The following is a 57671-nucleotide window of genomic DNA, read 5'->3' as shown; positions in this document are numbered from 1 at the left end:
CAACGGTGGTCCGCGCGCATCGGGGGCCCACGACCATCACTCGATGCCGGGCATGGCGACCGAGGCACAGCTGGCGGAGCTGAAGGCCGCGAAGGGCGAGGCCTTCGACGCGCTCTTCCTGAAGCTCATGATCACGCACCATCAGGGTGCCGTGACCATGGCCGCCGAGGTGCTGGGTGAGGGGAACAACGTCCTCGTCGAGGAGATGGCGAACGACGTGATCGCCCAGCAGACCTCGGAGATCAACCGGATGCGCTCCCTCTAGAGGGCGTCCTGGCGATCGGGGCAGGATCAGCCCGCGCGGCCGTCCTGGGCGCCGGCGGCGGCCAGGACGGAGTCGAGGAGGCCGGGGAAGAGGGCGTCGAGGTCGCTCCTGCGCAGACAGTTGAGCTTCGCCGTGCCCTGGTACATCTGCCGGATGACGCCGCTCTCGCGGAGCACCCGGAAGTGGTGCGTGGTCGTGGACTTGGTCACCGGCAGGTCGAAGTACGAGCAGCTGAGTTCGGTGTCCTCGCGCGCCAACTCCCGCACGATCCGCAGGCGTACGGCGTCCGAGAGGGCGTGCAGCACCTCTTCGAGGCGGATCTGGTCGCGCGTGGGGTGTTCGAGGACGCGCGGGCTGGTGGTGGTCGTCATGGCGGCGGCTCCACTTCATCCGGGATGCCGCCCATTGTACGAGAGACCTCGTAGTTTGACAGGTGACGTACTACGATGAGTATCGTACGAGCATCTTCGAGGCATCCCGAAACGGAGTCCGTCATGAGCGTCGCCCTGTTCGAGCCCTACACCCTGCGGTCCGTCACCGTGCCCAACCGGGTCTGGATGGCGCCGATGTGCCAGTACTCGGCGGAGACGAGCGGACCGCGCGCGGGTGTCGCCCACGACTGGCACTTCGCCCACTACGCGGCTCGCGCCACCGGCGGCGCCGGACTCATCCTCGTCGAGGCGACCGCCGTCGCCCCCGAGGGCCGCATCAGCCCCGCCGACCTCGGCCTCTGGAACGACGACCAGATCGAGGGGCTGCGCCGGATCGCCGGATTCCTCAAGGAGCACGGCACGGTGCCCGGCATCCAGATCGGCCACGCGGGGCGCAAGGCGTCCACCGACCGCCCCTGGGAGGGCCGCGGTCCGGTCGGCCCGGCCGAGGGGTGGCAGCCCGTCGGCCCCAGCCCCCTCGCCTTCGCGGAGGGCCACCCGGTGCCGACCGAGCTGACCGTCGAGGGCATCCGGGAGATCACCGGGCAGTTCGCCGACGCGGCCCGGCGCGCGCTCGCGGCCGGCTTCGAGGTCCTGGAGGTCCACGGCGCGCACGGCTACCTCATCGGCGAGTTCCTCTCCCCGCACAGCAACCACCGCACGGACGCGTACGGCGGCTCCTTCGAGAACCGCACGCGCCTCGCCCTGGAGGTCGTCGACGCGGTGCGGGCCGTCTGGCCCGAGGAGCTGCCCCTCTTCTTCCGGATCTCCGCCACCGACTGGCTGGAGGAGCGGGGCTGGACGGTCGACGAGACCGTACGGTTCGCGACCCTGCTGCGCGAGCACGGGGTCGACCTCCTCGACGTCTCCAGCGGGGGGAACGGCGGACCGGCCCGGATCCCGGTGGGCCCCGGTTACCAGGTGCCCCTCGCCGCCCGCGTCAAGGCGGAGACCGGACTGCCCGTCGCCGCCGTCGGCCTGATCACCGAGAGCGGACAGGCGGAGAAGATCCTCGCGAACGGGGAGGCCGACGCGGTCCTGCTCGGCCGGGAGCTGCTGCGCGACGCCTCCTGGCCGCGCCGCGCCGCCCGCGAGCTGGGCACGCGGACCCCCGCGCCGTCCCCGTACGCCTGGGCGATCTGACCGCGTCCCCGGCCTCCGGCGCCCTCGGGGCCGGCGGGCCCGGGGAGCACCCCCGGCGCGGGCGGACTCGGCGCGGGCCCGGAGAGCGCCCCCGGCGCGGGCGGGCTCGGCGTGGGCCCGGGGAGCGCCCTCGGGTCAGGCGCGCTCTCGGCGGGCCCGGGGGCCGGGCGCGGAGTGTCTGCGGGGGCCGCTGTCAGTGGGCGGGTGCAGACTGGCCACCATCCCGAGACAACGGCGTCCTGGAGGTGGCAGTCATGCCCGACGTACTCCTCACCGTAGGCACCCGCAAGGGCCTCTTCATCGGCCGGAGGCGCGGCGGGCGGTGGGAGTTCGACGCCCCCGCCTTCCCCGCGCAGGCGGTGTACTCCGTCGCCATCGACACCCGGCGGGAGGTCCCCCGGCTGCTCGTGGGCGGGGACAGCGCCCACTGGGGCCCCTCCGTGTTCCACTCCGACGACCTCGGCGAGACCTGGACCGAGCCGCCCCGTCCGGCGGTGAGGTTCCCCGAGGACACGGGTGTCTCCCTTGAGCGGGTCTGGCAGCTGCACCCGGCGCCGCGGCACTCCCCCGGCGTCGTGTACGCGGGGACCGAGCCGGCCGCGCTCTTCCGGTCGGCGGACGGCGGCGAGTCCTTCGAGCTCGTCCGGCCGCTCTGGGAGCACCCGACGCGCTCGAAGTGGGTGCCCGGCGGGGGCGGCGAGGCCGTGCACACCGTCGTCACCGACCCGCGCGACCCGGACGCGCTGACGGTCGCGGTGTCGACCGCCGGGGTGTTCCGCTCGCGGGACGGCGGGGCCGCGTGGGCGCCCTCGAACCAGGGGGTGTCGGCCGTGTTCCTGCCCGACCCGCACCCCGAGTTCGGGCAGTGCGTCCACAAGATCGCCCAGGACGCCGGCGACCGGGACCGGCTCTACCTCCAGAACCACTGGGGGGTCTTCCGCAGCGACGACGCGGGCGCGAGCTGGACCGACATCGGCGAGGGCCTCCCGTCCGACTTCGGGTTCGCGGTCGCCGCGCACCCGCACCGCCCGGACACCGCCTACGTCTTCCCGATCACCGCTGACTCCGACCGGGTGCCGGCGGACCATCGCTGCCGCGTCTACAGGACCAGGGACGCGGGCGGGACCTGGGAGCCGCTGAGCCGGGGGCTGCCCGAGGGCGACCACTACGGCACGGTGCTGCGGGACGCGCTCTGCACGGACGACGCGGACCCGGCTGGCGTCTACTTCGGCAACCGGAACGGCGAGATGTACGCGAGCGATGACGACGGAGACAGCTGGCGGCTGCTCGCGGAGCACCTGCCGGACGTGCTGTGCGTGCGGGCGGCGGTGATCTGACGGAACTCCGGAGCCGCCGGATCCGGTCGACCACCGGCAGGGGAAGGGGAGTCGGTCCGCGCGGTCATGCGCCCGGGGGGCGCCCGCCGGGGCAATCAGGGCAGGCGCCAGTCCACCGGCTGGGCACCCATGCCGAGGAGCATCTCGTTCGCCCGGCTGAACGGGCGGGAGCCGAAGAAGCCACGGTCCGCCGACATCGGGGACGGATGCGCGGACTCGACCGCCGGCAGGTTCCCGAGGAGCGGGCGGGCCCTGCGGGCGTCGCTGCCCCACAGGATCGACACCAAGGGCTTGCCCCGGGCGGCCAGCGCGCGGATGGCCTGCTCGGTGACCTCTTCCCAGCCCTTGCCCCGGTGGGCGCCCGCCTTGCGCGGGGCCGTGGTCAGCGCCCTGTTGAGGAGCAGGACGCCCTGGCGCGTCCACGGGGTCAGATCGCCGTTCGACGGCCGGGGCAGACCGAGGTCGGTGTGCAGCTCCCGGAAGATGTTCTCCAGGCTCGGGGGCAGCGAGCGGACCTCGGGCGCCACCGAGAAGCTGAGCCCCATCGGCATCCCCGGCGTGTGGTACGGATCCTGACCCACGATCAGCACCCGCACCTCGTCGAACGGCTGCTGGAAGGCCCGCAGCACGTTCGGCCCGGACGGCAGGTACGTCCGGCCCGCGGCGATCTCCGCCCGCAGGAAGTCGCCCATCGCGGCGACACGTCCCGCGACGGGGCCCAGGGCCTCCGCCCAGCCGGGCTCCACCAGTTCGTTCAAGGGTCGCGCTGTCACGGTCCGTCACTCTACCGGCCTACTCCGACAACCCGGTCCCGACCGCTTCGGGGGCCACCCCTCCGGACAGGCCCTAGACTCCGCCCACCTCCCCGCTCCACCTGTCGTGAGGACGGTGCACCGTGGTTCGCGTGAACGATCCCTCCGAGGGCCTGGCCGTCGGCGTCGACTCCGGTGGCTCGGGGCTGCGCATCGCGCTGGCCGACGCCGCGAGCGGCACGGTCCTCGGCAGCCGCGCCTCGCGCGAGCCGGTGCGCACGGGCCCGGGCGGGATCTCCGCCGGGCACCTCCTGGAGCAGGTCCTGCCCGCCGTCCGGGACCTCAGGGCGCCCTTCGCCGCACGGCCGGTCGTGGCCGTGACCGTCGGCGCGGCCGGGATGGCGACCCTCGGCGACGAGCTCCGGGCCGAACTGCCGGGCGCCCTGGCCCGGGCATGGGGCGTGGACCGGCTCGCCCTCGCGGCCGACGCGGTCACCGCGTACGCCGGGGCGCTCGGACAGCGGCCCGGCGTCGTCGTCGCGGGCGGCACGGGTCTGATCGCGCTCGGCACGGATCTGACGTCCTGGCGGCGGGCGGACGGCTGGGGCCATCTCCTCGGCGACTGCGGCAGCGGCGCCTGGATCGGCCGGGCGGGCCTGGAGGCGGCGATGCGCGCGCACGACGGCCGGCGCGGCGGCTCGCCGGCTCTCCTGGCCCTGGCGGAGAAGCTCTTCGGGCCGGCGGCCGGACTGGCGGGGGTGCTCTATCCGCGGACGGACCGGCCCGCCGTGCTCGCCTCCTTCGCCCCCGAGGTGGGGCGCTGCGCCGGCACGGACCCCGTCGCCGCCGGCATCCTCGCGCGGGCCGGGGCGCACATCGCCGAGGCGGCCGAGGCCGCGTGCCCGGCGGAGCCGGGCGCCGTGGTGGCCCTGACCGGGGGGCTCTTCAGGATGGGCGAGCCGCTGCTCGCTCCGCTGCGGGCCGCGCTCGCGGAGTTGCTGCCGGGAGCGCGGACGGTGGCGCCGGACGGCGATCCGCTCGCCGGGGCGGTCGGCCTCTCCGTCGCGCTCGCCACCGGCACCCTGCGCCTGCCGGAAGACCCCTCGCTGCTCCGCCTGTTCGGCCCCGTGGCGGCCTGACCGAAGCCGTCCGCCCAGGTGGGAGTGGGGGGTTCGGGTGTGGGGGCGGGCCCTGCCCGGGCGGGCGGAGGAGGCAAGCGGAACGGGCTCCGGGGCGGGCGCGGAGCGGAAGCGCAAGGAGGGCGGAACGGAAGCCGGGGCCGAGAGCGGACATAGAGGGGCAGAAGGCACGTGACCGCACCTCAGCCAACTGCGCGGCGGGCGAAACCAGTAGCATGCGGCGCCATGAGCTCCCCCACTGGGCCTGCTTCCGGCCTGCCTGTACGAATGCCTCGACCCCGCCAGTCCGGGCGGCACCGTCGCCCCGAACCCGCGGCGGCGCCCGAGGGCGCTCCCGCACTGGTTCTCGCCGTGCCCGGCGCGCCGTCCGCCGCCATACGCTCGCTGGCCGAAGAGGTCGTGAGCATCGCCCGCTCCGAGCTGCCCGGCCTGGAGGCCGCGATCGGCTTCCTGGAGGGTGACGACACCGAGTACGCCTCGCTCGCGACCGTCCTCACGGCGGCCGCCACGCTGCGCACCGAGCGGTACGAGCTGGCCCTGGCCGCCGGCCGTGAGGCCACCGCCCCGACGGGCCCGGCCGCGGTCGTCGTCCCGCTGCTCGCGGGCCCGGACAGCGCCCAGATGCGCCAGGTCCGCCAGGCCCTGATGGACGGCGGCAACACCGCCGAGCTGACCGACGTCCTCGGCCCGCACCCGCTGCTCGCCGAGGCGCTGCACGTCCGGCTGTCCGAGGCGGGCCTGGCCCGCGCCGACCGCGCCCGGCTGTTCACGGTCGCGACGGCCGCCGACGGCATCATCCTGGCCACGGTCGGCGGCGAGGAGGCCGTGCAGGCCGCCGGGATCACCGGCATGCTGCTCGCCGCGCGCCTGGCCGTGCCGGTGATGGCCGCCGCGCTCGACCAGGAGGGCTCCATCGCCTCCGTGGCCGAGCAGCTGCGCGCCGCCGGTGCCGAGCAGCTGGCCCTCGCGCCGTACCTGATCGGCCCGGAGCTGGCCGAGGGTCTCCTCGACGAGGCGTCGAAGGAGGCCGGGTGCGCCGCCGCCGAACCGCTGGGCGCCTACCCGGCCATCGGCAAGCTGGTGCTGTCGCAGTACACGGCCGCGCTGGGCATTCCGCCGCAGCAGCCGCAGGGCGCGCCCGCGGTCTGACCCGCACGCGCTCCGTTCCGTACGGAAGGGCCCGCACCGGACGTGTCCGGCGCGGGCCCTTCGTCGTGTCCGGCGGGAGGGTCCGGCGGGGGCGGGGGCTCAGCCGAGGACGACGCAGGAGGCGGCGGGGGCCTCGATGGCGCCCGCGCGCGTGGGGACGCCGGTCTCCGGGTCGAGGGTGAACCAGGTGACGTCCCCCGAGCGCTCGTTCGCCGCGTACAGGTGCCGTCCGGCGGGGTCGAGGGTGAGGTCACGGGGCCAGACGCCGCCACAGGGCACGGTGGCCACGAGCCGGGCCCCGGTGCCGTCCGGGTCGAGGGCGAGCACGGCGAGGGTGTCGTCGCCGCGCACGGCGGCCCAGAGGAAGCGGCCGTCGGGGGCGGCGACCACCTCGGAGGGGTAGCGGGGGCCGGCCGTCCCCTCGGGGACGACCGGAGTCTCGTCCAGCGGTTCCAGCACGCCCTCGGCGGCGTCCCAGCGGCAGACGGTGAGGGTGGGCTCCAGTTCGTTCAGGACGTACGCGTGCGTGCCGGACGGATGGAAGGCGAGGTGACGCGGCCCGGTGCCGGGGCGCAGCGCGGTCTCGCCGTGGAGGGTGAGCGCCCCGGTATCGGGGTCGAGGGCGCAGATCCGGACGGAGTCCGTGCCGAGGTCCACGCTGAGGACCCAGGCGCCGCTGGGGTCCGGGAGCACCTGGTGGGCGTGCGGGCCGCGCTGGCGGCCGGCGACGGGGCCGCTGCCCTCGTGCCGCAGGACCGTCGTGGCGGGACGGGCGGTGCCGTCCTCGGCCAGCGGCAGGGCGGTGACGCTGCCGGAGGTGTAGTTGGCGGTGAGGAGGTGTCCGGCGGCGAGCGCCAGGTGGGTGGGGCCCGCCCCCTCGACGGCCACGGGGGCGCCGAGCGGGCGCGGGGCGGGGCCGGTGACGTCGAAGGCCGCGACGGCGCCCGCCGCCGTCTCGGACACGGCGTGCAGCACGGGTCCGTCGAGGGCGAGGAAGGAGGGGTCGGCGACGGCGTCGCTGCCGCCGGTGAGGGTCAGGGCGCCCGTCTCCGGGTCGACGTCGGCGGCGAGGACGCCGCGGCCGCCCGCCGAGGTGAAGGAGCCGATGTACGCCCGTACCCCGCTCCGGCCCTGATCCGTCCCTGTGCCGCCCACGGTGCCTCCCCTGCCCGGGGCCGGTCGCGGTCGACCGGCCGTCGTCTCGTCGGGCCGACGGTAGCAGGCGGTCTAGACCAAAGCGGGGGAATGCCTCGAACTCAGGAACGGACCGGCCACGCGCCGGGCGGGGTCCGCAGGGGAGCGTCCAGCTCGGTGAGCACGCGGGCGAGCCCCCGGGCATGGGCGAGCGCGGGCGCGCCCGCGTGGGTGTCGCTCTCCGCCCGGAGATGACCGTCCGCGTCCACCGCGGCCCCCTGGCGGGAGGTGAGGGCCTCCACGGCGGCCTCGACCCGCCAGGCGGCCGCGGCGAGCCGGGCATCGTGACCGGCGTCCGGGTCGGCGGCCACGGCGACGAGGCCCCGCACCTCCGCGGCCGCCTCGTCGAGGAGCCGGAGGACCCGGCGGGCCCGCTGCTTCCGCCCCCTGAACGGGTTCAGCGGGTGCACCAGGGGCGCCAGCGCGGGCCGCACCCGCCCGAGGAGCGCCTCCAGCTCGGCGGCGTGCGGCGTCGGGTCGGCGGCCTCCTCGCCGGCGAGGCGCCGGACGGACGCCGAGGTGGCGGACCGGACGCAGAGGAGCGCGCGCTGGATCCAGGCGTCGTTCGTCGTGTGCGTCCGGACGGGAAGGACCAGCGTCACGGCGAGAGCGGCGCACACCGCCCCGACGCCGGTCTCGGTCACGCGCAGGAGGAGCAGGGAGCCGTCCAGGACCCCGAGCAGTCCGTAGAGCAGGCTGGCCATCACGGTGACCGCCAGGATCATCCAGCTGTACGACACGGCCGCGGTGTAGAAGATCCCGAACACGCACACGGCGACCAGCAGGGCGGTGGCGGCGGGCGCGCCGCCCAGGGGGACGGCGACGAGGAACCCGACGGCGATGCCGGTGACGGTGCCCAGGACGCGGCGGAAGCCCCGTACGAGCGTCTCGCCCCGCGAGGAGGTGTTGACGAAGATCCACCAGACGGTGCCGACGGCCCAGTACCAGCGCTGCTCCGAGAGGAACTGTCCGATGACGAGGGCCGCGCCCGAGGCGACGGTGACCTGGACCGCCTGCCGGGTGGTGGCCCGGGCGAGTCCCGTACCGGCCAGGGCGGGGGGCACGGCCGGCGGCGGGACCCGGCGCTCGATGGGCCACGCCACGAAGCGCACGGCGGCCGCCGCGCCCAGGGCGACGCCGGTGGCCGCGTACAGCTCGGGGAGCTGGGCGGGGAGCGCGTGCAGGAACTGGGTCACGAAGAACTGCATGAAGGCGAAGATGCCGAGCGCGTGCCCGCGCGGTCCCCAGCGGCGCGCGTACACGCCCGCGAAGATCACGAGCAGCCAGGCCGCGTCACGCAGGAGCGGGACGCCGTGCAGGAGCGCCGCGAGGGCGAGCACGGGGAAGCCGACCGTCGGCAGCAGGGCGGTGGTGACGGCCTGGCGGCGGACGGTGGGGTCGCCGACCGTGAAGAGCGCGAGCAGGGCGGCGAGGCCGGCGGTGATGGACGCGACGAGGGAGAGGCCGAGCAGCTCGGCCAGGGCGACGGCGAGTCCGACGCCGAGGACGGCGCGGAGCGAGACCCTGAGCCGGACGAGCCCCGGATCCGGGGCCATGAAGTACTTCTGCACGGCGGCCAATCCGCCCCCCTTGATCTGTTCCTCACCGCGCACGAGGCTCCCCGGGGATGGTGGGGGCTCGGACACGACGAAAGCACCGCGGGCCGGTCCGGCCTCGTCGCCGGACGGCGCAGCGCGGCGCCGAAGGTGTGTGATGGCTACAAGGATAGACAGAAGGGGGTACGACGGCTCAACCGAGGGACGGAAGCCTGAGCCATTGGCCCACCCGCACAGGGGAACGGGTGACCGGAGGGGGCCATTGGCCCACGTCGCCCGCCTCGGCCGGCGTACGGCCCCGAGCGGCGGACCCGGCGGTAAGGTGATCTTGCCGGCAGGCGCGGTCGGCTCTTGGGGGATGCGTTGGGTGAGCGGCTCGGCTTCGGAATGCTCGGTCCACTCGTGGTCTCGGCGGGCGGACGGACGGTTCCACTGGGGGGTGCGCGGCAGCGGGCGGTACTGGCCCTGCTGCTCCTGAGCCATGGGCGGGTCGTGCCCGTGGACTCCCTGGTGCACGCCCTGTGGCACGACCACCCGCCGGCCACCGCGCGCACTCAGATCGCCATCGTCGTCGCGGCCCTGCGCAAGGCGTTCAAGAACGCGGGGGCGACGGACGAGGTCATCGCCACCGAGCACCCCGGCTACCTGCTGCGGACCGACGGGCACGATCTCGACAGCACCGCCTTCACCGCGCTCGTCGCGGACGCCGAGACCGCGGTCCGCGCGCGGCGCCCCGCCGACGCCGCGCGCCACTACGCCGACGCGCTCGCGCTGTGGCGGGGGCCCGCGCTGGCCGGGGTCACCGGCCGCCAGGCGGAGGACGAGGCCGCCCGCTGGGAGGAGATACGCCTGCACGCCCAGGAGGCCTGGACGGGCGTACGCCTCGACCTGGGGCAACACCGCGTGCTGCTGCCCGAACTGGCCGCCGCCGTGCGGGAGCACCCGCTGCGCGAGCGCTCCCAGTACCACCTCATCCTCGCGCAGTACCGCTCCGGACGCCGGGCCGAGGCACTGGAGAGCTTCCGGGAGGCCCGGCGCACGTTCGTCGAGGAACTCGGCATGGAGCCCGGCCCCGAGCTCCGGACGCTGCACGACGCGATCCTGCGCGACGACGCCGCCCTCGTGGCCGCCGGCCCGGCCCCATCCCCCGAAGGGCCGGCGGTGAGCCGCTCCGTCGTCCCCTCCGAACTGCCCTCCGACGTGCCGGCCTTCACCGGACGGGAAGAGGAGCTGGCCGCCCTGGAGACGCTGGTGGAGGTCCAGGACACCGGCCGTCGCGCACCGGGAGTCGGGCTGATCACCGGCGTCGCCGGCGTCGGCAAGACCGGGCTGGCCGTCCGCTGGGCGCACCGGGCCACGCGGCACTATCCCGACGGCAGGCTCTTCGCCGACCTCCGCGGATACGACGACCACCACACCCCGACCGCCGCGGGGGAGATCCTCGGACGCTTCCTGCGTTCCCTCGGGGTCGCCGGCGAGGACGTCCCCGACGAACTGGAGGACCGGATCGCGCTGTACCGCAGCGTGCTGGCCGACCGCCGGGTCCTGCTCGTGCTCGACAACGTCCGCACGCCGGAGCAGATCCGGCCGCTGCTGCCGGGCGGCGGAGGCTGCGCCGTGCTCATCACCAGCCGCGAGCAGCTGGAGCAGCTGGTCACCTGGCCACCGTCCGCACGGATCCTCCTCGGGCTGCTGCCCGAGGACCGCTCCCTCGAACTGCTCGGCGGCATCGTGGGCGAGGCCAGGATCCACGGCGCGCCCGCCGAGTCCGCCCGGCTGGTCGCGCTGTGCGACCGGCTGCCGCTCGCGCTCCGCATCGCCGCGGCCCGGCTCGCCTCGAAGCCCCACTGGTCGGTCCGGCACCTGGTCACCCGGCTCAGCGACGAGCGGCGCCGCCTCGACGAGCTCAGCCAGGGCGAGCTGCAGGTCCGGGCCGGGTTCGCGCTCAGCTACCGCTACCTGGACCGGGAGGCGGCCCGCCTCTACCGCCTCCTCGGGCTCCTCTCCGGACCGGACTTCGCCTCCTGGGCCGGGGCCGCGCTCCTGGACTGCGGCGAGCTGGAGGCCGAGCGGCTCATCGAGCACCTGGTGGACGCGCAGTTCCTTGAGGTCTCCGGGGTCGACTCCACCGGGCGGCTGCGCTACCGCTTCCACGACCTGCTGCGGCTCTACGCCCGCGAGCTGGCCCGGGAGGAGGAGTCCGAGGCGGACCGGCTGGCCGCCTGCGACCGCTTCTTCCGGACCTGCCTGACCCTCGCCGAGCTGGCGTACGGGCGCGAGGAGGGCGGGGACTTCGACACGGTGCACGGGGACGTACCGCGCAGGGAGGTCGAGCCCGCCCTCGTCGAGGAGCTGCTGGCGAGCCCCATGGAGTGGTTCGAGGCCGAGCGCCTCACCCTGCTCGCGGTCGTCGGCCAGGCGTGCGAGCTGGGCATGGCGGAGCTGGCGTGGGATCTGGTCCTCTGCCTCCAGGTGCTCTTCGAGGCGCGCAACTACGTGGAGGACTGGCGCTCGTGCAGCGAGCGGACCCTCGCGGCGGCGATCGCCGCGGGAAACGTGCGGGGGCAGGCCGCCATGCACATGGAGCTGGGTGTGGTCGAGCTGAGGCTGCGCCGGGTGCCCGAGGCGGCCGAGAGGTCGGAGACCGCGCTGGCCCTGTTCCGGGAGGCGGGCGACGCCCACGGCGCGGCGCTCATTCTGAGCCACCTGGGGCTCATCCACCGGATCAGGGGCGAGTACGAGCAGGGCACGCTCCGCCTGCGGGAAGCCCTTCCGGTCCTCCGCGAGGTGGGCGACCTCTCGGCCGAGGCGTACGTGCTGCAGGGCCTGGCGCAGATGGCGCTCGAAGAGGACAGGCCGCACGAGGCACTGGAGCTGAGCCGCCGGGCCGTCGCGGTCGTCGCGGTCCTCCCGGCGGCGGGACGCTCCCAGGCGATGGCCGCGCACCGACTGGGCGGCGTGTACCTCGCGCTGGGACAGCTCGGACCCGCCGAGGAAGCCTTCGGCAAGGCGCTGCGGATCGTCAAGGAGAAGTGCGACCTGCTCGGTTACGCGCACGCGCTGCTGGGGCTCGCGGAGACCCGGCGCGCGGCCGGAGCGGCGTCGGAAGCGGAGGAGATCTACCTGGAGGCGTTCGACGTCGCGCGGCGCCACCACAGCACGCTGATCGAGGGCCAGATCCGGTTCGGCCTCGGGCAGCTCCACCGGGAGGGAGGCCGCCCACGGGAGAGCCGGGTACACCTGACCGCCGCGCTCGACGTGTTCCGCGCGATCGGCTCCCCGCCGTGGGAGGAGAGGACGAACCGCGCCCTGGAACTGCTGGACGCGACGGAACGCGGCCGGACCGCGACGGGCCCCGGCGCCGGCACGACCAGCTCCGACCCCGCCACGACGGACCCCCGCGCCGGCACGACCAGCTCCGACCCCGCCACGACAGACCCCCGCGCCGCCGCGACCGACCCCGGACCCGCCACGACGGCCGGAGCCCCGACGGACGCCACGTCCCCCGCGGCGGTGTGCCGCCCGGTGTGAGAGCGGTCGCCTAACCGCTCGATATCCGGCCGATAAAGCCGACTCCTAGCGTCGTCGCAGACGAGAAGGCCCCACAGGGGCACGAGAGTTCTGGAGTCTGCGATGTTCCGTTCCGTCGGCGTGCCCCGCCTTACGGCCGCCCGCCCCGGAGCCGCCTGATGCGGTTCCGGCACCGCGACGGCACCGCCGTCCACCTCGGCCACTGCGCCGACCTGCACCCGGCCGACACCCTGGAGGGCATCACCGCCCGGCTCGCCGCGCACGCCGAGCCGATCCGCCGCGCCACCGGCGAGCCGGTCGTCGGCCTCGGCCTGTGGCTGCCCGCCGTCACGGCGGCGGCCCTCGCCGCCGACCCGGCCGCCGTCACCCGGCTGCGCCGCATGCTCGCCGAGCGCGGAGTGGAGACGGCCACCCTCAACGGCTCCCCCTACCGGGTCTTCCACGCCCCCGTGGTGAAGCGGGCCCTGTACTACCCGGACTGGTCCGAACCGGCCCGGCTGGACTACACGCTGGACCTGGCCCGGATCATGGCCCGGCTGCTGCCCGACGACGCCCGGCGCGGCTCCGTGTCGACGCTGGCGCTGGCCTGGCGCACCGCCTGGTCGCGGACCCGGATGTCCGCCGCGATGCGGCAACTGGACGCTCTCGCCGTGGGGCTCCGGGAGATCGCGGCGGAGACCGGACGGACCGTACGGGTCGCCGTCGAACCGGAGCCGGGCTGCGTGGCAGCGACCACCGAGCAGGCGGTCGAGGTGCTCAGGGACGTCGACCACGACTGGATCGGGCTCTGCCTGGACGCCTGTCACCTCGCCGTCGCCCACGAGGACCCGGGCACCGCCGTCGCCCGGCTGCTGGCGGCGGGGCTCCCCGTGGTGAAGGTCCAGGCGTCGTGCGCCCTGGAGGCTCCGGAACCCGTCGACGCCGGCGTACGGAAGGCACTGGCGGCGTTCACCGAGCCGCGCTTCCTGCACCAGACGGGGGAGGCCGGGCCCGACGGCCGGGCGCCGCTCGGCTCCGACGACCTCGGGCCGGCCCTCGCCGGCGCCCTGCCCGGCCTCGCACCGTGGCGCATCCATCACCACGTGCCGCTGCACGAGGAACCCGCCGCCCCCCTCGCCTCCACCCGGCCCGTGCTGCGCGCCACCCTGAGCGCGCTGTTCGCGGGAGACCGCGCCGTCACCGACCACGTCGAGGTGGAGACCTCCACCTGGTCCGCGCTCGCCGAGCACCGCAGGCCGGTCGGCGCCGCCGGACTGGCCCGGGCCGTCGCCGCCGAACTCGACTGGGCGGCCCGGGAACTCACCGGTCTCGGCCTGACTCCCGAGGTTCCCACCCCGCAGCCCCCATTCACCCCCTCACCCACCACCCCCTCACCCACCCTCGAAAGGACAGGTCGCGCATGAGGACCGAGACGAACCCTTCCCCCGGACGGAGCGGCGCCCGAAGCACGGACTTCGCGCTGCGCCTCGACGGGGTCGTGAAGGAGTACGGAAAGACGGGCCGCTCCGTGCGGGCCCTCGACGGGGTCTCGGTCGGCATCGAACGCGGCTCGTTCACCGCCGTCATGGGCCCCTCCGGCTCCGGGAAGTCGACCTTCCTGCACTGTGCCGCCGGCCTCGACAGACCCTCCGGCGGCTCCGTCTTCATCGGCGACACCGAACTGGGCGGAATGAACGAGACGCGGCTGACGAAGCTGCGGCGCGAGCGCGTCGGCTTCGTCTTCCAGGCCTTCAACCTCATCCCCGCGCTGTCCGTGCGCGAGAACGTGGAGCTGCCGCTGCGCCTGGCCGGCGAGCGGCTCGACCCCGCGTGGCTGGAGGAGATCCTGAGCCGCGTGGGCCTGGCCGGCCGGGCCGCCCACCGGCCGGCGGAGCTGTCCGGCGGGCAGCAGCAGCGGGTCGCGATCGCCCGGGCCCTGATCACCCGGCCCGATGTCGTCTTCGGTGACGAGCCCACCGGCGCCCTCGACACCATGACCGCCAAGGAGGTCCTCTCGCTGCTGCGCTCGTGCGTGGACGAGACCGGGCAGACCGTGGTCATGGTCACCCACGACCCCGTCGCCGCCTCCTACGCCGACACTGTCCTCTTCCTCGCCGACGGCAGGATCGTCGACCGGATGGCCGCGCCCACGGCCGACCGCGTCGCCGACCGCATGACGCACCTGGGAGCGTGGGCCTGATGCTGCGCTACGCCCTGCGGACACTGAGCGCCCGCAAGGGAGGCTTCACCGGCGCCTTCCTCGCGCTCTTCTGCGCCTCCGCGCTGATCACGGCCTGCGGCATCCTGCTGGAGACCGGGCTCCGCGGAACCATCGGCACCGAGCGGTACGCGGGATCACCGGTGATCGTCGCCGCCGACCAGAACGTCCACCAGGTCACGGTCGAGCGGAAGGGCGACAAGACCAAGCGGAAGGAGAAGACCAAGCCGCTCGGCGAGCGCGTGTGGCTGCCCGCCGGCACCGTGACCACGCTCGCCGCCCTCCCGGGCGTGCGGGCCGCGGTGCCCGAGGTCACCTTCCCCGCGTACGCGGTCACCGCCTCGGGTCGGGTCGTCCCGGGCGTCGACGGCAAGGCCTCGTACGGTCACGCCTGGACCTCGGCGCCGCTGACCCCCTTCACCCTGGTCGAGGGCGCCGCCCCCGCCGCGCCGGACGAGGTCGTCGTCGACCGTGAACTGGCCGCGCGGGCAGGCCTGAAGCCCGGTGCCGAGGTGACCGTCCAGTCGACCGACGCCCCGCGCACGTACCGCGTCACCGGCGTCGCGGCCCCCACCGGCGGCGACCTGGGACAGCAGACCTCGCTGTTCTTCACGGACGCCGAGGCCGGCCGGCTGTCCCGCCACGCCGGCCGTGTCATGGCCGTCGGGGTACTGCCCGAGGCCGGAGTCTCCCCGTCGGAACTCGCGGCCCGCGTCGCTCAGGCCCTCGACGGCAGCGGCGCCACCGTGGCCACGGGCGGCGACCGCGGCCCCGTCGAGTTCCTCGACGCGGCCAAGGCCCGGATCAAACTGGTCTCCATGGGGGGCGCCATCGGTGGCACGTCGCTGCTCGTCGCGATCCTCGTGGTCGTCGGCACCTTCGCGCTCACCATCCAGCAGCGCCACCGCGAGCTGGCCCTGCTGCGTGCCGTCGCGGCCACGCCCCGGCAGGTCCGGGCGCTCATCGGCCGCGAGGCGCTGATCGTCGGAGCCCTCGCCGGCGTTCTCGGAGCGGTCGCCGGTCTGCCCGTCGCCCACTGGCTCCACGGCCGGTTCGTCGAGTTCAAGGCGATTCCGGAGACCCTCCGACCGACCGTCGGCGTCTTCCCGTTCTTCGCCGCCGTCGGGGCGTCCCTCCTGGGCGCCTGGGCCGCCGCACGGATCTCGGCCCGCCGCGCGAGCCGCATCCGCCCGGCCGAGGCCCTGTCCGAGGCGGCCATGGAGCGGCGGACCGTCGCCTGGGGGCGGCTCGGGGCCGGCGTCGGCTTCCTCGTCGGGGGCGTCGTCCTCCTCGTGGTCCTCGCCACGCTGCGCAGCGAGCCCGCCGCCACTCCGGTGACCTTCCTGTCCGTGGTGGTCCTCGCGGTGGCCGTGTCCCTGCTCGGGCCGCTCGTCGCGAGGATCGCCGTGGCCGTCCTCGGGGTCCCGCTGAGGGTCTCGCGGGTCGGCGGTCATCTGGCCACGGCCAACGCCCGCGCCCACACCAAGCGGCTCTCCGCGGCCATCACTCCGCTGACGCTGCTGATCGCCATGGCGTGCACGGTGTTCTTCGTCCAGACCACCATGGGTGCGGCGGCCACCGCACAGGCCCGCGCCGGCAACAAGGCGGACTGGGTCGTGGGCTCGGCCGGCCCCGGTGTGCCGGCACAGGCGGGCGAGCGCCTCCGCCGGGTCCCCGGCGTGGCGGCGGTGACCGAGGTCGTGCGCACGTCGGTACGCGTCGGGCTGGAGAAGTACCCGGCGCAGGGCGTCTCCACCGACGGCCTCGCCCTCACCTGGGACCCGGCCGTCACGGCCGGAACCCTGGACGGCTTCGGGCCGCGGAGCGTCGCGCTCAGCGAACTCGCCGCCGACGCCCTCGGCAAGCGGCCGGGGGACCGGCTGGGGCTGGCCCTCGGCGACGGCACCGAGACCGAGCTCACCGTCGCGGCGGTGTACGAACGCGGGCTCGGATTCGGCGACGTGACGATGGCCCATGCGCTGGTGGCCCGGCACGTCGACAACCCGCTGGCCTCCTCGCTGCTCGTGAAGACCGAGGACGGGGCGGGACCCGGCCGGGCGGAGCTGGGCCGGGCGCTCGGCGCCCTGCCGGGGGTGGCCGTCCTCGACCGGGACGAGGTCGAGGACCTGCAGGCGGAGGTGCAGCGCTCCAACGCCGAGGTGAACTACCTCGCGATGGGCCTGATCATCGCCTTCACCGCGATCGCCGTGGTCAACACCCTGGCGATGTCGGTCTTCGACCGGACGCGGGAGTTCGCCCTGCTGCGGCTCATCGGCACCACCCGGCGCCAGGTGAGGGGAATGCTCCGCATCGAGGCGGCCCTGGTGGTGCTGATCGCCGCGGTCCTGGGATCCGGCATCGCGTTCGCGGTGCTCACGGCCTTCAGTGTCGGCATGACCGGTTCGGCCTCCCCGTCCGTCGACGTCCCGACGTACCTCGGCACCGTGGGATGCGCCGCCCTGCTCACCGCTCTGGCGACGCTGGTTCCCGGCCGCCTCGCCCTCGCGGGCCGCCCCGCCGACGTCATCGGCTCGCGCGTGTGACGGCAGGAGCCGCGTCACGGCCGGGGGCGAGCCCTGTGGGCCTCGGGCAGGAGCCGCGTCCCGGATGGGGGCGAGCGCTGTGCGCCTCCGGCCGGAGCCGCGCCCCGGCCGGGGGCGGCCCCTGTGCGGCCTCCGGCCGGAGCACCTCGCACGGCGACGGGTGACCGGGGCTCCCGGTCACCCGTCGTCCCCCTCCGCGTCGGTGCTACACCCGCGCCGCGGCCGTCGTGGCCTCCTCGAACCGGAGGTAGCGGTCGACGGACCGGGCCAGGACCTCGTTGCCCCGCGAGGTGACGACCCGGTTCCACCAGGCGCCGTAGATCCGCTCGAAGCGGTGGCCGGCGAGCAGGTCCGCGGCCGCGCGGACCGCCCGCGGACGCTCCGGGATGTGGTTGGGGTAGCTGTACATGAAGCTGACCCAGCGGTTGTCCGGGCACACGTTGACCACGTCTCCGGTGAACAGCGCCCCGTCGCCCGCGCTCCAGTGCAGCACCGCGCTGCCCGGGAAGTGCACCCCCGGGTTGATCAGGGTCACCTCGTCCGTGAGCCGGAGCGTGCGTCCGCTCCAGAACCGCAGCGCCGGGTCCGGCCGGCCCACCCACTCCCGGTCGGCCTCGTGCAGATGGACCGGCGCGTCGAAGGCGTGGGCCCAGTCGACCATCGAGGAGTAGAAGTGCGGGTGGCTGATCGCGATGTGGTCGATGCCGCCGAGCTCCTCGACGGCCCGAACCATCGCGTCGTCGAGGTACGGCACGCAGTCCCACAGCACGTTCCCCGCGGCGGTGCGCAGCAGCAGGGCCCGCTGGCCGATGGCGAAGTGCGGGGTGACGCCCACGCCGAGCACACCGGGCCCCTGCTCCTCGAAGCGGCCGCTGTGGCCCTCCGCGCGCAGCTCGGCCCGCGTCGTCCACCGCTGACCCCCCGGGGCCGGGTACTGGCGCTCGTCCAGGCAGACCGGGCAGTCCGGACGCGCGACGGCGTACTGGGTGCCGCAGGCGCGGCAGATCGGCGGGGCCGTCGGGTCGGTGGTGTCAGTCACGGTCGCCTCCGGCCAGCTCGGTGAGGACGCCCGGGCGGCTCGGGCGCCAGCCCAGCTCCTCGACGGCGCGCCGCCCCGACACCACCTGGTCGAGGGCGAGCGCCTCGGCGAACGGCTCCCCGAGCACCTCGGCGGCCTCCGCGAGCGGCCAGGACTCGGCCCGTCCGGTGCCGCCCGCGGCGATGTCGGCGGCGGCCGCGACCGCGGCGGTGGGGACGGACTCCCAGGCGACGCCGTGCAGGAGGTCACCGGGGGCGGCCTTGGCGACGGCGAGGGCGTACAGCTCGGCGAGGTCGTCGACGTGCACCATCGGCCAGCGGGTCGTGACCGGTCCCACGTAGCGTCCCGTGCCGCGTTCCCGGGCCCAGCGGGTCATCAGGGCGGGAATGCCGCCGTCCCGCCCGTACGCGATGCCGGGGCGTATCACCATGGCCCGCACGTCGTCCTCGGCGGCGGCCAGCACCCGCTGCTCGATCCCCGGCCGGTAGCCGACGATCGCGATGGGGTCGGTGTCGGCGTCCTCGGTCAGTGCGGTGTCCCCGGTCGCCCCGAGCACCCACACGCCGCTGGTGTAGACGAACGCCCGGCCCGTGCCGCGCAGGGGCGCGAGCAGTGCCTCAAGGGCGGCGGTGTCCACCGCCTCGTCGCCGGTGGGCGTGGCCAGGTTCACCACGACGTCCACCTCGTCCGTGACCGCCGCGCGCAGCGACGCGGGGTCGGTCAGATCGCCCACGCGCACGGGCACGTCCGGGTTCAGCGCGCCCGCGTCCTTGACGAGCGGCAGCACGTCGTGGCCTTCCCGCGTCAGCCGCGACACCACCGCGGAGCCGATGTAGCCGGTGGCACCGAGCACCAGAACCTTCATGAACCCTCCCATGCCGAGCACTTCTCGAACACGGGGAACACTAGGAACCGCGTCCTGCGCAGCGGATCCGTCGAACGACGGGGGTGCGGTACCGGCGTCGGTACGTGACGGGGCGCCGGACCGACGCGGTCGACCAGGGTCGACGGGGGCGGGCCGACGGGGTCTTCCGGGGCGACGGGACGTCAGTCCAGGTCGAGGGCGCCCAGGGCGGCCCGCGACGTCACGCCCAGCTTCGGGTAGGCGTTGGACAGGTGGTAGCCGACCGTGCGCGGGCTCAGGAACAGGCGGGCGCCGATGTCCCGGTTGCTCAGCCCGGTCGCCGCGAGCCGGACCACCCGCAGTTCCTGCGCGGTCAGCCGCCCCGCGGGATCGGCGCCCGCCGCCGGCGCGGCCGGGGCGGCACCGACGGCGCGCAGTTCGGTGCGGGCCCGGTCCGCCCACGCGCCGGCCGGCATCCGCTCGAACGACTCCAGGGCCGCGGTCAGCGCCTCCCGCGCGGCGGCGCGGCGCTTCGCGCGGCGGAGCCACTCGCCGTACAGGAGGTGGGTGCGGGCCTGTTCGAACGGGCGGCCGTCTCCCTGGTGGGCGGCGAGCGCGCGCTCGTAGAGGTCCTGCGCCCCTGCGCCGTCGGCGGCGAGCAGGGCGCGGCAGCGCAGCTCCACCGCCCCCGCCCACGCGGTCCCGGTGGCTGCGGCCCAGCGCTCGAACCGGTCGGCGGCCCACCCGGCATCGGCGGCCCGCCCGGTCCGGACCGCGGCCTCCACCTGGTCGGGCAGGCTGTGCACGGAGACCATGAGGTGCCGGTGCGGTCCTCCGGTCAGGACCGCGAGCCGTCGCAGGGCCAGGTCGTAGCGGCCCAGCCCGAGGTCGAACAGGGCGCGTGCCCTGGTCAGCCAGATCGGGACCGCGGGCACGGCGGGGTGCGGGTGCCGCCCCGCCGGGCCTCCCGCGCCGTCCGCGCCGTCCGGGTCCTCCCCGTCGAGGGCGGCCAGCACGGCCAGGACGCCGCTGAGCATCGCGGCGAGTTGGTGCTGGCCGGTGTCGCAGGCGATCTCCAGGCCCTCGACCGCCGACGTGTACGCGTCCCGGTGCCGGCCCAGGAACAGCCGCAGCCGCGCGAGACGGAGCAGCACCCGGGGCAGCACGCCGACGGCTCCTTCCGCCCTGCACTCCCGCTCCAGGACAACGGCCTCGTCGTGCACCGCGCGGAACTCCCCGAGCAGCATGTCCCAGCCGTGCAGACGCACCTGGTCGGTCAGACCCCGTTCGGGCCGGCTGCGCACGACGTACCGGGCGAAGTCCCTGATCGCCGTCACCCCGGCCACGTGATCACCCGACAGCATGTCGAGCACCCCGGCGGCGCCCCGGTGCATGGGGTGCCCGCCGAAGTCCAGACCGGCGGCCCGTGCCCGGGTGTCGCGGGCCGCCGCGACCGGGTCGGGCGCGGCCCACGCCATCGCGGCCGACTCGAACAGCAGCCACGCGCCCACGGCGGGACGGTCCGCCGTGACCCGCGAGGTCGCCTCGACGAGCAGCAGGCGTGCCGACTCCGCGCGGCCCTGCTCGTGTTCGAGCGCGGCCCGGACGCCGGCGAGCCGGGCGATCGCCACGGGGCTGCTCACGGGACCCGCCTCGTCGGCGAGCGCCGCCGCGAGCTCCGCCTGGCCGGCCTCGGCCGCGGCGGCCGACGCTGCGGCCAGCCGCAGCGAACGTGCCTCCGGGTCCTCGGTGAGCCGTGCGGCCCTCCGGTAGGCCGCGGCGACGGCCGCGCGACCGCCCCGCGAACGGAACAGTTCGGCCCCACGCTCCAGTTCCGCGGCCACCTCCTCGTCGTAGCCGACGGTCGCGGCGGCCAGGTGCCAGACGCGTCGCCCCATGTCCCCGGCAGCCGACGCCGCTTCGGCGAGCGCCCGGTGCACGGCCGTCCGCTCGACCAGCACCGCTCCCTGGTAGGAGGCGGCCCGCGCCAGCGGATGCCGGAACACCACGCGTCGCCCGGACACCCGGACGAGGTCCGCCGCCTCCGCCGGCCCGAGGTCCCGCGCGGCCAGGCCGACCCGCTCCCCCGCCGCGACGAGCAGCGCCACGTCACCGGTGTCGTCGGCCGCGGCCACCGTCAGCAGCAGGCGGGTCGGCGCGGGCAGCGCCCGGATCCGCTCGTCGAAGATCCGCCGCACCCGCCACGAGGCGGGCAGCACGGCGATCTCCCGCGCGTCCAGCGGCTCGCTGCCGTCCCGTTGGGCCGGTGTCAGGGCTTCCACGAGCTCGACCAGGGCGAGCGGGTTGCCCTGCCCGAGCCCGAGGATCCGGCTGCGCACGGCGGGATGGAGATCGGGGGCCTGGCCGGCCAGCAGCGCCGCCCCCTCCCCCTCGGTCAGGGGTCCGAGGTGCAGCACCGGCAGGCCCGGCGCGCCGTCGAAGGCCGCCGAGTCCTCGTGTGCGGCGAACACCATGGCCACCCGGCCCAGGCCGAGCCTGCGGCCGGCGAACAGCAGGGCGTCCATGGTCTCCAGGTCGAGCCACTGCGCGTCGTCGACGAGGACGAGGGCCGGACGTTCCTCGGCCAGCTCGTCGAGCAGGCCCAGGGTGGCGGCCCCGACCAGGAAGCGGTCCCCCGCGGGCGTCCCGTCCGGCGCGATCGCCCCGCGCAGCGCGGTCAGATGGCGCTCCGGCAGGTTCCTGGCGTGGTTCAGGGTGCCCCGGAGGAGGACCTGCAGACCGGCGTACGGCAGTTCCGCCTCCGACTGGACGCCCGTGCACCGCAGTATCCGGGCGCCGCCCGCGGTCGCCGAGGCACACCGGTCGAGCAGGGACGTCTTGCCCGACCCCGCATCGCCGAGGAGGACCACGGCCCCGCCCCGGCCCTCCCGGGCTCCCGCCAGGAGTCCGTCCAGGACGTCCTGTTCGTGGTCTCGGCCACTGAGACCGGCCGGCCCGCGATCGGCGGCTCCTGCCCGGACCGCGTGGGTCATCGGTGCTCTCCCCCTCCTCCGGATGCCTCACTCGGGCAGTCACCCCGAACGGCACGGATCGTGCTGATCATGATGTGTCGAGCCGTCCCCCGTTGTCAACGGCATGGCCCGTGCCGTTAGGATGCGCGCATGCCGAACGACTCCTCGGCGCCCCGACGCCGGGGCGCCGTACGCACCGAAGCGCTGCTCCAGGTGACGCTGGACCTGGCCACGGAGGTCGGGTACGCGGGCCTCAGCATCGAGGCCATCGCCCGACGGGCCGAGGTGGGAAAGCACACGGTCTACCGCCGCTGGCCGACCAAGGCGGCCCTGCTCCTGGACGCGCTCCACCGGGTCTGGACCACGGATCTGGACTACCGCGCCACCGGCGACCTGCGCGCCGATCTGCGCGAGCAGTTCCTCCGGTCCTCGTCCGCCCTGGTCGAACCTCCGCTGGGCCCGGTGTACCGGGCCGTCATCGCCGAGGCGCAGTCCGACCCCGCGGCGCGGGCGGCGCTGCACGAGCGGTTCCTGCGGACCGTCGAGGAGAGCACGCGGGAGCGGATCAGCCGCGCTCAGCGCGCGGGACAGCTGCGCGCGGACGTGGAACTCGGCTTCGCCGCGGAGGTGTTGTGCGGGGCCCTGTACTACCGCCACCTCCTGACGCCCCGTCCCGTCGACGAGGCCGCGATCGACGGGCTGCTCGACATGTTCATGGCCGCGTACGGCAGCCGGTGACTACGGAGTCCCGTTCCCGCCCAGCTCGGCCCAGACCGTCTTGCCGTCCTCGGTGTACCGCACGCCCCAGTTGTCCGCGAGGGAGGCGCAGATCAGGAGGCCGCGACCGCCCTCGTCCACGGCCTTGGCGTGCCGGAGATGCGGCGCGGCCTGTCCGGCGTCGCTGACCTCGCAGGTGAGGGACGATCCGTCGGCGATGAGACGGAGCACGACGGGGGCGGCTCCGTACCGGAGGGCGTTGGTGACGAGCTCGCTCACGACGAGCGCCGCCGTGAACGGGTCGGCGGGGTGCTTCCACCGCCCGATCCGTTCCTCCACGTGGGCCCGCGCGGTGGCCACGGCGGACAGGTCGTACGGGATCTTCCAGGTGGCGAGCTCCCCCGGGGGCAGGTGCCGGGTGCGGGCCACGAGCAGGACCCGGTCGGGGGCGAGGAGCCGCTCCACGGCGTCGGCCATCACCTCCGGTTCGCGCTCCGGGTGGGCGAGCGCCGCCATGAGGTCCTCCGTCCGGGGACCCTCGCCGCCGGACGCCAGACAGAGCGTGCTGCCCTCGGGCGGGAAGAGCGTCGCGCAGGCGAAGGGCGGTCCGTCGCCGCCCAGCAGGGGCCCGTCGTCGAGCGGCCGGGTGTCCGCCGAGCCGTCGGGGTGGACGACGACGAGCAGCGAGGAACCGGCGCGCGCGATGTCGAGCCGCCCGTCGACGGGGTCGTGGACGGCGATGGTGCAGGCGGCGGTGGGGTGGACCTCCGCGGGGACGCTCCCGGGTGCGCCCTCGGCGGCCAGCCGGAGGGTCGTCGCGTGGAGGCGGGCGAGGAGCTCGTGCGGATCGAGGTCCAGGGTGGTCAGGCTGTGGACGGCGGTCCGCAGCCGGCTCATGGTGGCGACGGCCCTCGGCCCCCGCGATCCGACCTGCCCCACGACCAGGGCGACGCGCGCGCCCGGCAGCGGGATCACGTCGCACCAGGACCCGGCGCCGGTGCCGCCGGGGCGATGGCGGCGCGCGACGTCGAAGGCGCTCCGGGTGGCCTCCTCCCGGGGTGGCGGCCAGCTCTGCAGGGCGGTCATGACGGTGTGCTCGCGGGTGTACCGGAGCGCGTTCTCCAGACAGTTCGCCGTACGGGACGCCAGGGCGTCGGCGAGGGCCCTGTCGTCGGGGCCGTACGGCTCCGAGCCGTCGAGCCGCCGGAAGGCGACCGCACCGAAGACCTGCCCGCGTACGGTCAGGGGCACCCTGAGGTGCGTCGCCGGGTCCCCGCCCGAGGCCGGGAGAAGCGGGTGGTCCGCCGTCGGAGGGCGGTCCCCGAAGAGCCCCGGCAGCAGGACCGCGCCCGCCTCCGGCAGCTCGGGTCCGGCCCCCGTCCCACCGGTGGCGGCGCAGCGCAGCAGCGGGACCGTGTCCCGGGACTGGAGGGCCGGGTCCTGGCCCCGGAAGACGGCGTCGGTGAGCGCCACGACGACGGCGTCGGCGAACCCCGGTACGGTCACGTCGACCAGCTCGCGGGCGGTGCGCTCCACGTCGAGGCTGGTGCCGACCCGCTCGTGGGCTTCGTGCAGCAGCCGCAGCCGGGCCTGCGCCCGTTCGCGGTCGGTCACGTCGGTGCTGGTGACGACCACGCCGAGCACACGGCCCGCGCCGTCCTGGAGGCGGTGCGCGGAGAGCGAGTAGACGTGCTCGGTGCGCTCGGCGCCGGGAGAGCGGCCGGTGACGAGCAGGTCGGTCGCGGAGCGGCCCGTCGCCAGGACCTCGCGCAGGACGGCCTCGTCGACGTGCACACCGGCGAACGTCGCGTACGCCTCGGCCGCGGACTTGCCGCGGACCCGATCGGCGGGGATGCCGTGGAGCCCGGCGACGACGGGGTTCACGCGGACGATGCGCAGGTCCGTGTCCAGGACGTGGAGTCCGATCTCGGACTGGGTGAAGACGGCGTCGAGGACGGCCTCGCCCCACACGGTCTCCGCCGTCCAGGGCCCGCCGGCCCCACCGCCCCGGGCCGCGCCTTCCCCGGCCCCGCCTCCCCCGGCCCCGCTTTCGGCGCCGCCTCCCCCGGTCCAGGGCTCGGCGGTCCCGTGCGGCGGCGTCCCCGCCTGTCCCTGCTCCCAGTACGCGTCCACTCGTCGTCGCTCCCGCCGGACATGCACGGCCGCGCCTCAGCCGATCCCGACGAGCCTCTCCCAGATCACCGCATCCCGCGAACGGAGCAGCCCGGCTCGCGGAGGCGCGGTGGCCCACGGGCACGCGGGAGGGCCTGGGTACAGTCGGTGCACACGGGCCGGGGCGAAGGAGGCCGACGGAGCATGGCGGTGGACGAACTCGACACGCGGATCCTGCGGCTGCTGATCGAGCAGCCGCGGACGAGCGTGCGCGAGTACGCGAGGATCCTGGGGGTGGCGCGGGGGACCGTGCAGGCGAGGATCGACCGCCTGGAGCGGGACGGCGTGATCACGGCGACGGGCCCGGTCCTCTCCCCCGCCGCACTCGGGCACCCGGTGCTGGCCTTCGTGCACGTCGAGGTGACCCAGGGACACCTGGACGAGGTCGGCGACGCGCTCGCGGGTGTGCCGGAGATCGTGGAGGCCTTCTCGATCACCGGCGGAGGCGATCTCCTGACCCGGGTGGTGGCCCGGGACGCCGGTCACCTCGAGGACGTGATCCAGCGCTTGATCCAGCTGCCCGGGGTGGTGCGCACCCGCACCGAGATCGCGCTGCGCGAGCGGGTGGCGCACCGGCTGCTCCCGCTGGTCGAGGCGATCGGGCGGCGGTCGACATCGACCTGAACCCCTCAGGCATGGCAGCTGCAAGGAAATGTGCCGGAATCGCTTGCACATGAGAGTCACATCGTCCTAACGTGACCGTCATGCAGTCCTACACCATCGGTCAGGCCGCGCGCCTCCTCGGCGTCAGCCCCGACACGGCCCGCCGCTGGGCCGACGCGGGCCGGTTCACGACCCATCGCGACGAGAACGGCCGCCGCGTCGTCGACGGCCGTGACCTCGCCACCTTCTCGATCGAGGTCGGGCAGAGCTCCGGCGGGGGCGAGGAGGGCTCGTACACCTCGGCCCGCAACGCGTTCCCGGGGATCGTGACCGGGGTCACGCTCGGTGACGTCGCCGCCCAGGTGGAGATCCAGGCCGGTCCGCACCGGCTCGTGTCACTGCTCACCCGCGAGGCGGTCGAGGAGCTGGGCCTGGAGGTCGGGATGCAGGCCATCGCCCGGGTGAAGTCGACCAGCGTGCACATCGACCGGGCCTGACGCGGGCCCTCACCGTCCGTCAGGGAGCGCGCCCGGCCGGGATATTCGGGGGCGCGGCGCCCCCGCCTGTGGCAGGGTACGACCGCCTCGTCCCCGTGCGATCCGGAGCGTTCCGTGCCCCTGCCCGAGCGGCTCACACCCCTCCTCGCCCAGTTCGACTTCGCCCGCAAGCGGCTCACCGACCGCATGACGGGACCGGTGATGGACAGCGGCAACGGCACGGACGTCCAGGTCGGCCCCATGACCGACGCCGAGTACCTCTGGGAGCCGGCGCCCGGCTGCTGGTCGGTCCGGCGGCACGCCGACGGTCCCGGGGCGGGCGCGACACTCCTGGTCGGCGCGGGCGCCTGGGGCCGCGACACGACGTCTCCGCCGCACCCCGTGCCGCCGCCCCTCACGACGATCGCCTGGCGGCTGAGCCACCTCACCGAGATGCTGGCGCTGCGCGCCGACCACACCCGGGGGACCCACGGCCTGACCCGCGACGACCACCCGGTCGCCGGGGACGTCCGCACGGCCCTCGCGGCCTTCGACGACGCCGCCACCGCCTGGCGCGAGGCGCTGCTGTCCGTCGACGACAAGGCCCTCGACACGGTGGGCCACTGCACCTACCCGCACGGCGGCGACATCGACGAGCCCTTCGTGGAGATCGTCTGGTGGGTGAACCAGGAACTCCTGCACCACGGCGCGGAGATCGCCCTGCTCCGTGACCTCCACCGGGTCCTCGCGTAGGCGGTCCTCGCGCAGGCGGCCCTCGCGTAAGCGGCCAGGCCCAAGGCGGTTCTCGCGCACGGCAGCTCACGCGGAGGCGCAAGGCCGTCCTGCCGTGCGGGGGTTCAGTGGATCGCCCGGGCCAGGAGCATCGCCACGTCGTCCTGGGCGGACCCCATGAGGAGCCGCCCGAGGACCTCGTCGCACAGCGTGTCGAGGGGCCGGTCGAGCGGCCGCAGGGCCTCGGCGAGCTGCCGCATGCCCTGGTCGAGGTCCCGGTCGCGGGCCTCGATGAGGCCGTCCGTGTAGAGGACCAGCAGTCCGCCCGCGGGCAGCACGACCTCCTGCGTGCCGAAGTCGTGGGCTCCGGTCCCCAGGGGAGTGCCGGGCGGTCCGTCGAGGAAGGTGATGGTGCCGTCGGGGGTGGCGACGGCCGGCGGCGGATGGCCCGCACGGGCGATGACCCAGCGGCCGGTGCCCGGGTCGTGCACCGCGTAGACGCAGGTCGCCATCTCGTCCTCGCCGAGGTCGGCCACGACGGCGTCCAGGGAGCGGAGCATGCGCGCCGGGGCGATGTCGTGGCGCGCCAGGGTCCGTACGGCCGTGCGGAGTTGACCCATGACGGCCGCCGCGTGGATGCCGTGCCCCATCACGTCGCCGATGACCAGGCCCGTCCTTCCGCCGGGCAGCGCGATCACGTCGAACCAGTCGCCGCCCACGTCGTGGGAGCTCGCGGGAAGGTAGCGGCCGGTGAGTTCGAGCCCGGTGACGGCGGGGAGTTCACTGTTGGTGAGACTGCGCTGGAGGGTGAGGGCGGCCTCCCGCTGGCTCGTGTACAGCCGGGCGTTGTCGATGTTGAGCGCGGCGCGGGCGACGACCTCGTCGATGAGGACGCAGTCCTGCGCGTCGAAGGGCTCACGGGTCCGCAGCCGGGTCACCGTGATCGCCCCGAGCACCTGCCCCCGGGCCACCAGGGGGACGAGCCGGGCCGAGCCGATGCGGGTGGCGAAGTAGGAGCGCAGGGCCTCGGTGCGCGGATCGGTGAAGAGCTGCGGGATGTCGGTCGTGTAGAGGTTCGTGGGCCGTCCGTGCACGACGACCTGCTCGTACACGGAGTCGAGCGGGATCTGGAAGGTCTGGCCCGGGACGAGGAGCGCCGTGGGCGCGGTCGGGTCGGGGAACTGGGCGGCGAGGCGCCGCAGCAGCCCCCGGTTGGCGGCCGGGTCGTCGGCTTCGAGGACGGACTCCAGCATCTGCACGTCGGCCGAGTCGGCGAGCTGGGGCACGAGGAAGCGGACGGCCTCCTCGGCGGTCCGCCCGAGGTCCAGGGTGGTCCCGATCCGGGCGCCGGCTTCGGCGAGCAGCGCGAACCGGTGACGGGCGCGCTCGACCTCGATGTGCGCCTCCTGGCTCTCGGTGATGTCGACGAGCGAGGCGATGAGGCCGAGCGACCGCGGTTCGGTGCGGTCGACGAGCGGGGCGTACGAGCACGACCAGATGTGGTCGCGATCGGGGTCGGCGGGGGTACGGCCGACCCGGCGCGCGTCCACCACGGCCGTACCGCTCTCCAGGACCTGGCGCATCAGCGATTCGAGCGAGGCCGCGTTGACGCCGGGCACGACCTCGGTGAGCCGGCGGCCCACGTGCTGCGCGGCCGGCACTCCGTTCATGCTGGCGAGGGCGTCGTTGACGCGCAGGAAGCGGAGGTCGGGGCCGAGCAGCGCGAGCCCGATGGGCGACTGGGTGAAGAGGCTCTCCATCGCCGCCAGGTTCTCCCGCAGGCGCAGGACCTCGGAGGTCTCCACCGCGATGAGCATCGCCCCCGGGCGGCCCTGCGGGTCGGCGGCCGGGACGATCCACATCTCCATGGCGACCGTGTGGCCGTCGCGGTGCCGGACGGGCAGGGTGCCGACCATGGTCTCCCCCGCCTGCACCCGGTCGGTCAGCCGCTCGGCCAGCTCGCGGTTCGCGTCGGGGACGAGCAGCGGCGTCGCGAGCCTCCCGAGGACGTGCTCGGGCCGGTGTCCGAGGAGGTCCTGAGCGGCGAGCGACCACTCGACGATGCGGCCCTCGGCGTCCTCGCGCCAGAGGGCGATCGGCAGCAGCTCGCGGAGCACGCCCGCATCCCCGACGGCCGCCCGGGGCGGCTGCGGAACCCTGCTCGACGACTGATGAGTCTCCAACGCATCGACCTACGCATCGGCCCGGCCCCAGGGGGCGCATTCCCTACCGAATCACCCTAGCCGAGGAGCTGTCGGCGGGCGCTGCGCAGTGCGGCCGATCGGTACGGACCGGCTCGCCAGCGGCGACGCTCCGGAGCCGCGGCCCGGGTCCGGCGAGGGTTCCGTAGTTCTACGGATGTGCGCGGCGGGGCGCGGATGCGAGAGTCGGACCGACCTCTGCGTACGGACGTACCGCCCCCACCCGCGTCTCCCCGGAGCACCCACGCATGAGCAGCCGCTCGCCCGACGACCTCCGCCTCGTCACGCCACAGTACGGCCCCGGGGCCCGGACCGGAGAGGAGCCCGAGGACCCGCACGAGCTGCTCCACCGGGCCCGTCGGCTCACCGCGGAGGGACACCCCTCGGCCGGCGGGGCCTGGGAACGGGCGGCGACGGCCCTGCGGCGCGCGGGCGGCGCCATCACGCCCGGTGACCACGGCGACGCCCTGGACGCGACCGCGCTCGACTGCCGCGGCCGGGCCGGCACAGCGGCCGGACCGCTCTTCTCCCGCGCCGCCGAGCTGCACGAACGCGCCGGGCGGCGCGGCAAGGCCCTGGTCTCGCGGGCGAGGGCGCTCCTCAGCGCCCCGGAACCGGGGGCGACGGCCTGCGCCGGGCTCGCGGAACTGGGCGAGCGGGCCACCGCCCTGCACGCCGCCGGGCAGGCCACCGCCGCCGAGACCGCGACGGTGCTCCTGCTGCGCTGCCGGGCGCGCGCGGACCTCCTGGACACCGGCCCCGACCCCGCCGCGGAGGCCGCCGCGCTGCGCCGGGACCTCGCGGCCCTGATCGCCTTCGCCGGGCCGCACCGGGCGGCCCCCGCCGTCCGCGACGCGCTCGCCGAGGCCCGTACCCTCCTCGGCCGCGTCCACGCGGCCGAGGACCCGGCCGCCGCCCTCGCCCCCCTGCGGGCGGCCGTGGCGGACCGCCTCGCCGAGGGGCGGCCGTGGCAGGCCGTCGAGAGCACGCTCCTGCTCGCCGGGGTGCTCCGTGCCACCGGCGCCCACCCGGAGGCCGCCGCGCTCCTCCGGGCCGCCCTCGGCACGCCCGCCACCGCCGGGGCGCTCCGCAGCGCCGACCGGGCACGGCTCTGTCTCGCCCTCGCGCGGACGCTCGCCGCGGCCGGCGGCGGGACCGACGGGGACGAGCGGGTCGCGCTCCTCGCGGACGCCGTCCGGCACGCCGACGCGGTCGCCGGAGACAGCGGGCTGAGCACCCTCGCGCGTCTCGCGCTGGGCATCGCGCGGGCCGAGCAGGGTCGTTGGCGCGAGGCCTCCGCCGCTCTGCGGGAAGCGCTGTCCGGGCTCGCCGATGACGGCGACGACGACGAGACGGCACGGGTGAGGGCCAGGGCCTGGCTCGCGTACTGCGCGCTGTGCCTCGGTCGACCCGACCGGGCCGCGCGGGACTTCGCGCGCGCGGCGGCCGAGGTCCGGCGGTGGGCCGACCGCCGCCACGGCGCGGCCCTGAGCCACCTCACCGCACACGCCCTGCACGCCGCCGGATCGCCGGAGAAGGCGGCCCGCGCCTATGAACGGGCGGCGGACCTGTGGCGGTCGGCCGACGAGCACGCCGCCGCCGCGCGGTCCCTGCGCGCCCGGGCCCGGCGGATACGGGAGCTGTGGGGCGCCGACGCGGCCGAGGTCGTCGAGCGGGAGGCCTTGCGGGAGGCGGCGCGCGGGCTGCCGGGCGGCGGGGACGGAGACGGAGACGGAGCCGCGGACGACGCCCGGGGGTGGCTGCGGAGGCTCCCCGAGCCGTACGGGCCGCCCGGCCGCCACCAGGTGAACGTGTACGGCGAGGTGGGCGGGGCCGGGAGCGAGCCGAGCGGTCGGCGACGCCCCGAGGAGCGGCGAGTGAGCCGAGTGCGGGGGTGCGAGTGAGCAGAGTGATCGACGGCCGCTTCGAGCTCGTGGAGCGGCTGGGCGGCGGAGGGATGGGAACGGTGTGGCGCGCCCGCGACCTGGCCCTGCACCGTGACGTGGCGGTCAAGGAGGTGCGTCCGCCGGACCCGGCGATGGCCGAGTACGACGTCGAGGGCGCCCGGACCCTGCGGGCCCGGGTGCTGCGCGAGGCACGGGCCCTGGCGAGGATCGACCACCCCAACGTCGTGACGATCCATCACATCGTGGACGCGGGCGAGGGGACCTACCCGTGGCTCGTGATGGAGCTGGTCACCGGCGGATCCCTCCAGGACCGGCTGGAACGCGGCACACTGACCCCGGCCGCGGCCGCCTCGCTCGGCCGCGGGCTGCTGTCGGCCCTGCGCGCCGCCCACGAGCGGGACATCGAGCACCGGGACGTGAAGCCCGCCAACGTCCTCCTGCGGCCGGACGGGCGACCGGTGCTCACCGACTTCGGGATCGCGGCGATCCGTGAGTCCACCGTCCTGACCGCCTCGGGCTCGATCATCGGTTCGCCGGACTACATGGCGCCCGAGCGCATCCGGGGCCGCACGAGCGGCCCGGCCGCCGACTTCTGGTCGCTGGCGATGCTGCTGTACGTGGCGGTCGAGGGGCACCATCCGCTGCGCCGGGAGAACACCCTGGCCACCCTCGCCGCCGTGCTCTCCGACGACGTGCCCCCTCCCGTGCGGGCCGGCGCGCTGACCGACGTACTGACCCGGCTGCTGGTACGGGACCCGGCGGCCCGGCCGGACGCCGACGAGCTCGCCCGCGCGCTGGCGGCCGCGGAGCGGGAGGCACCCGCGGGTGATGCGGAGCGGGCCGCGCCCACGGAAGGTACGGAGCAGGAGGACGCGCCCACGGAAGGTGCGGAGCAGGAGGACACGCCCGCCGAAGGTACGGAACGAGACGACACGCCCGCCGAAGGTACGGAACGGAAGGCCGCGCCCGCTGAAGGTACGGAGCAGGAAGACGCGCCCGCCGAAGGTACGGAACGGAAGGCCGTGCCCGCTGGAGGTACGGAACGCGGGGCCGCGCCCGCCGAGGATCCGGCGGTGCCGGCCGCCGCGGGAGGAGGGACGACCTCGTTCCGCCTGGCGCCGCCGTCCGCGCCCGGTCCCGCCTCTCCGCCTTCGCCCGCCCCGGCATCGGCTCCGGCCATCGCTCCGGCGTCGGCGTCCGGTGCCGCGCCCGCCTCCGCCCCGGCGCCGCCGCCCGATCCGGCCCCCGCCCCGCCGCCCGCGCCCGCCCCGGCGCCCGGGTCCGTCGCCGGGCGGCGCCGGCGGGGGCGTGTCGCGCGGTTCCTGGGGTCGGCCGCCGTCGTCGTGCTCGCCGTCGGGATCCCCGTGGCCGCGATGAGCTGGGACTGGCGGCCCGCCGACCCGGCGAGCGGCCCGCACACCACTCCGCCCCCGGGGCGGACCCCGGCGGCGTCCGGACCCGTGGAGGAGCCCACCGAGGCGAAGCCCGACCTGCTGACGGCCGACGGGGTCCGGACCGCCGTGGCGGCCGTCAAGGCGGCCTCGGGCGGGGCCAAGGTCACCGGGTTCGTCGTCTACCCGGACTACGCGGTGGCCGAAGCGCTGGTCAAGGGCAGCACGAAGCGGTACGACCGGTACGTGTACCGGGGCGGTGACGTGGCCGTACGGCAGGGCCCGGGCGGCACCGCGTTCCCCGGCGCCGTCCCGGCCGACCTCGACTCCTTCTCGTGGGACGCGCTGCCGGCGCTCATGAAGCGCGCCGACAAGGAGCTGGGCGTCGACGAGCCGACGAGCCGCTACCTCGTCCTCACCCCGGGGTCGACGCTCCTGGGGAGCGGCCCCGGGCTGAGCGTCTACCTGTCCGACACGTACGGCGTGGCCTATCTGACGGCCGACGCCAAGGGACGGGTGACCGCCACCTATCCGCGCAAGGACTGACCCCCGGCCGCCCCGGACCTGACCACCAGCGAGGCCAGACCCGCCCGGGTCTCCACCCCCGTCTTGCGGTACACCCGGGCGACATGGCTCTCGACCGTGCGCGGGCTCAGACAGAGCCGGTCGGCGACGGCCTGGTTGGTGAGCCCCTCGGCCACCAGGGCGGATATCTCGCGCTCGCGCGGGGTGAGGACGGCGAGCCGGCCGCCCCCGCCCTCGTCGTCCGTCGGCGCCGGACGGGTGCGGTCGGCCAGGTCCACCAGCAGGACGGCACCGGCGTCGACGGCGAGACGCCGGCCCCTGCGCCACGCGGCGGCGGCCCGTGCCCCCTCGCCCGAGGCCTGGAGCTGCGGGGCGGCGAGGAGCAGGCCGTGCGCCTCGCGCAGGACCGCCCCGGAGCGCGCGCCGCCCCGGGCCGCCTCCGTGAACTCCCGCGCCGCGGCCGACGGTTCGCCCTGACGCGCGAGGACACTGCCCCACGCCCTGCGGGCCGCGCCGCGCTGGACGGACAGCCCGAGGGGCTCCGCCCGCGCGAGGGCGAGGCGGGCGGCCCGCTCGGCCTCCGGGAGGTCTCCCGCGGCGAGGGCCGCGCTGGTGAGCAGTTCGAGGTAGCCGGGGCGCAGGGAGGGCTGGAGCCGGGAGAGGTCCCGGTCGCCGCCGGCCCGCACCAGCGCCTCGCGGACCCGGTGCGGGTCCTGGTCGAGCGGGAGGGCGTGGGCGAGCATGCAGCGCGCCTGGGTGGCCCACCAGCCTTCGGCGGTCCCGACGGCCGCCGCGGCCTCCGCCGCCGCGGCGGGCGCCTCGGGGTCGCCGAGGGGCCGGGCGTGCAGGAGCACGGTGGCCCGCATCGCCCCGCTGAACCCGATGAGTTCGGCGCCGCCCAGGGTGCGGGCCACCGCGAGGGCCTCGTCCGCCCGGTCGAGTGCGGTGCCGACCCTGCCGGTCAGGAGGTGGACGTACGCCGAGCAGAGCAGGAGCTGCGAGAGCGCGAAGGGGCGTCCGGTGCGGCGGGCCATGGCGATGCCCCGGGTGGTGTGCCGCTCGGCCGCCCCGTACCGCTCCAGGAAGGCCTCGGTCCAGCCCAGGCGCACCAACGACTCGGCGTGGGCGGCCAGTCGGCCGTCGGTGAGGACGTCCGTGAGGGCGGCGGCCTCGGTGGCGTGGGCACGGGCCGCGGCGGTGTCGCCCTCGTAGACCTCGCCGAGGGCGGCCAGGGTGAGGACCTCGGCCGTCCCCGTGTCGTCGCGGCGCCGGCGGGCCCCTTCGAGGTCCTCGGCGACGACGTGCCGGACCTGGGGGTAGCGGGCGGCGAACAGGGCGCGGCAGCCCCACTCGACGACGAGCCGGGTCCGCAGGTCCGGCCGGGGTCCCGGACTCCGCTCCAGTTCGCGGCGGAGCAGGCCGTCGGCCTCGGGGTAGCGGCCGAGGTGGCGCTCCATGAAGGCACAGAGCAGCACGGCGGAGGTGCGCAGTTCCGGGTCCTCCGGTTCGGCCGTGCCGTCGCGGCCGCCGTCGATGAGGCGGTGGAGGAGGTCACGGCTCTCCGCGACGCGTCCCGCCGAGCCGAGGGCGCGGGCCCGGCGGAGCGTCAGTTCGCGTGCGGTGGCGTGGTGTTCGGGCGCGTCGGGCAGCAGGTCGAGCACCGCGCCCAGCCAGTCGGCGGCGCGGGCGGGGTCGGCGGCCCCGATCCGCTCCGCCGCCTCGATCAGCTCGGCGGCGGTGGCCGGGTCCCAGGCGGTCGCGGCCCCGACCAGGTGCGGGGCGCGCTCGGTCACGGGGGCGCCGGCCGCCGCGAGCGCCGTCGCGGCCCGGCGGTGCAGCTCGCGCCGCCGCCACGGGTCGAGCGCGCCGAGGATCAGCCCGGGCAGCGCGGGATGCCGCAGCGCGAGGCCTCGCCCGTCCGGCCCGTACCGGAGGAGGTCCCGCCGGACGAGCTTGCGCAGGACGTGCTCCTGAGCGGCCCAGGGGCGGGCGGGACCGTCCTCGTCGGGCCCGGTCACCGTCGCGAGCAGTTCCGGCGTCGCGCGGGGGCCGAGGACCGCCGTCGCCTCCACCGCCGATCTCTGCGCCCGGTCCAGCGGGGCGAGTTCGGTGAGGAGGGCGGCCACCGGCCCGGTGGCGGCCGTCTCGGTCCCGCGCGTGCGGGCGGCGTGGGCGAGGGCGCGGTAGTAGAGCGGGTTCCCCAGGCTCGCGGCGTGCAGGGACGGCGCGAGGCCCGGCGGCAGCCCGGCGCCGAGCCCCTCGGCGCAGGCTTCGGCGGTCAGGGGGGCGAGCGTGAGGCGCTCCAGGGTTCCCGCGTCGTCGGCGCGCGCGAGGGCGGAGGCCAGGGCGGGCGGGGTCTGGCGCTCGCGCCGGGCCAGGACGAGGAGGACGGGCGACCTCGGCGGGTGCCGGAGGAGGTGGTCGACGAGCGCGACGGAGGCGGGGTCCGCGCCGTGGAGGTCGTCGAGCACGAGCACGAGCCCGGGGGCCGTGACCTGCGCCAGCGCGGCCGCGATCCGCCGCACCTCTCCGGCGCCCTCGACGAGTTCGGCGAGTTCGGCCAGGTCCGGGTCGAGGACGCGGTCGAGGTGGTCCAGGTCGGCGAACGCGTCCACGAACGGCTGGAAGGGGGCGCCGTGCCCGGGGACGGCGCCCGCCCGGCCGTGCAGGACCCTCGCCCCCTGCCGTCCGGCCCGCTCCGCGAAGGCGGTGAGCAGGCGTGTCTTGCCGATGCCCGGTTCGCCCGTGACGTCCGCCGTCACCGGGCCCGCGCCGCAGGTCCGGGTGCGCAGCAGGGCGTCGAGCCGGTCGAGTTCCCGGTTCCGCCCGACGAGGGGCGCGCGGTCGACGCGCCCCTGGTCCGCGATGGTGTCCATGTTCCTCCCCCTGTCCCGCCGGTTCCCCCGATCTCAGTTGTACGGCACGCCACCGACAGTGGTCAGCCGGTGGTGAGCGCCTTGAAGGCCCGGGTCTGTTCCGTGATGGCCCGTTCGGTCGGCAGGCGTTCGATCGACGACGCTCCGAAGAAGCCGACGACGCCGGTGGTGTGCTCCAGGACGTGGCGCGCGTCCTCGGGTTCGGCGATGGGGCCTCCGTGGCAGAGCACGAGGACGTCGGGGTTCACCCGCTTGGCGGCGTCGTGCATCTCCTGGACGGCGGCGGCCGCCTGGTCGAGCGTCATGGCCGTCCCCGCGCCGATGGCCCCCTTGGTGGTGAGCCCGACGTGGGGCACGAGGACGTCGGCGCCCGCGGCGGCCATGGCGGCCGCCTGCTCGGGGTCGAAGACGTAGGGGGCGGTGAGCAGGTCGCGCTCATGGGCGGCGCGGACCATGTCGACCTCCAGGCCGTACCCCATGCCGGTCTCCTCCAGGTTGACCCGGAAGGTGCCGTCGTACAGGCCGACCGTGGGGAAGTTCTGCACTCCGGCGAACCCCATGGCCTTCAGCTCGTCGAGGAAGAGGTCCATGCGGCGGAACGGGTCGGTGCCGCAGACGCCGGCGAGGACGGGGGTGTCGCGGACCACCGGCAGCACCTCGCGGGCCATGTCCTGGACGATCGCGTTGGCGTCTCCGTACGGCAGGAGACCCGCGAGCGAGCCGCGACCGGCCATCCGGTAGCGGCCGGAGTTGTAGATGATCAGCAGGTCGACCCCGCCGGCCTCGGCGCACTTGGCGGAGAGCCCGGTGCCCGCGCCCGCGCCGACGATGGGGCGGCCCGCGGCGACCTGGGCGCGCAGCCGGGCGAGCACGTCCTGGCGGCTGATGGTGGTCCTGGTGTTCACGGTGGTCACTCCTCGGTGTCCTGGCGTCTCGGTGGCGCGCGGCGCCCCGGGACCGGGGCGCCGCGGCGTGCGATGTCTCAGTGCCCCGTGCGGCGGGCGTTCTCGGTGATCAGCTGGTGGAGGCGGTCGGCCATGGCGACCGCGAAGGCGTGGTCGTTGACGTGGGCGTCGAGTTCGTGGACGCGGACCTCGCCGCCCAGGACGGCGGCCCGCAGCGCGGCGAGGCCCGCCCGGCCCGCCTCGGGGTCGGCGAAGGGCCCGTCGGTCACGTCCACGGCGGAGACGCCGCGCAGGGGCCAGAAGACCTCGGCGGGGCCGTGCGCGGCGCGGAGCTTGCGCCCGATCCCGGTGCCGAGCCGGGCCATCTCGTCCGCGGTGGTGCGCATCAGGGTCACCGACGCGTTGTGGACGAGGAAACGGCGGTCGGCGAACCGCTCGGGGACGGTCGCCGCGGGGCCGAAGTTGACCATGTCGAGCGCTCCGGGGGCGACGACCTGCGGGATGCCGACGGCGCCGGCGGCGGTGAGCCGGGACGGGCCGGCGCTGAGGACGCCGCCGACGAGTTCGTCGGCGAGTTCGGTGGTGGTCAGGTCGAGGACGCCGTCGAGCATGCCGTCCCTGGCGAGCTTCTCGACGGCCCGGCCGCCGGCGCCGGTGGCGTGGAAGACGAGCACCTCGTAGCCGAGTTCGGCGAGCCGGGCGCGGGCCGTGTCGACGGCCGGGGTCGTCACGCCGAACATGGTGGCCGCGACGACCGGCCGTCCCCGGCCCGCGGACTCGTCGTGGTTGCGCTCGTGACGGCGTGCCATGCCGGCGGCGGCCGCGGCGGCGTTGCCGAGGACCTGGCGGGAGACGGAGTTGAGCCCGGAGATGTCGACGACGCTGTACATCATGGTGAGGTCGCTGCTGTCGACGTACGGGGAGACGTCGCCGCCGGCCATCGTGCTGACGAGCACCTTGGGGACGCCGATGGGCAGCGCCCGCATGGCCTGGGCGGCGATCGCGGAGCCACCGCTGCCGGCCGCGGCGAGGACGGCGTGCAGTTTTCCCTTGCGGTAGAGGTCGACGACGATCCGGGTGAGGCCCTGAGCCATGGCGGTGACGGCCGCCCCGCGGTCGCCGGCGGCCCGCAGCCGCGCCAGGTCGTGTCCCGCGGCGCGGGCGACGACGTCGGCGGGGACGTCGGCCACCGGTGCCTGTGCGGGTGGCGGCATGATGCCGGTGTCGACGAGGAGGACGTCGCTGCCGTACTCCCTGAGCCGCTCGCGCAGCCAGGCGTACTCCTCCCCCTTGGTGTCCAGTGTGCCGACCAGCACGACGGTCGCCATGCCCTCACCCTTCTCCCGGTCCCGTACCCGTATCCGGTCCCGTGCCCCGGTCCCGCCGTCGTCGATCCTCCCTGGGGTGACCTGCGGCGACAACGACCAGTCAGGCCGGATTGGCCTGCGTCGCCGAGGCCGTCGGGCAGGTGTCGTGGCGCAAGATGGGTGCCATGGCCAGGATTGCTTCGACCCGTTTGTCCCGACTCCTCACCGGCTGGTCGTCGGAGGGGCCGGGACCGCTGCCCCGGCGGCTGGCCGACGCGCTGCGGGAGCTGGCCGAGCGCGGGGACGTGCCCGGCGGCAGCGTGCTGCCCTCGCAGCGTGAACTGGCGTCGGTGCTCGGGGTGAGCCGGTCCACGGTGACCGCCGCGTACGGACTCCTGGAGGCCGAGGGGTGGCTGGAGAGCGTGCGGGGCAGTGGCTCCCGGCTGCGGGGGTCGGGGGCGCTCGACCGGTACGTCGCGGAGGGGCGGCTCGTGAGCTTCCACGCCCGGTCGGGCGGCGCGGGCACCGCCGACCTGTCGAGCGGGGCCATGCCCGGGCTCGGCGCGGTCGCCGAGACCGTCGGGGCGCTGACCCACGGCGACCTCGGCGGGCTCCTCGGTGACGACGGCTACCACCCGTACGGGATGGCGGCGTTGCGGGAGGGGATCGCCGCGTACTACCGGGCGGCGGGGGTGGCGACGGAGGCGGAGCAGATCCTGGTGACCTCGGGCTCGCAGCAGGCTGTGTGGCTGGTGGCGCAGGCGCTGGTGGACCCGGGCGACACGGTGGTGGTGGAGAACCCCACGTACCGGGGAGCGCTGGAGGCGCTGCGGGCGCGCGGCGCGCGGCTCGTCCCGGTCGGCGGGGACGGGGCGGACGGGACCGGGCCCGCGGAGCTGCGGCGGCTGTGCGCGCACGGGCGGCCCCGGCTCGTGTACCTCCAGCCGACGGTCCACAATCCGACCGGGCGGACGCTCGGCGGAGCGGCGCGCCGGGAGTGGCGGCGGGTCCTGGCGGACCAGGAGCTGTTCACGGTCGAGGACACGGCCTGCGCGGAACTCGCCCTGGGGGACGGGGCGGGCGAGGACGCCGTCGCCCCCGTTCCGCTCGTGGCGGGTCTGCCGATGGCGTCGACGGTGACGGTCGGCACCCTGTCGAAGCTGTTCTGGGGCGGTCTGCGGGTGGGCTGGGTGCGGTCCTCGCCGCAGGTGGTGGACCGCCTCGCGAAGATCAAGACCTCGGTGGACCTGGCCTGCTCGGTCGTGGACCAGCTCGTCGCCGTCCGGCTGCTCGACCGGCTGCCCGAGGCCCGCGCGCGGCGCCGGGCCGAGCTGCGGGGCCGGCGGGACGCGGCGGAGGCGCTGGTGCGCGGGGCGGCCCCGCACTGGGAGTGGACGCGGCCGGCGGGCGGCCCGGCGCTGTGGGTACGGGTCCCGGGCGCCGACACGGAGGCCCTCGCCCAGCTGGCGCGGCGCCGCGGGGTGTCGGTCGTCCCGGGGGCGGCGTTCTCGCCGGTGGAGGGTTTCCGGGACCGGCTCAGGCTGCCGTACGCGCACGGGACGGAGGCGCTGGCCGCCGCGCTCCCCACGCTCCTGGAGTGCGCGGAGCGCGCGGCCGGCTGACGGCGGCTGCTCAGGGGTGCATCCGGGCCCCCTTGAGCACCTTGTCGACGGCGTTGCGCGGCCCGTACACGGCGATGCCCACCAGGTCGAGCCGGTCCGTGCCGACGGCCCGTACGGCGGCGCGGTTGTCGCGGTCGTTTCCGGTGGCGAAGAGGTCGCCGGTGAACACCGCGCGGGGCAGCCCCCGCGCGAGGGCGCGGCCGTGCGCGGCCGTCAGCGTCTCCTTCGTCCCCTCGAAGACGAGGACGGGCTGCCGGAACATGGGCAGGTACGGGGTGTCGTCGGCGTCGCGGTACTGCTCGCCGATCACCTCGGGGAGCTCGGTGCCCAGGCCGCTGACCAGGAACGCCGTCACGTTCAGCCGCTGCCAGGTCTCCAGGTCCTCGCGCAGCAGCACGGCGATCCTGGTGTCGAATCGTACGGGGGTGTCGTCGGTCGTCGTCATGCTCCGAGACTGCCGCCGGCCCCGTCACGCGGTCTTGTACATTCCTTGCATGGTGGCCCGTACGGTGACCCGGCAGGAGGTCACGGCGTGGCGCCCGCGCGTGCCGGGTGTCGTGGAGGTGTTCCACGCCCACTTCACGGTGCACGCCTATCCGATGCACGTGCACGACGTGTGGACGCTGCTGATCGTGGACGACGGCGCGGTCCGCTACGAGCTCGACCGGCACGAGCGCGGCACGCCGGGGGACACGGTGTCCCTGCTCCCGCCGCAGGTCCCGCACAACGGCTCGCCCGCCACGTCCGGCGGCTTCCGCAAGCGGGTGCTCTACCTGGACCTGGCGCCGCTGGACGAGAGCCTCATCGGTCCGGCGGTCGACGCACCCGACCTGGTCGACCCGCTGCTGCGGCGGCGCGTCGGGCAGCTGCACGCGGCGCTCGCGGAGCCGGGGGACGAGCTGGAGGCGCAGAGCCGGCTCTCCCTCATCGAGGAACGGCTGCTCGGCCATCTGCGGCCCCGGCTCGTCACGCCCGTACCGGGCGACGCCGATCCCGGTGTGGCGCACGGTCTGCGGGAGCTGCTCGACGCCCGTCTCACGGAGGGCGTGACCCTGGACGAGGCCTCGCTGCTGCTCCACGCCCATCCCGCTCATCTCGTACGGGCGTTCAGCGGCGCGTTCGGGATCGCGCCGCACCAGTACCTGACGGCCCGCCGGATCGACCGGGCCCGGCGGCTGCTGCTCGACGGGCGCCCGCCGGTCGACGTGGCGGCGGAGACCGGGTTCTACGACCAGTCGCATCTGAACCGCTCGTTCAAGCGGATCGTGGGCACCACTCCGGGGCGTTTCGCGCGGGCGCGGGGCCGACCGTCGGCGCTGCCGTGAACCGGCTACCGGGCGCGGGACCGACCGGAGGACCGAGGCGACGGCTCAGGAGAGGGACGCGGCGGTGAACGTGACGTCGGCCGTCGCGACGACGGTCTCCGCGTCGCTGCCGAGGGCGTACGCCGCGACGCGGGAGACCGTCGCCGCGGGCACGGCCTCGGCGACGCCGGGCACCGCCGGGATGTCCTGCGTGGCGTGGGCGTCGTGCGGGACGACCACCCGGTAGTCGAGGGCCAGCGCCGTGCGGGCCGTGGCCTGCACGCACATCTCCGACATGACGCCGCAGACCGCGACGGCCCGGACGCCCGCGCCGGCGAGGACGTCGCCCAGGTCCGTGTCCTCGAAGCCGTCGTCGTACGGCTTGCGGATGACGACCTCGGTCGGGCCGGGCTTCACGGGGTGGTGCAGCTCCCAGCCCGCGGTGTGCGGTTCGTCCTCGGCGCCGGGCGGCCCGTCGTTCTGCAGGTGGACGACGAACGCCCCGTCCCGGCGGGCCCGTTCGAGCAGCTCGGCCGTGCGGTGCACCAGCCGTTCGGCGGCGGGTACGGCCCCGTCACCGGTGACGAAGGCCGACTGGACGTCGACGACGATCAGGGCATCCACGGGCTCCGCGCGCTGGGTCATCCGGCCATCATCGCCGCCACGGGCCGTGCCCGCCACGGGATTTCGGACCGGGCGGGAATCCCCGCGCGCACGCCCCGGACCTGCGGGTACGCTCGTCCGGACCAGAAACCAGGGGGATCCGCATGGCCGAGTCGACGACGTCCGCGTGGTGGCGGCAGCTGCCCGAGGGCATTCGCACCGAGGTCGACGGGTACGTCCTCCAGGACGCCCGGCTCCAGGCGGTGCGGGTCGTCTGGGAGGTCTGCCGGGGCCAGGGACTGGGGCTCCACGAGGCGGAGCTGGTCGTCAACGACCGCTACCTCCACCACGGCGACCGCATCGCGCGCACCCCGCTCAGCCCCCTCGACCCGGAGTCGTTGGCCGCGCGGGCCTCCGGCTGCCCGGGCACCGTGGTCGCGATCGAGGCCGTCTGGGACGGCGACACCGTCCACGACTGGTTCGTGATCCTCCTCGCGATCACCGCCGAGCCCGCCGGGGCCCACCACCTGGCCACGGTCCACCGCGAGACGGCCGTACGGTTCCTGGGCGCCGCACGGGACCCGGGGGCGCTCCACCCGGAGGCCGCGGCCGCCACCTCGGCCGGCCGCGCCCTGGCCGAACAGCTCGCCGTCCCCTTCCACTTCGGGAGCCCGGACACCCCGGACGACGAGGCGCCGCGCTGGCGGCCGTGAGGCGGACGCTTATTGGTTTGCGGCGCCAGAGCCCCGTCGGATAGGAATCCCGCATGCTGCGAGGGACCACCATCGGGCTGAGGGCCCGGCACGAGGACGACATCCCGCTCCTGCGGACCGAGTTGTACGACGACGTGGTCAACGGCTCGCGGGCCGAGGCCGCGCCGTGGCGGCCGATCACGCCCGGGGCCAAGGACCCGCGGCTCTTCGTGGACGACACGAACGAGCGCAACGTCCCGTTCTCGATCGTGGAGCTCGACGGCGGCACGCTGATCGGCAGCGCGAACCTGTGGGGCATCGACACCCACAGCCGGAACGCGCACATCGGCCTCGGACTGTTCCCGTCGGCGCGCGGCAAGGGCTACGGCACGGACGTGGTGGCGGTCCTCTGCCACTACGGCTTCGCCGTGCGGGGCCTGCAGCGGCTGCAGATCGAGACGCTGGCGGACAACGCGGCGATGCTGCGCTCGGCCGAGCGCAACGGCTTCGTCCGCGAGGGCGTGCTGCGCTCCTCGGCCTGGGTGCTCGGCGAGTTCCTCGACGAGGTCCTGCTGGGCCTCCTCGCCCACGAGTGGAAGGCGGCCCAGGCCTAGGGGTGTTTCGAAAGTCCTGTGCGGTGCCCGCGGTGTCCGGTGCGTGCCCTCGGCGTGCCGGACGAAGGCCCTCGTAGCGGAGCTACTTGGGTCTTCGGCCGGTGCGGCGAGGGGGCGTGCCGGGCGCCGCGGGTGCTGTGCGGGACTTACGAAACACCCCCTAGTGCTCCAGCAGGGTCTCGCCTGTCTAGGACCCGCCGGGCAGGGTCGGGAGGTAGGTGGGCGCCTTGCGGACCGGGGCGGCGCGCTCGAAGGCGTACGCGTAGCTGAGCAGGTTCGCGTCGCTGTAGCGCGTTCCGAGGAAGGAGACGCCCAGCGGCAGCGCGCCCCGTGCGTAGCCGGCGGGCACGGTGATGTGGGGGTAGCCGGCCACCGCGGAGTTGCGGGTGGAGCTTTCGAACGGGGTGGGGTCGAGCGCTTCGACGGGAGGAGCGGGGACTCCGGTGGGGGTGACGATGGCATCGAGCCGGTGGGCGGCGAGCACTCCGTCGATGGCCTGGCGGGCCTGACGGGTCGCGGCACCGCGGTGCCGGCGGTAGGCCGGGGCGTCGACGTCTCCGTCGGTCTTGTCGGCCATCTCGAAGAGTTCCTGGCCGAACTTCGGCATCTCGACGGTGGAGTTCCGCTTGTTGAACGCGATGAGTTCGGTGAGGTTCCTGGGGTGGGGGCCCGGGGTGGCGGCCAGGTAGGCGTTGAGGTCGTGCTTGAACTCGGTCAGCACCGCGGGAAGCATGTCCTTCCGCATCATCTCTTTGGAGTCGGCCACGTCCGCGCCCTCGACGACGGTCGCGCCGAGCTCGCGGAGCCGCTGGACAGCCCGGTCGAAGGCGCGGTCCACGTCCGGGTCGATGCCGAGGTGTCCCTTGCGCCACACGCCGATGCGCTTGCCGCGCAGGGCGTTCGGGTCGAGCACCTCGCGGTAGTCGGAGGGGAGGGCGGTGTCGGCGTCCGAGGTGGCCGTGTCGGCGGCGTCCGATCCATGGATGGCCCAGAGCGCCAGGGCGGCGTCCGTCGTGTTGCGGGCGATCGGGCCGGCGGTGTCGTGGCTGCCGGTGATGGGGATCATGCCGCTGCGGCTGACCATGCCGAGGGTGGGCTTGACGCCCACGGTGGAGGTGACGCTCGCGGGGCACACGATGGAGCCGTCGGTCTCGGAACCGATGGTCACGGCGGCCAGGGCGGCTGCCGCGGCGACCGCGGAGCCGCTGGACGATCCGCAGGGGCTCCGGTCGAGCACGTAGGGATTACGGGTCTGGCCGCCCGTGGCACTCCATCCGGCCGTCTGCCCGGGGGACCTGAAGTTGGCCCATTCCGACATGTTGGCCTTGCCCAGGATCACCGCACCCGCGTCGCGCAGTTTCTTCACCAGGAAGGCGTCCTGTGCCGGCTTGGAGTGCAGCAGGGCCGTGGAGCCGGCGGTGGTGGGCTGGCGGTCCGCGGTGTCGATGTTGTCCTTGATGAGGACGGGGATGCCTTCCAGTGGCCCCCGCACCTCACCGGTGCGGCGCAGCTCGTCGCTCTCGCGTGCGAGGTCCAGTGCGTCCGGGTTCACGGTGACGACGGCATTGAGGCGGGGGTTGAGGCGATGGATCCGGTCCAGATATGCCTGGGTCAGCTCTTGGGACGTCAGCCGCTTGCCCTCCATGTCCTCCTGAAGTTCCAGGATCGTGGCACGGTCCAGTCGCCCGTCCAGTCGTCCCTCTCGCTTCTTCCCGTCGTCCTTCGGAGCGTTCGGGGCCGCTCCGCCGGTCGAGGTGGTGGAAGCGGCCGGTCGGGGTCCGTCGTCCGGTGTGCAGGCGGCCGCGAGGGGCACGAGCAGGCAGGCTGCCGATACCGCGATCGCCGTGTGTCGTCCGGTGGTTCGAGTGAGTGAGCGCATCAGTTGCTTCTCCGTAGAGGCGAGGGAAGGAAGGCCCTGTTCGTGCACATGAGCCTATGAACGGCGCCTTTTCGGAACGACAGGGATGACTCCCGGTTCGGGAGGGGTGCGGACTACACCCCTGAAGGGGTGTCACGGCCCCAGCGCCGATCCGACGAAGACGACGCCGGTGCCGGCGAAGGCCCGAACGGGACGCGGGTCAGGCGTTCAGGTGGGCAAGCGCCGCGCCCGCGCTACACCGGGCGGGTGGAGCCCGCTACACCGCCGGTCGGGGAGAGGGACCGCTGACGTCCGCTCACCTCGCGCGGCTACGTTCGGTATCCGTTCCCACCGATCAAGGAACCGAGGGTCGAGGGAACCACCGGGCCACCGGGCCGAGCCGGCGGCAGGCCCGTCGCGCCACGCCCCCCCTCTCACCGACCCACTGACGTCTTCCCCTACCGACAGGAGTCGTTCCATGCATGCACGTGTATCGCCGAGGTTCCGCCCCGCTCTTTCGCGAGGCGGCCGACGTAAGACGCTTCTCGCCGTGACCGTGCTCACCGGGGCCGTCATGACCACCGGCGCACTGTTCCCGTCCGCGGCCTCCGCCGCCAAGCCGGACCCCGTTCAGAAGAGCCTGAACACCTTCGTCGTCGACGACCAGATACCCTCCGCGTCGGCGAGCGTCACGGACCGCGAGGGCCGGACGCGTCTCTACACCGCGGGTGTCGGCGACCTCAGGACCGGCGCGAAGGTACCCAAGGACGGGCAGGTACGGGCGGCCAGCAACACCAAGGCCTTCACGGCCGTGGTCACCCTGCAGCTCGTCGCCGAGAAGAAGCTCGCCCTGGACGCCCCCGTCGACACCTACCTGCCCGGCCTGCTGCGCGGCGACGGCATCGACGGACGCCACATCACCGTCCGCCAACTCCTCCAGCACACCAGCGGCCTGCCCGAATACCTGGACAAGAGCGCGGTCCTCAAGGATCGGCAGAGGTACTACGAGCCGCGCGAGCTCCTCGACACCGCCCTCGCGCAGAAGGCCCACTTCGCCCCGGGCGCGAAGTGGGAGTACAACAACACGAACTACCTGGTCGCGGGCCTGATCATCCAGAAGGTCACCGGCCGCCCGCTGGGCGAGGAGATCAACCGGCGCATCGTCGACCGCATCGGACTGCGCCACACCTCCTTTCCCACCCCCGGAGACATGACCATCCACGAGCCCCACGCCAAGGGCTACCACCGGGACACAGCCGACTCGCCCTGGCGCGACGTCACCGAACTCGACCCGTCCTGGGGTTGGGCCGCGGGTGCGGTGATCACCACCAACAGCGACCTCAACCGCTTCTACAGCGCGCTCCTCGACGGCGAACTCCTGCCCCCGGCCCAGCTCGCCCAGATGCGCACCACCGTCCCCACAGGCGCCCCGGGTGCCCGTTACGGACTGGGCCTGATCAGCACGCAGTTGCCGTGCGGCGGCGTCTACTGGGGCCACGGCGGAACCATTCCGGGATACGCCACCTTCGGAGGTGTCACGGAGGACGGCCGTGCGGTCAACTTCGCACTGACCGCCATGCCGGCCGACAGCGCCACCGAACAGCACACACAGGCCGCCGTCGAAACGGCCCTGTGCCGCTGACACCCTCACCGACCCCACCGGAAAGCCGCCGCTCCCGCACCGCGGCCGCAGGCGCCCGATGAGGGCGGGTCAGGCCGGTGGGCGGGCCCCTGCCGCCCCCGGCGCCTGACGGTATCGGTCGCCGCTCCCGCTCGCGGGAACGGCGACCGGTACCCCGGCGGCCCCGCTTGCTCTCCACTGTCACGACAGGAGTCGTTCCATGCACGCACGTGTATCGCCGAGGTTCCGCCCCGCTCTTTCGCGAGGCGGCCGGCCCAAGACCTTTCTCGCCGTGACCGTGCTCACCGGGGCCGTCATGACCACCGGCGCACTGTTCCCGTCCGCGGCCTCCGCCGCCACGCCGGACCCCGTTCAGAAGAGCCTGAACGCCCTGGTGACCGACGACAAGATGCCCGCCGCGCTGGCGAGCGTCACGGACCGCGAGGGCCGGACGCGTCTCTACGCCGCGGGCGTCGGCGACCTCAGGACCGGCGCGAGGGTACCCAAGGACGGGCAGGTACGGGCAGGCAGCAACACCAAGGCCTTCACGGCCGTGGTCACCCTGCAGCTCGTCGCCGAGAAGAAGCTCGCCCTGGACGCCCCCGTCGACACCTACCTGCCCGGCCTGCTGCGCGGCGACGGCACCGACGGACGCCACATCACCGTCCGCCAACTCCTCCAGCACACCAGCGGCCTGCCCGAATACCTGGAGTCCCCCGTGTTCGCGGACTTCCCCGCCGTCCGGTACCGGTACTTCGAGCCACGCGACCTGCTCGACGGCGCCCTCGCGCAGAAGGCCCACTTCTCCCCGGGTGCGAAGTGGGAGTACAGCAATACGAACTACCTGGTCGTGGGCCTGATCATCCAGAAGGTCACCGGCCGCCCCCTGGGCGAGGAGATCGACCGGCGCATCGTCGACCGCATCGGACTGCGCCACACCTCCTTCCCCGCCCCCGGAGAGACGACCCTCCGCGAGCCTCACCCCAAGGGCTACGAACGGGAGACGGACGACGGACCTCTGATCGACTACACCACCATGGACATGTCCATGGCGTGGGCTGCGGGTGCCCTGGTTTCCACCAACAGCGACCTCAACCGCTTCTACAGCGCACTCCTCGACGGCGAACTCCTGCCCCCGGCCCAGCTCGCCCAGATGCGCACCACCGTCCCCGCAGGGGCACGCGGCCCCGGCGTCCGCTACGGACTGGGCCTCACCAGCACGCCGCTCTCGTGCGGCGGCGTCTACTGGGGCCACGGCGGAACCGCCCTGGGATACCGGACGCGAGGAGGCGTCACAGAGGACGGACGCGCCGCCGGCATCGCGGTGACCACCGCCCCGACGGGTGCGGCCTCCCAGCGGGTGGAGGCTGCCGTCGACACGGCGCTGTGCCGCTGATCCAGGCGGAGACAGGCGGGATCACGGCTCCTCTGAGCCTCGGCTCGGCCCTGGTCCGGAGGGCCGCCCCCGGTCCTCTCCGTCCTGGCCCGCGCGCGCCGCGCGGGCGAGCAGCCAGTGGCCCGAGACGCCCGTGACGAGGAGTCCGGTGACGAGGGTGACGAGGGCGGCTCCGGGTCCGGAGGCCCAGTCGACCGTGGCGGCACGGGCGGCGAGGACCGCGGCGAGGGCCAGGGCCACCGCCGGAACGGCCCCGAGGGCGGGACGGATCCGGGCGAGGTCGTCCTCCACCAGGGAGCCGAGGACGCCGACGCCGAGCGCGAGCGCCCATACGCCGAGCCCCTGCGCGTCGGCGCGGTTCACCGTCCACGGCAGCAGCGCTCCCCAGAAGGCCGGGAGGAACAGCAGGCCCGCGCCGATGCCGAGCCATCCCGAGCCGAGCACGGCGAGCGGCGGCTTCGACCAGGCGGGCAGCGGGGCGACGGGGCGCCACGGCGCCCCCGTGCGGTCGGGACGTCGGCGGTACTGCGCCGCGAGGCAGCCCACCGCGGCGAGGGCGAGGATGCCGAGGACGGCCACCCAGCCGAGGCTGAACAGGGCGAGGAACAACGGGCCGCCGCGTACGGCCTGGAGGCTTCCGGAGTTCAGCAGGGTCACCGTGAAGAGGCCGACGAGGACGATCGCGAGCGGCAGCACCAGGCTCCGGACCTCCTCCCAGACGCGGGCCCGGCCGATCGTGAACAGCGCGGGTGCGACGCCCGCCATGGCCGCCCCGAGGAGACCGGGGCTGAGTGCCTCGGGCGACACCCAGGGGCCCGCCGCGTGCCCGGTCAGGGCCGCGACGGCGAGCAGGGTGCCGACGGCGGCGCTGATGCCGCCGACGACGCCGCCGAGGACCACGACGGCGGGCGAGAGCGCCCGGCCCTCGGGCGCTGCGGTGCCGACGGGCGTCTCCTCGGGTACGGCGCTCATCCCCGGGCTCCTTCCCGCACGGCACCGGCACCGGCACCGTCACCGTCACCGTCATCGGCCATCGCCGGATGGTCGGGCGGCCGAGTGAACCGGCCCTGCCGTTTCCGGACTTCGCGCGCGTACAGGATCCGCAGGCTCACCACCGTGACGGCCGCGTACGCGAGCATGCCGCAGCCGATGCCGACGCCCGCGACGAGGGCCGTGATCCGGTCCAGGCCCAGGGTCCGTTCGAGTACGGGCACGGTCACCGCCGAGAAGGCGGGTGCCAGGCACAGGGCGGCGAGGTGCAGCGACCACTCCTCGCGCGGCCAGGCGGCGCCCCGGGCCGCCCGGACGGCGATGACGGCGTACGTCACGGCGTACGGGACGAGGTACGCGAGGAGCAGTCGGCGCCCCGCGGTGCCCTCGTCGAGGAAGGCTCCCGTGATCCACACCAGGCCCGCCGCTCCCGCGAGATGGGCGGCGATCCGCACCGGCAGGGGGCTCCAGGTGCCGGTCAGGCCGGGGACCGCCGTACGGCGGTCGAGGGCGCGGGAGGCGAGGAGCGCGCCGAAGGAGACGAGCGCGCCGAGGTGCATGATCGCGACCCGGTTGATCTCGGCCAGGCCGAGTCCCGGGTAGAGCCGGGGCAGCAGGCCCCATTCGAGCCGCAGCAGCGGAGCGGTCATCAGGAAGCCGTAGCAGAGCAGCATCCAGCGCTGGTGGAGGTCCGGGAGGCCCCGGACGGCGGCGAGGACGCCGAAGGTCACGCTGCCGACGGTGCCGGCGAGGATGGTGGCGAGGACGATCCAGAAGGCGGCCCCGCTGAAGGCCTGCGCCGGCGGGGTGCGGACCAGGTAGACGGCGGCGCCCGCCATCGACGCGTACACGGTGGCGGCGAACACGGTCCCGGCGACGCGGTGCAGCCGGACGCGGCGCCTGACCGCGGACAGCAGCTGCACCGGGCCGAGCAGCATGAGGAGGCCGCCGAGGACCGAGTGCGTGACGAGGGGGACCAGGCTGCGCCCGTACGGTCCCATCCGGTCGCGCACGGCCTCGGCCACGAACTCCGGGGAGACGGACCGGCCGAGGAGCCATTCGCCGAGTGCGGGTGCTCCCGGTCGCGCGTAGGGCCAGATCTCGGTGACGGCGATCGGCGCGTACGCCAGGCAGACCACGGTCACCGCGACGGCGGCCGCCCTCCCCCACCCGCGGCCCGTGGTGGTCGGTCGTCCCATGGCGTCCCCCTTCACCCATAGTCCTTTCTGGACCATGGGTGAAGGTAGGGCCGTGCACCGCCGGGGTCAACCGGTCGGTAACAAGCTCTCTTCGGGAGGGTCAGGGCTCGCGGCTCTCCACCCACTGCCAGAAGTCCACCATCATCCGCTCGTAGCGGATGCCGAACTCCAGCGCCTCGCGCTGCCCGCGCGTCAGCAGCTCCCCGACGTCGTGCGCGAGCCCCTCGTAGGTGTCCAGGGTCCTGCGGTGCTCGTCGATCTGGACCGGGGCGTGGACGCGCGGACTGGCGCCGAACCACAGCTTGAGGATGCCGCGTTCGCGGGCCTCGACCGGGACGAAGGCGGGGTCGGCGAGCCAGCCGCGCAGCGCCGCGGAGCCTTCCTCCGTGAGGCTCATCAGGCGCCGGTTGCGACCGCCGGGCTGCCGCACCTCCGACAGCAGCCCGGCCTCCAGGAGCCGGTCGCACTGCGCGTACACCTGCGCGTGCGGCATCGACCAGAACGGGGCCACCGTCCGCGCGGCCTCCACCTTCACGTCGTACGGACTGGCCTCGCCCAGCTTGTCGATGATGCCGAGCACGAGGAAGGAGGGCGTGGTCAACCGGACTTCAGACATGCGGCGACGTTATCGCGACGGCCGTACGGGACCACCCCGGCTACTCCGCCCGCAGCGCCCGTGCGGTGGCCGTACGGGCCGCCCAGCCCGCCGGGAGCAGCGCCCCCGCCGCCGCGATCACCACGCCCGCCGCCCCGAGGAGCAGCAGCAGGGGCGTGCCGTACACGTCGGTGTCGGCGGGCGGGATGGTGGTGCCGACCGCGCGGCCCATCGCCGGCATCACCCGGCCGTGGAGGGCCACGCCCAGCGGCACGCCGACGACGCCCGACACGAGCCCGATGGCGGCGACGGAGGTGAGGACCTGTGCGACCGTCTGCCGCGGTGTCATCCCCAGGGCCTTGAGGACCCCGAGGTCGCGGACGCGGTCGCGGGTGTCGAGGACCACCGTGTTGAGCACGCCGAGGCAGGCGACGGCGACCAGCATCAGGGTGAGCATGACGATCAGGGCCTGCATCGCCCGGATGACGCTCGACTTGCTTCCCTCGGTGACGGCGGCCTCCGCCCTGAGCGGTGCCACGGCGGCGTCGAGGCGCTCCGCGTAGCGCGCCGCGTCCGTGCCGGCGGTGACGGTCACGGCGAAGTCGGCCGGCAGGTAGCGGGCGTTCAGCGCGGCGACGGACGCCGCCGCGGTCCGCAGGGTCATGCCGTCGTCGCCCAGGTCGAATACCTCGCCGACGATCCGGACCCGGACCGTGCGGCCCTGTTCGGACAGGGTGATCGTGTCGCCGACGCGGGCCCCGGTGGTGCGCAGGAAGCGGGTCGCCGCGACGGCCTCCCCGGTGGCACCGAACCACCGCCCGGAGACCATCGTGTGGCGGCTGCCGGCCGTGTCCCCCTCGTACGCGACGAGGGGTGCGCCGCCCTTGAGCCCGGCGACGTCCAGCTGGGTGCGGGCCGTCCGGTACACCGAGCCGGTCCCGGGGAGCGCGGCGATCGCCGACGCCACGGTGGCCGGATCGGCCGGCTTCCCGGGCAGGGGCGGTTTCCCGCCGGGACCGCCGGGGTTCCCCCGGGGCTGGGTGACCGTGCGGACGGTGACGTCGCCGCCCCGGTCCGGGTCGCCGTCGGTCTTGACGGCGACGAGCGTGCTGCCGAGGCCCACGGCGAAGGTCACCGCGAGGGCTCCGAAGGTCACCGCCGCGGCCGTGCTCGCCGCGCGCGCCGGGCGGGCGAAGGGCGCGGCGAGGCCCAGGGTGACCGGCCGGGGCAGCGGCAGCCGTCCGAACAGGCCCCGGACCGCGCGCCCCCGGCCGCCGTCGCCGGCCGGGCCGACGCGCAGGACCGTCGCGGTGGGCAGCCGGGCCGCGCGCAGGGCGGGCCCGAGGGCGGTGACGGCCACGAGGGCGAGGGCCCCGGTCGGTACGGCGAGGTCCACCCACAGGGGGACGAGGACCTCCGTCGTCCCGTACACCTCGGCCACCTCCGCCATGAGGGGCACGGCGAGCACGTTCCCGAGGGCGACGCCGAGCACGGCGCCGGCGGTGCCCGGGATCAGGGCCTGTGCCACGTACGCGCGTCCCACCTGGTACGGCGTGAAGCCGAGGGACTTGAGGATCCCGATCCGGCGGGTCGCGGCTCCGACGGCCCCGCTCACCACGATGCCGATCACCAGGACCGACATCGCGAGCCCGAGGAGCGCGAAGGCAGTGACGAAGGGCACGAAGGCGGCCGTGGACTCGCGCGCGGCCTCCCGTACGTCGAGGTGGGAGCGGGCGCCGGTGACCGCCCCGGCCGGTACGGCCGCGGTGACGGCCCGCTGTCCGGCCGTGACTTCGGCGGCGGTGTCGGCGGCGGTGAGCCGGTAGAGCATCTGGAGCGCCGGCGGCCGTCCTCCGGCGAGCGCCGTGAGCTGCTCGGGTACGACCCAGGCGTCGGCGCTCTCGCCGACCGACTCGGCGATGCCCACCACCGTGAGGGTGACGGAGCCGGCGGTCAACCGGGCCCCCGGGGCCGAGCCCGGCGGTTCGGATCCCCGCTCCAGGACGATCTCGCCGGGAGCCGTGGCCCACCGGCCCTCCGCCAGGCTCACCGCGTCCACGGGGCCGGACGCGGAGGCCCGGCCGACGACCGTCAGCGGGGGCGGGGCGAAGCCGGGCGGAGCGGCCCCGTCGACGGCGAGGCGCAGGGAGGTGACGGCGAACGGGCCCGAGGCCTCGGCCACTCCGGACGCGCGGGCGGTGGCGGCGAGCCGCTCCGGGGTGACCGCCGCTCCGTCGAACCGCACGGTCAGATGGGCGCCGTGCTGGCGGGCGAAGGCCCGGTCGAAGGGCGCGGCGGAGGCGACGAGGAGGCCGAGGGCGAGGACGGCGGAGGCGACGGACAGCAGGGTGGTGAGGACCATCACGGCGGTCTGCGTGCGGCGCCGCCCGACCCCGGCCCGTACGACCCGGCCGAGAGCGCCGCCGCCGCGTCCGGTGCGCGCCGCGGTGGCGACGGACTGTGCGCTCATCGGGCCACCGCCGGGACGTCGCGGGTGACGCGGCCGTCGACGAGTTCGATCGTGCGCGTCGCGCAGGCCTCGGCGAGCGCGAGGTCGTGGGTGACGAGGACGATCGTCTGGCCCTCGGCGTTGAGGTCGCGCAGGAGGTCGCGGACGTCGGCGCCGGACGCGGTGTCCAGGGCTCCGGTGGGTTCGTCGGCGAGGAGCAGCGGCGGCCGGTTCATCAGGGCGCGGGCGACGGCGACGCGTTGCCGCTCGCCGCCGGACAGGCGGCCGGGGTGCACGCGCGCGTGGCGGGCGACGCCGAGCCGTTCGAGGAGTTCCGCGGCGCGCGCCGCCGCCCGGCCGCGCGCCATGCCGGTCAGCTGGGCGGGGAGCAGCACGTTGTCGAGGACGGTGAGGTCGTCGAGGAGGTTGAAGAACTGGAAGACCATGCCGATGCGGTCGCGCCGGTAGCGGGCGGAGGCCGTCTCGCCGAGCGCGTCGACGCGCAGCCCGTCGACGGTCACCCGGCCGGTGCTCGGCCGGTCGAGTCCCGCGAGGAGGTTGAGGAGAGTCGACTTGCCGCTGCCGGAGGGGCCGAGCACGGCGAGCGCCTCGCCTCTGGCCACCCGCAGGTTCAGCCCGGCGAGCGCGGCGGGCCCGGCGTCGTACCTCCTGCCGACGTCGCTCAGGTCGATGAGCGGTACGGCTTCGGACGGGGTCATGGGGTCCTCCGGGACTGGGGGTCGGACGGGTTCGCCGTGACGCTAGGAGCGGCCCCGCCGCGGGCGCGTCGGCCGCGGTGGCGAAGATCCGTACCGTGCGCGGAGGAGGCGCGGCCGGGTCGTCCGCGCGATGTACTCCGCGCGGAGGGCGTCCTGGTCCCCCGGGCTGATTCGCCGCCGCGGCGGACCTTGGCACACTGCACCGATGAGCAGGTACGAGGACCTCATGGGCCGGATGCGCGGGGCGCGGACCATCGGCGTGCCGCCCCGGCTGTCCCGCTGGGCGTGGGCGGCCGACGGGCTGCTCGCGCTGTCGCTGGCGGTCGCCACCGTCGTCGGGAACCTGAACCGCTCGTACGTGGAGCTCCGCCCCGATCTGGCCGGAGCCGAGCGGCCGGTGCCGGGGCAGCTCCCGACGCCGCCCGCTCTCCCGCGCCTGCCGGGCGGTGCGGAGGGCCCTCGCCCGGTCCCCGCCGTGGAGCACGTGCTGCCTCCGGTGGAGGCGTGGGAGTTGGCGGCGGCGCTCCTGACGGCGCTGCCGCTGGTGCTGCGGCGCCGCTTTCCGCTGGCCGTCTACTGGGCGGTGACCGTCGCCGCGGTGGTCCTGCACCTGGGGGACGCCGCCGACGACGCGACGCGGATCACCTTCGCCTCGGGGCTCGTCGCGGCGTACAGCGCGGCGATGTACAGCCCGCACCGCTGGTCGGTGGCGGTGTCGCTGCCGGCCGGCGCGCTCCTGTACGCGGTCTTCCCGCTGGTCCCGGAGGTCGACAGCGACCTGGTGCCGGTCCTCGTCCTGCTGCCGCTCGCCCTCGCCTCGCACGGCGTCCACCTCTGGCGTCAGCGGGAGCGGGAGCTGAGGGGCCGGCAGGAGGCGGCGCTGCGCGGCGCGGTGGAGGCGGAGCGGTCCCGGATCGCCCGGGAGCTGCACGACGTGGTCACCCACAACGTGAGCATGATGACGATCCAGGCCGGTGCGGCGCGCACGGTCCTGGCCACCTCCCCCGAGCAGGCCAGGGAGGCGATGCTCGCGGTGGAGGCGGCCGGGCGGACGGCGATGGCGGAGCTGCGGCACGTGATGGGACTGCTGACGATGGCCGCGGAGGGTCCCGATCCCGCCGTCGACGTGGCGCTGGCGCCGCAGCCCGGTCTGGAGAGGCTGACGGAACTGACGGACCGGGTGCGTGACACGGGGGTGCCGGTGGAGGTGGCGGTGCGGGGCGTCCGGGCGGAGCTGCCCGCCGGTGTGGATCTCGCCGCGTACCGGGTGGTGCAGGAGGCGCTGACGAACGCGGTGAAGCACGCGGCGGGCGCGCGGGTGTCGGTGACGGTGGAGTACGGGGCGGGACGGCTGCGGGTGGAGGTGTCGGACACCGGAGGGCTCCGCTCGCGGGCGGCCGGACAGGGCGGCGGCCACGGGCTGCTCGGCCTGCGGGAACGGCTCGCGGTGTACGGCGGTACGCTCGACGCGGGCAGCCGCCCGCAGGGCGGTTACCGGGTCCGTGCGGTGATTCCGTGGGAGGTTCCGTGACCGTGGCCGACGCTCCGCGCGTGGTGATCGTCGACGACCAGGCGCTGGTGCGGACCGGTTTCCGGATGATCCTGGCCGCCGACGGCATCGACGTGGTCGCGGAGGCCGCCGACGGCGACGCGGCGGTGGCCGCGGTCCGCAGGACCCGGCCGGACGTGGTCCTGATGGACATCCGGATGCCGGGCACCGACGGGCTTGAGGCCACGCGCCGCATCCTGGCGGACGAGGGGGCGGCGCCGCCGAGGATCGTCGTCCTCACCACGTACGACCTCGACCAGTACGTGTACGCGGCGCTCGCCGCGGGCGCGAGCGGCTTCCTGCTCAAGGACGTCACCCCCGAGCACCTGACGGCGGCGGTCCGGCTCGTCCGCTCCGGGGACGCCCTGCTCGCCCCGGCGATCACCCGGCGCCTGGTCGAGCGCTTCGCCGCGTCCGGCGCGGGGGCGGGGGCCCGGGCGGCGGCTCCGCACCGCGAGCTGGCCACGCTCACCCCGCGCGAGCTGGAGGTCCTGGAGGCCCTGGCGCGCGGCCACACCAACGCCGAACTCGCGGCGCGGTTCCGGCTCAGCGAGGCGACGGTGAAGACGCACGTCGCCCGCATCCTCCAGAAGCTGCGGCTGCGCGACCGGGCCCAGGCGGTGATCGCCGCCTATGAGACGGGTCTCGTCACCCCCGGCTCGGACGGGAGCGGCGGCGTCGCCGGGTCCGCCTGACCGGGGAGGTCCGGCGGTGCGGGCTCGGGGCGGAGGACGTCGGTCAGCGCGGTGAGCCGGATGAGCCGCAGGATCCACGGCTGGTCGCAGACGAGCCGCCAGCGGGCACCGCGCCGGTCCACACGCCCGGCGCAGTGGGCGAGGAGTCCGAGTCCGGTGGCGTCGCAGAACGTGAGGCGCCGGATGTCGACGGTCAGGGAGTCGGACTCCCGGGCGAGCACGTCGAGCTCGGGCCGCAGGTGCCGCACCAGGACGAGGTCGAGTTCGCCCCGGAGGGCGGCGACCGTGTGACCGCCGGTCGAGCGGACGACGAGAGAGGGGTCATGACGGGGGATCAACTGCATCGGACGCTCCACAGGGTGGCTCGCTGTGTCACGTCGAGCGTGGCCGCCCCGTCGCGGGGAGGGACGTTTCGCCTCGACCTCAGTCACCTGAATCGGTGAACATTCGCGCCTGTTTCCCTCCATCGGAGACGCGAGGACCGGACGTGTGTACGGCTCCGGTGAGCGCCGCCAGCGGAATCCGCCGGAACTCGACGGTCTCGTACGGGCTGCTCGTCCCGGTCTCGTAGAGGAGGCCGACCGTCGTGGCGTCCAGCGGCACCAGGTCCGAGTACGCGGCCTTCCGCCGGTCCACGGTCAGCGCCTTGTCGAAGGTCCGTCCGCCGTCCCGGCTGCTCCAGAGAGCCGGTTCCGCGCGGGCGTCCGGCACGGAGGGGGCCGAGAACAGCAGGAGTCCGTCACGGCCTCCCGCGTACAGGAGGCCGGCGTGCACCACGGGCACCCGGTCCAGGGCGTGCTGGGGGGCGAGGGGGCGGTCGAGGCTCACACCGCCGTCGCGCGAGGTGGCGTCGGCGCGGTTGCCCGGGCTCGTCCCCAGCTGGTCGCGGGAGCTGACGTAGAGGCTGCCGTCGGGGAGTTCGGCGACGGCCGTCTCGTTGGCGTTGACGGAGCCGTCGTAGGTGTCGTCCACGAAGCCGAGGGACCAGGTGTGCCCGCCGTCGTCGCTGTACAGCGCGTGCGCTCCGTAGTACCGGGGTTCCTCGCCGGTGTCCGCGGAACCCTCGGGCGGGGCCGCCGAGTGGTCCGCGGGCACCACGAGCCGCCCGGCGTGCGGGCCCCGGGTCAGGGCGAGGGCGTGGCCCGGCCCGGTGGCGTACCAGCGCCAGCCGGGCTTCTTCACGCGCGCGGTGATCTCCGTCGGCGCGGAGAACGTCCGGCCGTCGTCGGTGCTGCGCTGGACGAACACCCGGCGGCCGCGCTCCGCCGGGACCTCGCCGCGCAGGATCCGGTGCTCCGTCGCCTCCCCGCCGTTGAACGAGCTGAGCAGCACCACGTCGCCCGACCGCGGGTCGACGACCGGCGCGGGGTTCCCCCGGGTGTCGCCGCGGCCCTCGGCGACCACCTCGCGCGGCCCCCAGGTGCAGCCGCCGTCGTCGGAGCGGCGCACCACGATGTCGATGTCGCCGGCGTCCCCCGCCCCGGCCTCGCGCCCCTCGGCGAAGGCGAGCACGGTCCCGGCGCGCGTCCGCACGACCGCGGGGATGCGGTACTTCGCGTAGCCGCCGGTCCCGGCGGCGTACGGCACGGACACCTCGCACCCGGCCGTGGCTCCGCTCGGACCGGGCGTCCCGGCGGGTCCTTCCGCGCCCTCGCGCGCGACGTACAGGCCCACGGACACCAGGACGAGCAGCCCGAGGCCCCTCACCATCACACGCCCCATCCGGCCCACGGTCCCCGCCCGGCGGGTCTCCGGGACGAACTCCGGGTCAACACGGGGGGCCGTCGCGCGCCGTACACCAGCCATTCGCCCATGAGCGCACTGTGCCACTCGTCGAGGTGGGGACCGAGGACGGTCTGCT

Annotated in this window: 45 protein-coding genes (1 of these 45 running past the window's edge); 23 read left to right on the top strand and 22 right to left on the bottom strand. The window is 75.2% G+C overall.

Annotated features, from left to right (window positions below):
• A protein-coding gene (locus ABTY59_RS28125) for a DUF305 domain-containing protein (RefSeq protein ID WP_352021839.1) crosses the window boundary here: on the top strand, nt 1-265 show its end. Its footprint begins 353 nt before the window's first position; 265 of the gene's 618 nt are visible here — the last part of the coding sequence; its start codon lies beyond the left edge, outside the window; it ends in the stop codon at nt 263-265.
• 26 nt (nt 266-291) lie between these two features.
• Here the strand turns inward: ABTY59_RS28125 and ABTY59_RS28120 are convergent, their stop codons facing one another.
• Complete coding sequence (locus ABTY59_RS28120; protein WP_352021838.1) at nt 292-636, bottom strand: ArsR/SmtB family transcription factor; 345 nt, start codon at nt 634-636, stop codon at nt 292-294.
• 123 nt (nt 637-759) lie between these two features.
• Here ABTY59_RS28120 and ABTY59_RS28115 point away from each other — a divergent pair, with 123 nt between their 5' ends.
• Entirely contained in the window at nt 760-1839 is a 1080-nt protein-coding gene (locus ABTY59_RS28115; protein WP_352021837.1) for an NADH:flavin oxidoreductase/NADH oxidase, read from the top strand.
• A gap of 254 nt (nt 1840-2093) precedes the next feature.
• Nucleotides 2094-3176, top strand: a complete 1083-nt coding sequence (locus ABTY59_RS28110; protein ID WP_352021836.1) for a WD40/YVTN/BNR-like repeat-containing protein — start codon at nt 2094-2096, stop codon at nt 3174-3176.
• Between the two features lie 95 nt (nt 3177-3271).
• Here ABTY59_RS28110 and ABTY59_RS28105 read toward each other — a convergent pair whose 3' ends face one another.
• Nucleotides 3272-3949 carry a uracil-DNA glycosylase gene (locus ABTY59_RS28105; RefSeq protein ID WP_352021835.1) on the bottom strand — a complete coding sequence of 226 codons (678 nt, stop codon included), beginning with the start codon at nt 3947-3949 and terminating at the stop codon, nt 3272-3274.
• A 131-nt stretch (nt 3950-4080) separates the two neighbouring features.
• Here ABTY59_RS28105 and ABTY59_RS28100 point away from each other — a divergent pair, with 131 nt between their 5' ends.
• Nucleotides 4081-5067, top strand: a complete 987-nt coding sequence (locus ABTY59_RS28100) for an N-acetylglucosamine kinase (RefSeq protein ID WP_403538970.1) — start codon at nt 4081-4083, stop codon at nt 5065-5067.
• A gap of 225 nt (nt 5068-5292) precedes the next feature.
• Entirely contained in the window at nt 5293-6216 is a 924-nt protein-coding gene (locus ABTY59_RS28095) for a sirohydrochlorin chelatase (RefSeq protein WP_352021833.1), read from the top strand.
• Nucleotides 6217-6315: 99 nt separating this feature from the next.
• Here ABTY59_RS28095 and ABTY59_RS28090 read toward each other — a convergent pair whose 3' ends face one another.
• The gene (locus ABTY59_RS28090; RefSeq protein ID WP_352021832.1) at nt 6316-7371 is read right to left on the bottom strand and encodes a lactonase family protein; all 1056 of its coding nucleotides are present in this window, start codon (nt 7369-7371) and stop codon (nt 6316-6318) included.
• 101 nt (nt 7372-7472) lie between these two features.
• The gene (locus ABTY59_RS28085; protein ID WP_352021920.1) at nt 7473-8966 is read right to left on the bottom strand and encodes an FUSC family protein; all 1494 of its coding nucleotides are present in this window, start codon (nt 8964-8966) and stop codon (nt 7473-7475) included.
• 387 nt (nt 8967-9353) lie between these two features.
• Here ABTY59_RS28085 and ABTY59_RS28080 point away from each other — a divergent pair, with 387 nt between their 5' ends.
• The 4 genes from ABTY59_RS28080 (at nt 9354) to ABTY59_RS28065 (ending at nt 17237) form a co-directional block, all read left to right on the top strand.
• On the top strand, nt 9354-12497 hold the full coding sequence (locus ABTY59_RS28080; RefSeq protein WP_352021831.1) for an AfsR/SARP family transcriptional regulator: 3144 nt from the start codon (nt 9354-9356) through the stop codon (nt 12495-12497).
• A gap of 158 nt (nt 12498-12655) precedes the next feature.
• A complete protein-coding gene (eboE, locus tag ABTY59_RS28075; protein ID WP_352021830.1) occupies nt 12656-13900 on the top strand; it encodes a metabolite traffic protein EboE in 1245 nt (414 codons plus the stop codon).
• The gene (locus tag ABTY59_RS28070; protein WP_352021829.1) at nt 13897-14676 is read left to right on the top strand and encodes an ABC transporter ATP-binding protein; all 780 of its coding nucleotides are present in this window, start codon (nt 13897-13899) and stop codon (nt 14674-14676) included. Before eboE ends, ABTY59_RS28070 begins: the two co-directional genes overlap by 4 nt.
• A complete protein-coding gene (locus ABTY59_RS28065; protein ID WP_352021828.1) occupies nt 14676-17237 on the top strand; it encodes an FtsX-like permease family protein in 2562 nt (853 codons plus the stop codon). Before ABTY59_RS28070 ends, ABTY59_RS28065 begins: the two co-directional genes overlap by 1 nt.
• Nucleotides 17238-17442: 205 nt before the next feature.
• Here ABTY59_RS28065 and ABTY59_RS28060 read toward each other — a convergent pair whose 3' ends face one another.
• The 3 genes from ABTY59_RS28060 to ABTY59_RS28050 form a co-directional block, all read right to left on the bottom strand.
• A complete protein-coding gene (locus tag ABTY59_RS28060; RefSeq protein WP_352021827.1) occupies nt 17443-18276 on the bottom strand; it encodes an MBL fold metallo-hydrolase in 834 nt (277 codons plus the stop codon).
• A complete protein-coding gene (locus tag ABTY59_RS28055) occupies nt 18269-19141 on the bottom strand; it encodes an NAD-dependent epimerase/dehydratase family protein (protein WP_352021826.1) in 873 nt (290 codons plus the stop codon). Before ABTY59_RS28055 ends, ABTY59_RS28060 begins: the two co-directional genes overlap by 8 nt.
• Before the next feature lie 182 nt (nt 19142-19323).
• Nucleotides 19324-22113 (bottom strand): AAA family ATPase, encoded by a 2790-nt coding sequence (locus tag ABTY59_RS28050; protein WP_352021825.1) that lies wholly within the window; start codon nt 22111-22113, stop codon nt 19324-19326.
• 129 nt (nt 22114-22242) lie between these two features.
• Here ABTY59_RS28050 and ABTY59_RS28045 point away from each other — a divergent pair, with 129 nt between their 5' ends.
• A complete protein-coding gene (locus ABTY59_RS28045) occupies nt 22243-22830 on the top strand; it encodes a TetR/AcrR family transcriptional regulator (protein ID WP_352021824.1) in 588 nt (195 codons plus the stop codon).
• Here ABTY59_RS28045 and ABTY59_RS28040 read toward each other — a convergent pair whose 3' ends face one another.
• Nucleotides 22831-24942: a SpoIIE family protein phosphatase gene (locus tag ABTY59_RS28040; protein ID WP_352021823.1), complete on the bottom strand. Its 2112-nt coding sequence runs from the start codon at nt 24940-24942 to the stop codon at nt 22831-22833.
• Nucleotides 24943-25125: 183 nt separating this feature from the next.
• Between ABTY59_RS28040 and ABTY59_RS28035 the strand changes: the two genes are divergently transcribed.
• The 3 genes from ABTY59_RS28035 (at nt 25126) to ABTY59_RS28025 (ending at nt 26813) form a co-directional block, all read left to right on the top strand.
• Nucleotides 25126-25605, top strand: a complete 480-nt coding sequence (locus tag ABTY59_RS28035) for an Lrp/AsnC family transcriptional regulator (protein ID WP_352021822.1) — start codon at nt 25126-25128, stop codon at nt 25603-25605.
• Nucleotides 25606-25685: 80 nt separating this feature from the next.
• Complete coding sequence (locus ABTY59_RS28030; RefSeq protein WP_352021821.1) at nt 25686-26081, top strand: TOBE domain-containing protein; 396 nt, start codon at nt 25686-25688, stop codon at nt 26079-26081.
• Nucleotides 26082-26195: 114 nt separating this feature from the next.
• A complete protein-coding gene (locus tag ABTY59_RS28025) occupies nt 26196-26813 on the top strand; it encodes a DinB family protein (RefSeq protein WP_352021820.1) in 618 nt (205 codons plus the stop codon).
• Between the two features lie 104 nt (nt 26814-26917).
• Here ABTY59_RS28025 and ABTY59_RS28020 read toward each other — a convergent pair whose 3' ends face one another.
• Nucleotides 26918-28909: a SpoIIE family protein phosphatase gene (locus ABTY59_RS28020; RefSeq protein ID WP_352021819.1), complete on the bottom strand. Its 1992-nt coding sequence runs from the start codon at nt 28907-28909 to the stop codon at nt 26918-26920.
• A gap of 332 nt (nt 28910-29241) precedes the next feature.
• Here ABTY59_RS28020 and ABTY59_RS28015 point away from each other — a divergent pair, with 332 nt between their 5' ends.
• Complete coding sequence (locus tag ABTY59_RS28015; protein WP_352021818.1) at nt 29242-30897, top strand: hypothetical protein; 1656 nt, start codon at nt 29242-29244, stop codon at nt 30895-30897.
• Between the two features lie 53 nt (nt 30898-30950).
• The gene (locus tag ABTY59_RS28010; RefSeq protein WP_502995437.1) at nt 30951-32837 is read left to right on the top strand and encodes a serine/threonine-protein kinase; all 1887 of its coding nucleotides are present in this window, start codon (nt 30951-30953) and stop codon (nt 32835-32837) included.
• Here the strand turns inward: ABTY59_RS28010 and ABTY59_RS28005 are convergent.
• From ABTY59_RS28005 to ABTY59_RS27995, 3 genes are all read right to left on the bottom strand, one after another.
• The gene (locus ABTY59_RS28005) at nt 32819-35692 is read right to left on the bottom strand and encodes a helix-turn-helix transcriptional regulator (protein ID WP_352021816.1); all 2874 of its coding nucleotides are present in this window, start codon (nt 35690-35692) and stop codon (nt 32819-32821) included. The two genes, ABTY59_RS28010 and ABTY59_RS28005, sit on opposite strands and share 19 nt — an antisense overlap.
• A gap of 62 nt (nt 35693-35754) precedes the next feature.
• Complete coding sequence (locus ABTY59_RS28000) at nt 35755-36597, bottom strand: phosphoenolpyruvate hydrolase family protein (RefSeq protein ID WP_352021815.1); 843 nt, start codon at nt 36595-36597, stop codon at nt 35755-35757.
• 77 nt (nt 36598-36674) lie between these two features.
• Nucleotides 36675-37925: a Tm-1-like ATP-binding domain-containing protein gene (locus tag ABTY59_RS27995; RefSeq protein ID WP_352021814.1), complete on the bottom strand. Its 1251-nt coding sequence runs from the start codon at nt 37923-37925 to the stop codon at nt 36675-36677.
• Nucleotides 37926-38089: 164 nt separating this feature from the next.
• Between ABTY59_RS27995 and ABTY59_RS27990 the strand changes: the two genes are divergently transcribed.
• On the top strand, nt 38090-39526 hold the full coding sequence (locus ABTY59_RS27990) for an aminotransferase-like domain-containing protein (RefSeq protein ID WP_352021813.1): 1437 nt from the start codon (nt 38090-38092) through the stop codon (nt 39524-39526).
• Between the two features lie 10 nt (nt 39527-39536).
• Here ABTY59_RS27990 and ABTY59_RS27985 read toward each other — a convergent pair whose 3' ends face one another.
• Nucleotides 39537-39971 carry a DUF2000 family protein gene (locus ABTY59_RS27985; RefSeq protein ID WP_352021812.1) on the bottom strand — a complete coding sequence of 145 codons (435 nt, stop codon included), beginning with the start codon at nt 39969-39971 and terminating at the stop codon, nt 39537-39539.
• A gap of 49 nt (nt 39972-40020) precedes the next feature.
• On the opposite strand from ABTY59_RS27985, the gene ABTY59_RS27980 reads away from it, so the two are divergent.
• Nucleotides 40021-40851: a helix-turn-helix domain-containing protein gene (locus ABTY59_RS27980; protein WP_352021811.1), complete on the top strand. Its 831-nt coding sequence runs from the start codon at nt 40021-40023 to the stop codon at nt 40849-40851.
• 45 nt (nt 40852-40896) lie between these two features.
• Here the strand turns inward: ABTY59_RS27980 and ABTY59_RS27975 are convergent, their stop codons facing one another.
• Complete coding sequence (locus ABTY59_RS27975; protein ID WP_352021810.1) at nt 40897-41475, bottom strand: isochorismatase family protein; 579 nt, start codon at nt 41473-41475, stop codon at nt 40897-40899.
• Nucleotides 41476-41597: 122 nt separating this feature from the next.
• On the opposite strand from ABTY59_RS27975, the gene ABTY59_RS27970 reads away from it, so the two are divergent.
• Both ABTY59_RS27970 and ABTY59_RS27965 read left to right on the top strand, forming a co-directional pair.
• Nucleotides 41598-42146, top strand: coding sequence for a hypothetical protein (locus ABTY59_RS27970; protein ID WP_352021809.1), 549 nt, complete (start codon nt 41598-41600; stop codon nt 42144-42146).
• A 53-nt stretch (nt 42147-42199) separates the two neighbouring features.
• Nucleotides 42200-42739, top strand: coding sequence for a GNAT family N-acetyltransferase (locus ABTY59_RS27965; protein ID WP_352021808.1), 540 nt, complete (start codon nt 42200-42202; stop codon nt 42737-42739).
• Between the two features lie 187 nt (nt 42740-42926).
• Here ABTY59_RS27965 and ABTY59_RS27960 read toward each other — a convergent pair whose 3' ends face one another.
• Nucleotides 42927-44618, bottom strand: coding sequence for an amidase (locus ABTY59_RS27960; RefSeq protein WP_352021807.1), 1692 nt, complete (start codon nt 44616-44618; stop codon nt 42927-42929).
• Between the two features lie 457 nt (nt 44619-45075).
• Here ABTY59_RS27960 and ABTY59_RS27955 point away from each other — a divergent pair, with 457 nt between their 5' ends.
• On the top strand, nt 45076-46239 hold the full coding sequence (locus tag ABTY59_RS27955; RefSeq protein ID WP_502995435.1) for a serine hydrolase domain-containing protein: 1164 nt from the start codon (nt 45076-45078) through the stop codon (nt 46237-46239).
• Between the two features lie 295 nt (nt 46240-46534).
• Nucleotides 46535-47614: a serine hydrolase domain-containing protein gene (locus ABTY59_RS27950; RefSeq protein ID WP_352021918.1), complete on the top strand. Its 1080-nt coding sequence runs from the start codon at nt 46535-46537 to the stop codon at nt 47612-47614.
• 21 nt (nt 47615-47635) lie between these two features.
• Here ABTY59_RS27950 and ABTY59_RS27945 read toward each other — a convergent pair whose 3' ends face one another.
• The 5 genes from ABTY59_RS27945 to ABTY59_RS27925 all read right to left on the bottom strand — a co-directional run bounded on the left by ABTY59_RS27945 (nt 47636) and on the right by ABTY59_RS27925 (nt 53566).
• A complete protein-coding gene (locus ABTY59_RS27945; protein WP_352021806.1) occupies nt 47636-48586 on the bottom strand; it encodes a hypothetical protein in 951 nt (316 codons plus the stop codon).
• Nucleotides 48583-49803, bottom strand: coding sequence for a DUF2306 domain-containing protein (locus ABTY59_RS27940; protein ID WP_352021805.1), 1221 nt, complete (start codon nt 49801-49803; stop codon nt 48583-48585). Before ABTY59_RS27940 ends, ABTY59_RS27945 begins: the two co-directional genes overlap by 4 nt.
• A gap of 100 nt (nt 49804-49903) precedes the next feature.
• Entirely contained in the window at nt 49904-50419 is a 516-nt protein-coding gene (locus ABTY59_RS27935) for a helix-turn-helix transcriptional regulator (RefSeq protein ID WP_352021804.1), read from the bottom strand.
• A 40-nt stretch (nt 50420-50459) separates the two neighbouring features.
• Entirely contained in the window at nt 50460-52868 is a 2409-nt protein-coding gene (locus tag ABTY59_RS27930; RefSeq protein WP_352021803.1) for an ABC transporter permease, read from the bottom strand.
• Nucleotides 52865-53566 (bottom strand): ABC transporter ATP-binding protein, encoded by a 702-nt coding sequence (locus ABTY59_RS27925; protein WP_352021802.1) that lies wholly within the window; start codon nt 53564-53566, stop codon nt 52865-52867. The genes ABTY59_RS27930 and ABTY59_RS27925 overlap by 4 nt, the downstream gene beginning before the upstream one ends.
• Before the next feature lie 205 nt (nt 53567-53771).
• On the opposite strand from ABTY59_RS27925, the gene ABTY59_RS27920 reads away from it, so the two are divergent.
• Together ABTY59_RS27920 and ABTY59_RS27915 are read left to right on the top strand one after the other, a co-directional pair.
• Entirely contained in the window at nt 53772-55097 is a 1326-nt protein-coding gene (locus ABTY59_RS27920; protein ID WP_352021801.1) for a sensor histidine kinase, read from the top strand.
• Between the two features lie 2 nt (nt 55098-55099).
• The gene (locus ABTY59_RS27915) at nt 55100-55810 is read left to right on the top strand and encodes a response regulator (RefSeq protein ID WP_352021917.1); all 711 of its coding nucleotides are present in this window, start codon (nt 55100-55102) and stop codon (nt 55808-55810) included.
• Here the strand turns inward: ABTY59_RS27915 and ABTY59_RS27910 are convergent.
• Nucleotides 55747-56154 (bottom strand): STAS domain-containing protein, encoded by a 408-nt coding sequence (locus tag ABTY59_RS27910; RefSeq protein ID WP_352021800.1) that lies wholly within the window; start codon nt 56152-56154, stop codon nt 55747-55749. The two genes, ABTY59_RS27915 and ABTY59_RS27910, sit on opposite strands and share 64 nt — an antisense overlap.
• Before the next feature lie 79 nt (nt 56155-56233).
• The gene (locus ABTY59_RS27905) at nt 56234-57532 is read right to left on the bottom strand and encodes a sialidase family protein (protein WP_352021799.1); all 1299 of its coding nucleotides are present in this window, start codon (nt 57530-57532) and stop codon (nt 56234-56236) included.
• Nucleotides 57533-57671: the final 139 nt, after the last annotated feature.

Source organism: Streptomyces sp. NPDC096079 (assembly GCF_040303145.1).
GTDB lineage: Bacteria > Actinomycetota > Actinomycetes > Streptomycetales > Streptomycetaceae > Streptomyces.
This window is presented reverse-complemented; position numbering and strand designations above follow the sequence as displayed.

Coding starts and splice junctions, on each gene's coding strand:
- ABTY59_RS28120 (WP_352021838.1), bottom strand. CDS start 636: ATGACGACCACCACCAGCCCGCGCGTCCTCGAACACCCCACGCGCGAC.
- ABTY59_RS28115 (WP_352021837.1), top strand. CDS start 760: ATGAGCGTCGCCCTGTTCGAGCCCTACACCCTGCGGTCCGTCACCGTG.
- ABTY59_RS28110 (WP_352021836.1), top strand. CDS start 2,094: ATGCCCGACGTACTCCTCACCGTAGGCACCCGCAAGGGCCTCTTCATC.
- ABTY59_RS28095 (WP_352021833.1), top strand. CDS start 5,293: ATGAGCTCCCCCACTGGGCCTGCTTCCGGCCTGCCTGTACGAATGCCT.
- ABTY59_RS28085 (WP_352021920.1), bottom strand. CDS start 8,966: ATGGCCCCGGATCCGGGGCTCGTCCGGCTCAGGGTCTCGCTCCGCGCC.
- ABTY59_RS28080 (WP_352021831.1), top strand. CDS start 9,354: ATGCTCGGTCCACTCGTGGTCTCGGCGGGCGGACGGACGGTTCCACTG.
- eboE (WP_352021830.1), top strand. CDS start 12,656: ATGCGGTTCCGGCACCGCGACGGCACCGCCGTCCACCTCGGCCACTGC.
- ABTY59_RS28070 (WP_352021829.1), top strand. CDS start 13,897: ATGAGGACCGAGACGAACCCTTCCCCCGGACGGAGCGGCGCCCGAAGC.
- ABTY59_RS28065 (WP_352021828.1), top strand. CDS start 14,676: ATGCTGCGCTACGCCCTGCGGACACTGAGCGCCCGCAAGGGAGGCTTC.
- ABTY59_RS28055 (WP_352021826.1), bottom strand. CDS start 19,141: ATGAAGGTTCTGGTGCTCGGTGCCACCGGCTACATCGGCTCCGCGGTG.
- ABTY59_RS28050 (WP_352021825.1), bottom strand. CDS start 22,113: ATGACCCACGCGGTCCGGGCAGGAGCCGCCGATCGCGGGCCGGCCGGT.
- ABTY59_RS28045 (WP_352021824.1), top strand. CDS start 22,243: ATGCCGAACGACTCCTCGGCGCCCCGACGCCGGGGCGCCGTACGCACC.
- ABTY59_RS28035 (WP_352021822.1), top strand. CDS start 25,126: ATGGCGGTGGACGAACTCGACACGCGGATCCTGCGGCTGCTGATCGAG.
- ABTY59_RS28030 (WP_352021821.1), top strand. CDS start 25,686: ATGCAGTCCTACACCATCGGTCAGGCCGCGCGCCTCCTCGGCGTCAGC.
- ABTY59_RS28015 (WP_352021818.1), top strand. CDS start 29,242: ATGAGCAGCCGCTCGCCCGACGACCTCCGCCTCGTCACGCCACAGTAC.
- ABTY59_RS28010 (WP_502995437.1), top strand. CDS start 30,951: ATGGGAACGGTGTGGCGCGCCCGCGACCTGGCCCTGCACCGTGACGTG.
- ABTY59_RS28005 (WP_352021816.1), bottom strand. CDS start 35,692: ATGGACACCATCGCGGACCAGGGGCGCGTCGACCGCGCGCCCCTCGTC.
- ABTY59_RS27995 (WP_352021814.1), bottom strand. CDS start 37,925: ATGGCGACCGTCGTGCTGGTCGGCACACTGGACACCAAGGGGGAGGAG.
- ABTY59_RS27990 (WP_352021813.1), top strand. CDS start 38,090: ATGGCCAGGATTGCTTCGACCCGTTTGTCCCGACTCCTCACCGGCTGG.
- ABTY59_RS27985 (WP_352021812.1), bottom strand. CDS start 39,971: ATGACGACGACCGACGACACCCCCGTACGATTCGACACCAGGATCGCC.
- ABTY59_RS27980 (WP_352021811.1), top strand. CDS start 40,021: ATGGTGGCCCGTACGGTGACCCGGCAGGAGGTCACGGCGTGGCGCCCG.
- ABTY59_RS27975 (WP_352021810.1), bottom strand. CDS start 41,475: ATGACCCAGCGCGCGGAGCCCGTGGATGCCCTGATCGTCGTCGACGTC.
- ABTY59_RS27970 (WP_352021809.1), top strand. CDS start 41,598: ATGGCCGAGTCGACGACGTCCGCGTGGTGGCGGCAGCTGCCCGAGGGC.
- ABTY59_RS27965 (WP_352021808.1), top strand. CDS start 42,200: ATGCTGCGAGGGACCACCATCGGGCTGAGGGCCCGGCACGAGGACGAC.
- ABTY59_RS27960 (WP_352021807.1), bottom strand. CDS start 44,618: ATGCGCTCACTCACTCGAACCACCGGACGACACACGGCGATCGCGGTA.
- ABTY59_RS27955 (WP_502995435.1), top strand. CDS start 45,076: ATGCATGCACGTGTATCGCCGAGGTTCCGCCCCGCTCTTTCGCGAGGC.
- ABTY59_RS27950 (WP_352021918.1), top strand. CDS start 46,535: ATGACCACCGGCGCACTGTTCCCGTCCGCGGCCTCCGCCGCCACGCCG.
- ABTY59_RS27945 (WP_352021806.1), bottom strand. CDS start 48,586: ATGAGCGCCGTACCCGAGGAGACGCCCGTCGGCACCGCAGCGCCCGAG.
- ABTY59_RS27940 (WP_352021805.1), bottom strand. CDS start 49,803: ATGGGACGACCGACCACCACGGGCCGCGGGTGGGGGAGGGCGGCCGCC.
- ABTY59_RS27935 (WP_352021804.1), bottom strand. CDS start 50,419: ATGTCTGAAGTCCGGTTGACCACGCCCTCCTTCCTCGTGCTCGGCATC.
- ABTY59_RS27930 (WP_352021803.1), bottom strand. CDS start 52,868: ATGAGCGCACAGTCCGTCGCCACCGCGGCGCGCACCGGACGCGGCGGC.
- ABTY59_RS27925 (WP_352021802.1), bottom strand. CDS start 53,566: ATGACCCCGTCCGAAGCCGTACCGCTCATCGACCTGAGCGACGTCGGC.
- ABTY59_RS27920 (WP_352021801.1), top strand. CDS start 53,772: ATGAGCAGGTACGAGGACCTCATGGGCCGGATGCGCGGGGCGCGGACC.
- ABTY59_RS27910 (WP_352021800.1), bottom strand. CDS start 56,154: ATGCAGTTGATCCCCCGTCATGACCCCTCTCTCGTCGTCCGCTCGACC.
- ABTY59_RS27905 (WP_352021799.1), bottom strand. CDS start 57,532: ATGGGGCGTGTGATGGTGAGGGGCCTCGGGCTGCTCGTCCTGGTGTCC.